Annotated in this window: 58 protein-coding genes and 2 tRNA genes (2 of these 60 only partly in view); 43 read left to right on the plus strand and 17 right to left on the minus strand. The window is 70.5% G+C overall.

What is annotated here, in order from left to right; translation table 11 throughout:
• Positions 1-773, minus strand: the 5' portion of a protein-coding gene (locus tag ACT01A_RS15615) for a sulfurtransferase (protein WP_445148012.1). The gene continues 49 nt to the left of window position 1, outside the view; the window shows 773 of its 822 coding nt (coding positions 1-773); its start codon is at positions 771-773; the stop codon falls past the left edge of the window.
• Here ACT01A_RS15615 and rsmG point away from each other — a divergent pair.
• The 7 genes from rsmG to ACT01A_RS15650 all read left to right on the plus strand — a co-directional run bounded on the left by rsmG (position 772) and on the right by ACT01A_RS15650 (position 7,672).
• On the plus strand, positions 772-1,581 hold the full coding sequence (gene rsmG / locus ACT01A_RS15620; protein WP_445148013.1) for a 16S rRNA (guanine(527)-N(7))-methyltransferase RsmG: 810 nt from the start codon (positions 772-774) through the stop codon (positions 1,579-1,581). The genes ACT01A_RS15615 and rsmG overlap by 2 nt on opposite strands.
• Before the next feature lie 67 nt (positions 1,582-1,648).
• Positions 1,649-2,407 (plus strand): ParA family protein, encoded by a 759-nt coding sequence (locus ACT01A_RS15625; protein WP_445148014.1) that lies wholly within the window; start codon positions 1,649-1,651, stop codon positions 2,405-2,407.
• Entirely contained in the window at positions 2,400-3,290 is an 891-nt protein-coding gene (locus ACT01A_RS15630) for a ParB/RepB/Spo0J family partition protein (protein WP_445148015.1), read from the plus strand. The genes ACT01A_RS15625 and ACT01A_RS15630 overlap by 8 nt, the downstream gene beginning before the upstream one ends.
• Before the next feature lie 75 nt (positions 3,291-3,365).
• Positions 3,366-3,439 (plus strand) — tRNA-Ile (locus ACT01A_RS15635).
• 95 nt (positions 3,440-3,534) lie between these two features.
• Positions 3,535-4,953: an ATP-binding protein gene (locus ACT01A_RS15640; protein WP_445148016.1), complete on the plus strand. Its 1,419-nt coding sequence runs from the start codon at positions 3,535-3,537 to the stop codon at positions 4,951-4,953.
• 318 nt (positions 4,954-5,271) lie between these two features.
• Positions 5,272-7,116, plus strand: coding sequence for a SpoIIE family protein phosphatase (locus ACT01A_RS15645; protein ID WP_445148017.1), 1,845 nt, complete (start codon positions 5,272-5,274; stop codon positions 7,114-7,116).
• 76 nt (positions 7,117-7,192) lie between these two features.
• Entirely contained in the window at positions 7,193-7,672 is a 480-nt protein-coding gene (locus tag ACT01A_RS15650) for a bifunctional nuclease family protein (RefSeq protein ID WP_445152836.1), read from the plus strand.
• On the opposite strand, the gene ACT01A_RS15655 is transcribed toward ACT01A_RS15650, so the two are convergent.
• Complete coding sequence (locus tag ACT01A_RS15655; protein ID WP_445148018.1) at positions 7,669-8,604, minus strand: D-alanine--D-alanine ligase family protein; 936 nt, start codon at positions 8,602-8,604, stop codon at positions 7,669-7,671. The genes ACT01A_RS15650 and ACT01A_RS15655 overlap by 4 nt on opposite strands.
• On the minus strand, positions 8,601-9,998 hold the full coding sequence (locus ACT01A_RS15660) for an aminotransferase-like domain-containing protein (RefSeq protein ID WP_445148019.1): 1,398 nt from the start codon (positions 9,996-9,998) through the stop codon (positions 8,601-8,603). The genes ACT01A_RS15655 and ACT01A_RS15660 overlap by 4 nt, the downstream gene beginning before the upstream one ends.
• A 68-nt stretch (positions 9,999-10,066) precedes the next feature.
• Between ACT01A_RS15660 and ACT01A_RS15665 the strand changes: the two genes are divergently transcribed.
• Genes ACT01A_RS15665 through ACT01A_RS15685 form a run of 5 tightly spaced genes read left to right on the plus strand, consistent with a single transcriptional unit; the run spans position 10,067 to position 15,498 of the window.
• Positions 10,067-10,654 (plus strand): DUF4126 family protein, encoded by a 588-nt coding sequence (locus ACT01A_RS15665; protein ID WP_445148020.1) that lies wholly within the window; start codon positions 10,067-10,069, stop codon positions 10,652-10,654.
• Positions 10,655-10,672: 18 nt separating this feature from the next.
• Positions 10,673-12,142 (plus strand): alkaline phosphatase family protein, encoded by a 1,470-nt coding sequence (locus tag ACT01A_RS15670; RefSeq protein WP_445148021.1) that lies wholly within the window; start codon positions 10,673-10,675, stop codon positions 12,140-12,142.
• A 37-nt stretch (positions 12,143-12,179) separates the two neighbouring features.
• Entirely contained in the window at positions 12,180-12,620 is a 441-nt protein-coding gene (locus ACT01A_RS15675) for a GtrA family protein (RefSeq protein ID WP_445148022.1), read from the plus strand.
• A complete protein-coding gene (locus ACT01A_RS15680; RefSeq protein ID WP_445148023.1) occupies positions 12,617-14,329 on the plus strand; it encodes a hypothetical protein in 1,713 nt (570 codons plus the stop codon). Before ACT01A_RS15675 ends, ACT01A_RS15680 begins: the two co-directional genes overlap by 4 nt.
• Before the next feature lie 32 nt (positions 14,330-14,361).
• Positions 14,362-15,498: a hypothetical protein gene (locus ACT01A_RS15685; RefSeq protein WP_445148024.1), complete on the plus strand. Its 1,137-nt coding sequence runs from the start codon at positions 14,362-14,364 to the stop codon at positions 15,496-15,498.
• Here the strand turns inward: ACT01A_RS15685 and ACT01A_RS15690 are convergent.
• Positions 15,404-16,222 (minus strand): TIGR00282 family metallophosphoesterase, encoded by an 819-nt coding sequence (locus ACT01A_RS15690; RefSeq protein WP_445148025.1) that lies wholly within the window; start codon positions 16,220-16,222, stop codon positions 15,404-15,406. The genes ACT01A_RS15685 and ACT01A_RS15690 overlap by 95 nt on opposite strands.
• A 26-nt stretch (positions 16,223-16,248) precedes the next feature.
• Between ACT01A_RS15690 and ACT01A_RS15695 the strand changes: the two genes are divergently transcribed.
• The 13 genes from ACT01A_RS15695 (at position 16,249) to ACT01A_RS15755 (ending at position 28,421) form a co-directional block, all read left to right on the plus strand.
• Positions 16,249-17,565 (plus strand): AI-2E family transporter, encoded by a 1,317-nt coding sequence (locus ACT01A_RS15695; protein WP_445148026.1) that lies wholly within the window; start codon positions 16,249-16,251, stop codon positions 17,563-17,565.
• Entirely contained in the window at positions 17,562-18,272 is a 711-nt protein-coding gene (locus tag ACT01A_RS15700) for an ABC transporter ATP-binding protein (protein WP_445148027.1), read from the plus strand. The genes ACT01A_RS15695 and ACT01A_RS15700 overlap by 4 nt, the downstream gene beginning before the upstream one ends.
• A 12-nt stretch (positions 18,273-18,284) precedes the next feature.
• A complete protein-coding gene (locus tag ACT01A_RS15705; RefSeq protein WP_445148028.1) occupies positions 18,285-19,640 on the plus strand; it encodes an ABC transporter permease in 1,356 nt (451 codons plus the stop codon).
• A gap of 187 nt (positions 19,641-19,827) precedes the next feature.
• Positions 19,828-20,412 carry a GNAT family N-acetyltransferase gene (locus tag ACT01A_RS15710; protein ID WP_445148029.1) on the plus strand — a complete coding sequence of 195 codons (585 nt, stop codon included), beginning with the start codon at positions 19,828-19,830 and terminating at the stop codon, positions 20,410-20,412.
• Positions 20,413-20,431: 19 nt separating this feature from the next.
• On the plus strand, positions 20,432-21,412 hold the full coding sequence (hemB, locus tag ACT01A_RS15715) for a porphobilinogen synthase (RefSeq protein WP_445148030.1): 981 nt from the start codon (positions 20,432-20,434) through the stop codon (positions 21,410-21,412).
• Positions 21,400-22,479, plus strand: coding sequence for a siroheme decarboxylase subunit alpha (ahbA, locus tag ACT01A_RS15720; RefSeq protein WP_445148031.1), 1,080 nt, complete (start codon positions 21,400-21,402; stop codon positions 22,477-22,479). Before hemB ends, ahbA begins: the two co-directional genes overlap by 13 nt.
• Positions 22,479-23,768, plus strand: a complete 1,290-nt coding sequence (gene hemL / locus ACT01A_RS15725; protein WP_445148032.1) for a glutamate-1-semialdehyde 2,1-aminomutase — start codon at positions 22,479-22,481, stop codon at positions 23,766-23,768. The genes ahbA and hemL overlap by 1 nt, the downstream gene beginning before the upstream one ends.
• A gap of 2 nt (positions 23,769-23,770) precedes the next feature.
• The gene (locus ACT01A_RS15730) at positions 23,771-24,307 is read left to right on the plus strand and encodes a hypothetical protein (protein ID WP_445148033.1); all 537 of its coding nucleotides are present in this window, start codon (positions 23,771-23,773) and stop codon (positions 24,305-24,307) included.
• Positions 24,308-24,418: 111 nt separating this feature from the next.
• Positions 24,419-25,105, plus strand: a complete 687-nt coding sequence (locus ACT01A_RS15735; RefSeq protein WP_445148034.1) for a QcrA and Rieske domain-containing protein — start codon at positions 24,419-24,421, stop codon at positions 25,103-25,105.
• 5 nt (positions 25,106-25,110) lie between these two features.
• Complete coding sequence (locus tag ACT01A_RS15740; protein ID WP_445148035.1) at positions 25,111-25,914, plus strand: cytochrome b; 804 nt, start codon at positions 25,111-25,113, stop codon at positions 25,912-25,914.
• Positions 25,911-26,663 carry a c-type cytochrome gene (locus tag ACT01A_RS15745; RefSeq protein ID WP_445148036.1) on the plus strand — a complete coding sequence of 251 codons (753 nt, stop codon included), beginning with the start codon at positions 25,911-25,913 and terminating at the stop codon, positions 26,661-26,663. Before ACT01A_RS15740 ends, ACT01A_RS15745 begins: the two co-directional genes overlap by 4 nt.
• Before the next feature lie 4 nt (positions 26,664-26,667).
• On the plus strand, positions 26,668-27,423 hold the full coding sequence (ubiE, locus tag ACT01A_RS15750) for a bifunctional demethylmenaquinone methyltransferase/2-methoxy-6-polyprenyl-1,4-benzoquinol methylase UbiE (RefSeq protein WP_445148037.1): 756 nt from the start codon (positions 26,668-26,670) through the stop codon (positions 27,421-27,423).
• A gap of 17 nt (positions 27,424-27,440) precedes the next feature.
• Positions 27,441-28,421, plus strand: coding sequence for a polyprenyl synthetase family protein (locus ACT01A_RS15755; protein WP_445148038.1), 981 nt, complete (start codon positions 27,441-27,443; stop codon positions 28,419-28,421).
• Positions 28,422-28,513: 92 nt separating this feature from the next.
• Here ACT01A_RS15755 and ACT01A_RS15760 read toward each other — a convergent pair whose 3' ends face one another.
• Positions 28,514-28,957, minus strand: a complete 444-nt coding sequence (locus ACT01A_RS15760; RefSeq protein WP_445148039.1) for a hypothetical protein — start codon at positions 28,955-28,957, stop codon at positions 28,514-28,516.
• A gap of 168 nt (positions 28,958-29,125) precedes the next feature.
• Here ACT01A_RS15760 and ACT01A_RS15765 point away from each other — a divergent pair, with 168 nt between their 5' ends.
• The 7 genes from ACT01A_RS15765 to ACT01A_RS15795 all read left to right on the plus strand — a co-directional run bounded on the left by ACT01A_RS15765 (position 29,126) and on the right by ACT01A_RS15795 (position 33,616).
• Complete coding sequence (locus ACT01A_RS15765) at positions 29,126-29,419, plus strand: Sec-independent protein translocase subunit TatA/TatB (protein ID WP_445148040.1); 294 nt, start codon at positions 29,126-29,128, stop codon at positions 29,417-29,419.
• Between the two features lie 3 nt (positions 29,420-29,422).
• On the plus strand, positions 29,423-30,565 hold the full coding sequence (tatC, locus tag ACT01A_RS15770; protein ID WP_445148041.1) for a twin-arginine translocase subunit TatC: 1,143 nt from the start codon (positions 29,423-29,425) through the stop codon (positions 30,563-30,565).
• Between the two features lie 4 nt (positions 30,566-30,569).
• A complete protein-coding gene (locus ACT01A_RS15775; RefSeq protein WP_445148042.1) occupies positions 30,570-31,271 on the plus strand; it encodes a hypothetical protein in 702 nt (233 codons plus the stop codon).
• A 54-nt stretch (positions 31,272-31,325) separates the two neighbouring features.
• Positions 31,326-31,398 (plus strand) — tRNA-Lys (locus ACT01A_RS15780).
• 259 nt (positions 31,399-31,657) lie between these two features.
• Complete coding sequence (locus ACT01A_RS15785; RefSeq protein ID WP_445148043.1) at positions 31,658-32,062, plus strand: hypothetical protein; 405 nt, start codon at positions 31,658-31,660, stop codon at positions 32,060-32,062.
• A gap of 143 nt (positions 32,063-32,205) precedes the next feature.
• A complete protein-coding gene (locus ACT01A_RS15790) occupies positions 32,206-32,619 on the plus strand; it encodes a hypothetical protein (protein WP_445148044.1) in 414 nt (137 codons plus the stop codon).
• 262 nt (positions 32,620-32,881) lie between these two features.
• Positions 32,882-33,616 carry a hypothetical protein gene (locus tag ACT01A_RS15795; RefSeq protein WP_445148045.1) on the plus strand — a complete coding sequence of 245 codons (735 nt, stop codon included), beginning with the start codon at positions 32,882-32,884 and terminating at the stop codon, positions 33,614-33,616.
• A 66-nt stretch (positions 33,617-33,682) separates the two neighbouring features.
• On the opposite strand, the gene ACT01A_RS15800 is transcribed toward ACT01A_RS15795, so the two are convergent.
• Positions 33,683-34,609 (minus strand): RNA polymerase subunit sigma-70, encoded by a 927-nt coding sequence (locus ACT01A_RS15800; protein WP_445148046.1) that lies wholly within the window; start codon positions 34,607-34,609, stop codon positions 33,683-33,685.
• Positions 34,610-34,679: 70 nt separating this feature from the next.
• Between ACT01A_RS15800 and ACT01A_RS15805 the strand changes: the two genes are divergently transcribed.
• Genes ACT01A_RS15805 through ACT01A_RS15820 form a run of 4 tightly spaced genes read left to right on the plus strand, consistent with a single transcriptional unit; the run spans position 34,680 to position 38,670 of the window.
• On the plus strand, positions 34,680-36,098 hold the full coding sequence (locus ACT01A_RS15805; RefSeq protein WP_445148047.1) for a DHA2 family efflux MFS transporter permease subunit: 1,419 nt from the start codon (positions 34,680-34,682) through the stop codon (positions 36,096-36,098).
• 34 nt (positions 36,099-36,132) lie between these two features.
• Entirely contained in the window at positions 36,133-37,353 is a 1,221-nt protein-coding gene (locus ACT01A_RS15810) for a hypothetical protein (protein ID WP_445148048.1), read from the plus strand.
• Positions 37,350-38,372 (plus strand): DUF2235 domain-containing protein, encoded by a 1,023-nt coding sequence (locus tag ACT01A_RS15815; protein ID WP_445148049.1) that lies wholly within the window; start codon positions 37,350-37,352, stop codon positions 38,370-38,372. The genes ACT01A_RS15810 and ACT01A_RS15815 overlap by 4 nt, the downstream gene beginning before the upstream one ends.
• Before the next feature lie 10 nt (positions 38,373-38,382).
• Positions 38,383-38,670: a YciI family protein gene (locus tag ACT01A_RS15820; protein ID WP_445148050.1), complete on the plus strand. Its 288-nt coding sequence runs from the start codon at positions 38,383-38,385 to the stop codon at positions 38,668-38,670.
• Here ACT01A_RS15820 and ACT01A_RS15825 read toward each other — a convergent pair.
• The 3 genes from ACT01A_RS15825 to ACT01A_RS15835 are packed head-to-tail and all read right to left on the minus strand — an operon-like array spanning position 38,607 to position 42,751.
• Positions 38,607-39,656, minus strand: coding sequence for an LLM class flavin-dependent oxidoreductase (locus ACT01A_RS15825; RefSeq protein ID WP_445148051.1), 1,050 nt, complete (start codon positions 39,654-39,656; stop codon positions 38,607-38,609). The two genes, ACT01A_RS15820 and ACT01A_RS15825, sit on opposite strands and share 64 nt — an antisense overlap.
• 20 nt (positions 39,657-39,676) lie before the next feature.
• Positions 39,677-39,853, minus strand: coding sequence for a hypothetical protein (locus tag ACT01A_RS15830; RefSeq protein ID WP_445148052.1), 177 nt, complete (start codon positions 39,851-39,853; stop codon positions 39,677-39,679).
• 24 nt (positions 39,854-39,877) lie between these two features.
• Positions 39,878-42,751, minus strand: coding sequence for a helix-turn-helix transcriptional regulator (locus tag ACT01A_RS15835; protein ID WP_445148053.1), 2,874 nt, complete (start codon positions 42,749-42,751; stop codon positions 39,878-39,880).
• A 160-nt stretch (positions 42,752-42,911) separates the two neighbouring features.
• On the opposite strand from ACT01A_RS15835, the gene ACT01A_RS15840 reads away from it, so the two are divergent.
• Genes ACT01A_RS15840 through wecB form a run of 6 tightly spaced genes read left to right on the plus strand, consistent with a single transcriptional unit; the run spans position 42,912 to position 48,510 of the window.
• A complete protein-coding gene (locus ACT01A_RS15840) occupies positions 42,912-43,388 on the plus strand; it encodes a hypothetical protein (protein ID WP_445148054.1) in 477 nt (158 codons plus the stop codon).
• Positions 43,381-44,625 (plus strand): DUF4344 domain-containing metallopeptidase, encoded by a 1,245-nt coding sequence (locus tag ACT01A_RS15845; RefSeq protein WP_445148055.1) that lies wholly within the window; start codon positions 43,381-43,383, stop codon positions 44,623-44,625. Before ACT01A_RS15840 ends, ACT01A_RS15845 begins: the two co-directional genes overlap by 8 nt.
• A 53-nt stretch (positions 44,626-44,678) precedes the next feature.
• The gene (locus ACT01A_RS15850) at positions 44,679-45,353 is read left to right on the plus strand and encodes a response regulator transcription factor (RefSeq protein WP_445152837.1); all 675 of its coding nucleotides are present in this window, start codon (positions 44,679-44,681) and stop codon (positions 45,351-45,353) included.
• Positions 45,350-46,621, plus strand: a complete 1,272-nt coding sequence (locus ACT01A_RS15855; RefSeq protein ID WP_445148056.1) for a sensor histidine kinase — start codon at positions 45,350-45,352, stop codon at positions 46,619-46,621. Before ACT01A_RS15850 ends, ACT01A_RS15855 begins: the two co-directional genes overlap by 4 nt.
• A 15-nt stretch (positions 46,622-46,636) precedes the next feature.
• On the plus strand, positions 46,637-47,434 hold the full coding sequence (locus tag ACT01A_RS15860) for an aminotransferase class IV (protein WP_445148057.1): 798 nt from the start codon (positions 46,637-46,639) through the stop codon (positions 47,432-47,434).
• Positions 47,431-48,510 carry a non-hydrolyzing UDP-N-acetylglucosamine 2-epimerase gene (gene wecB, locus ACT01A_RS15865; RefSeq protein WP_445148058.1) on the plus strand — a complete coding sequence of 360 codons (1,080 nt, stop codon included), beginning with the start codon at positions 47,431-47,433 and terminating at the stop codon, positions 48,508-48,510. Before ACT01A_RS15860 ends, wecB begins: the two co-directional genes overlap by 4 nt.
• Here wecB and ACT01A_RS15870 read toward each other — a convergent pair.
• The 7 genes from ACT01A_RS15870 to ACT01A_RS15900 form a co-directional block, all read right to left on the minus strand.
• Complete coding sequence (locus ACT01A_RS15870) at positions 48,507-49,802, minus strand: nucleotide sugar dehydrogenase (protein WP_445148059.1); 1,296 nt, start codon at positions 49,800-49,802, stop codon at positions 48,507-48,509. The genes wecB and ACT01A_RS15870 overlap by 4 nt on opposite strands.
• Before the next feature lie 3 nt (positions 49,803-49,805).
• On the minus strand, positions 49,806-50,819 hold the full coding sequence (locus ACT01A_RS15875; protein WP_445148060.1) for a Gfo/Idh/MocA family protein: 1,014 nt from the start codon (positions 50,817-50,819) through the stop codon (positions 49,806-49,808).
• A gap of 10 nt (positions 50,820-50,829) precedes the next feature.
• On the minus strand, positions 50,830-52,155 hold the full coding sequence (locus ACT01A_RS15880) for an adenylosuccinate synthase (RefSeq protein ID WP_445148061.1): 1,326 nt from the start codon (positions 52,153-52,155) through the stop codon (positions 50,830-50,832).
• A gap of 63 nt (positions 52,156-52,218) precedes the next feature.
• Positions 52,219-53,637 (minus strand): replicative DNA helicase, encoded by a 1,419-nt coding sequence (gene dnaB, locus ACT01A_RS15885; protein ID WP_445148062.1) that lies wholly within the window; start codon positions 53,635-53,637, stop codon positions 52,219-52,221.
• A 162-nt stretch (positions 53,638-53,799) separates the two neighbouring features.
• A complete protein-coding gene (gene rplI, locus ACT01A_RS15890; RefSeq protein ID WP_445148063.1) occupies positions 53,800-54,249 on the minus strand; it encodes a 50S ribosomal protein L9 in 450 nt (149 codons plus the stop codon).
• 4 nt (positions 54,250-54,253) lie between these two features.
• Positions 54,254-54,586 (minus strand): 30S ribosomal protein S18, encoded by a 333-nt coding sequence (rpsR, locus tag ACT01A_RS15895; protein WP_272475166.1) that lies wholly within the window; start codon positions 54,584-54,586, stop codon positions 54,254-54,256.
• Between the two features lie 165 nt (positions 54,587-54,751).
• Positions 54,752-55,528 (minus strand): pentapeptide repeat-containing protein, encoded by a 777-nt coding sequence (locus ACT01A_RS15900; protein ID WP_445148064.1) that lies wholly within the window; start codon positions 55,526-55,528, stop codon positions 54,752-54,754.
• 73 nt (positions 55,529-55,601) lie between these two features.
• Between ACT01A_RS15900 and ACT01A_RS15905 the strand changes: the two genes are divergently transcribed.
• Complete coding sequence (locus ACT01A_RS15905; RefSeq protein ID WP_445148065.1) at positions 55,602-56,234, plus strand: hypothetical protein; 633 nt, start codon at positions 55,602-55,604, stop codon at positions 56,232-56,234.
• Positions 56,235-56,321: 87 nt separating this feature from the next.
• On the opposite strand, the gene ACT01A_RS15910 is transcribed toward ACT01A_RS15905, so the two are convergent.
• Positions 56,322-56,794, minus strand: partial view of a single-stranded DNA-binding protein gene (locus ACT01A_RS15910; protein ID WP_445148066.1) — the 3' portion only. The gene runs 13 nt beyond the window's last position; 473 of the gene's 486 nt are visible here — the last part of the coding sequence; its start codon lies off the right edge, out of view; it ends in the stop codon at positions 56,322-56,324.

Genomic DNA, 56,794 nt, shown 5'->3' on the forward strand with positions numbered 1-56,794 from the left:
TGCGACCAAGAGCCCGGGTAGAGCCGGCCGGTGCCGAGGCCGGCATGCTCGATGACGAGCAGGTTGTGGCAGGCGGTCACGCCGGAGCCGCAGTAGGAGATGACGGGCGTGCTGCCGTCGATGCCCGCGTCGGAGAGGCGGGCGCGGAGGGTGTCGACCGGGAGAAGGCGGTCGTCGGACGCCAGATGCTCGCGGCAGGGGAGGGCATGGGCGCCAGGGATGTGGCCAGCGCGCGGGTCGACGTCGTCGGGTGCGCCGGCAAAGCGCTCGCGCTGGCGAGCGTCGATCACGAGATTTACCGTCGTCTCGGCGGCGTCGTCCGCTGAGGCAAGGCGATCAGCGGGCCACGGCGTGGCGGTGAAGGACGCTGGCGCGACCGGCTGCTCGTCGGTCTCCAGCGGGCCGTCCCATGCGCCGATGCCGCCGTTGAGCAGCGCTGCGTCTCGGCCGAGCGCCCGCAGCATCCACACCAGACGCGCTGCGATCACGCCGCCCGCGTCGTCGTAGGCCACGACCTGTGTGTCGTCGCCGATCCCGCAGGCGGACATGCCCTCGGCGAAGGTCTCGGGCGTCGGGAGCGGGTGCCGGCCATGCTTTGGCGTCCCGGGGGCGGCGAGCCAGCGTTCGAGGTCGACGTACACGGCGCCGGGGAGGTGACCGGCGTCGAAGGCGGCGCGCGCGGACCGCCCGTCGAGGTAGAAGCGAACGTCCGCGAGCACGACGTCATCGCGGTGGGCGGCCAGCCAGGCGGCGTCGACGATCGGCAGGAGCATGCGTCTCGGAGCGTTTCACATGAAACGCGGACCGGGTCTTGACGTGTTCCACGTGAAACGACCACTACATTGCAAGCCGAATATGAGCTTCGTCGACCTCCGACTCGAAGAGCTGGCCCAGCTCTACGCGCTGCCGCCGGAAGCGCCTGCCACGCTGCGGGCGTTGTTGGACCTCGTCCAGAGCGAGCCGACCTCGATCACCACCGTCCGCGACCCCGAGCGCGGCGTGGACCTTCACGTGGCGGATTCGCTCGCCGGCCTAGCCGTGCCGGCGGTGCGCGAGGCCCGAACCATCGCGGACCTCGGCAGCGGCGGAGGATTCCCCGGCCTCGTCCTCGCGGCTGTCCTTCCGCAGGCGCGCGTCACGCTCGTGGAGTCTGTGGGCAAGAAGTGCAAGTTCCTCCAGCGCGCCGCCGACGCGTTGGAGCTCCGCAACGTCGACGTCATCAACGCTCGCGCCGAGTCCTGGCACCGCGGTCTCGGGACCCAGGAGGTCGTTACGGCCCGCGCGCTCGCGCCGTTGAACGTCATCGTTGAGTACGCCGCGCCGCTCCTGGTCGACGGCGGGGCGTTCGTCGCGTGGAAGGGCCGCCGCGATCCGTCCGCCGAGGCTGATGGAGTAGCTGCCGCCGACATCGTCGGCCTGGAGCCCGCCGATTCGGAGCCGATTCCCGTGGAAACCTCCATCCATGGGGCCGACGCCCGTCACCTCTACGTCTACTTGAAGGTCAGAGAGACGCCTGAGGAATTCCCTCGCCGCGAGGGAATGGCCCGCAAACGGCCACTCCAGGCCTCGATCAGAGGCTGAGAGTTCGCATTCAGCGGCCGAAACCGGCCGCCGTCCGACCGCGCGCGCCGCTACCGTGACCCATCGAATGGGCACCGTGTACGCGATCGCGAACCAAAAGGGCGGGGTGGGCAAGACCACAACCGCGGTCAACGTCGCAGCGTGCATCGCCGAGGCGGGCTACGAGACGCTCCTGATCGACATCGACCCGCAGGCCAACGCCACGGTCGGGCTCGGGCTCCCGAAGGACGCGGTCCCGAACATCTACGACGTGCTCGCGGGCGACGCCACCGCCGACGCGGCGATCAAGCCCTCGTCGATCGAGCGCCTGCACGTGCTGCCGTCTTCGGCCGATCTCGCGGGCGCGAACGTCGAGCTGCCGCGCCAGGCCGGCTCCGAGCAGCGCCTACGCGAGGCGCTCGCGCCGGTTCGCGACCGCTACGCCTTCATCATCCTCGACTGCCCGCCGTCGCTGGGCCCGCTGACCGTCAACGCGCTGGTCGCTGCCGACCGCGTGATCGTGCCGGTCCAGACCGAGTACTTCGCGCTCGAAGGGCTGGCCGGCCTGCTCGACACGCTCGCGCTCATCCAGCGCGAGCTGAACCCGCGCCTGACGATCGCCGGGATGATCCTGACCATGCACGACGGCCGCACGCGCCTGGCCCGCGACGTCGAGCGCGAGGTCCGCGAGCACTTCCCCGAGCTCGTCTTCGACACGGTCATCCCGCGCAACGTGCGCATCGGCGAGGCACCTTCCTACGGTCGCCCGGTCATCCACCACGACCCGCACTGCGTCGGGGCGGACGCCTACTTCGAGCTGGCCAAGGAGGTCGCGGCCCGTGGCTGAGCGCGGCATGGGCCGGGGCCTCTCGGCGATCCTGTCGGTCTCCGCGCCGCCGGCCTCCGAGGGCGACGCCGCGACGGCGACCGAGCTGCGCGAGCTGCCGATCGACGTCGTCAAGGCCAACAAGGACCAGCCGCGTCGCGCGTTCGACCAGGCGGCGCTGCAGTCGCTGGCCGACTCGGTCTCCGAGCGCGGCGTCCTGCAGCCGGTCCTCGTGCGCCCGCGCGCGGGCGGGACCTATGAGATCGTCGCCGGCGAGCGCCGCTGGCGCGCGGCCAAGCTCGCCGGTCTGGAGACCGTGCCCGCGATCGTCCAGGACCGCGACGACGCCACCACGCTGGAGGTCGCGCTCGTCGAGAACATGGCGCGCGAGGACCTCAACCCGGTTGAGGAGGCCCGCGCGGTCGCCGGCCTGGTCGAGGAGCTGGGGCTCACGCGCGAGGAGGTCGGCAAGCGCGTTGGCCGCAGCCGCGTCGCGATCTCCAACCTGCTGCGGATCCTCGACCTGCCCGACGACGCGTTGGCGCTGCTCGAGGACGGCACGCTGACCGAGGGCCACGGCCGCGCGCTGCTGCTCGCCGAGGACCAGGCGGACCGCAAGCGCCTCGCGCGCGCCGCGGCCGACGGGGCCTGGTCGGTTCGCGTGACCGAGGAGCAGGCGCGCGCCGCCAACGCGCAAGCCGCCAACGGCGGCCCGAGCAGCGCCGCGAAGGCGATCCACCCCGACCAGGTCGCCGCCGCGTCGGAGATCGCCGACGCCCTCGGCGGCGCCCTCGGCACCGAGGTCAAGGTCAAGCCGCGCGGCACCGGCTACAAGGTCGAGCTCGCCGTCGAGTCCCTCGACGACGCCCTCGCGCTCGCCCAGCGAGTCCGCAACCGCCACTAGGCGCTGATCGCGCAGTTCCCGTGGTCGACTCCGCGACCAGCACCTGGCCCGCGCTACACTTCCCGCTCGCACTGCGGGCGATTAGCTCAGTCGGTTAGAGCGCTTCTCTGATAAGGAAGAGGTCCCAGGTTCGAATCCTGGATCGCCCATTCGCAAGGCCTCGGTTCTCCCGGGGCCTTCGTCGTTCTTGGAGCAGAGAGCCTGGAGCGCCGCCTCAACGTGCCGAGGCGGCAATACTTCGGGTGTGGTCACCAGGGCGGATCTAGAGGCGCTAGTCGCTGGCGGAGAGTCCGAGGTCCAAGAGTTCAAAGAGCGGACCAGTGGAGGTCTTCGCCGCGCCGGCGCTGAGACAGCTTGCGCGATGCTCAATGTGCGAGGCGGACGAGTCGTGTTTGGAGTGACTCCTGACGGCCAGATCGTTGGGCAGGAGGTGAGCGACAAGACCGTGGAGGATGTCGTCGCCGAACTGCGCCGCATCGAACCGCCGGCTTTCCCGAAGGTGGATCGCGTTCCGCTTGGAGAGGGCAAGGAGTGTGTTGTCGTCACGGTTGAGAAGGGCCAGCGGCGGCCGTACACATTCAAAGGCGACGCTTACCGGCGTATGGGCAATTCAACGGTGAGGCTCTCGCGCGCCGAGTACAACGGGATGTTGCTCGAGGCGTTGCATGGGACGCAACGATGGGAGAACGAGGTCGTCGACGGATGGGGCCTCGAGCAACTCGATCGATCTGAGATCACGCGCACGGTTGACGAGGCGATTCGACGTGGCCGTCTGTCGGACCCCGGCACGAGGGACTCCACAGAGCTGCTTCGCGGTCTCGGTCTGCTCACTGCCGATGGTCTCCTTAGAGCGGCGGTCGTGCTGTTTGGACGTGAGAACTTCCTACCCGCCGAGTTTCCGCAGTGTCGTCTTAGGCTGGCGCGCTTCAAGGGCATCGACAAAACCGAGTTCCTCGATAACCGGCAATACCACGGGCACGCCTTCGAGCTTCTAATCAGGGCAGATCAGTTCCTTCGGGATCACCTTCCGATTGCCGGGCGGGTTGTTACCGACGTCTTCGAGCGCACAGATGATCCGATTTATCCGCCTGCCGCACTTCGAGAGGCTCTCGCCAACGCGTTATGTCATCGCGACTATGCGGTAGGTGGCGGCTCGGTCGCGATTGCGATCTACGACGATCGTCTGGAGATCTCATCCTCAGGCGATCTGCATTTCGGTCTCACGATCGAAGATCTCTACGGCCCTCACGAGTCGCTCCCGTGGAATCCGCTAATCGCGTCGGTCTTCTTTCGCCGAGGGATCATCGAGTCATGGGGCCGGGGTACGTTGAAGATGGCTGAACTCTCCGAACGTGCTGGGTTGCCTCGACCAGACTTTGAGCAGACGGGCGGTGCTCTGTTGGTCCGATTCCGTCCGAGCCGCTATCTCCCACCGCAGCGCATCGGGCGGGACCTCACGGACCAACAGCGCGATCTTCTCGCCGTTTTGGCGGAGCACGGAAGCATTCCACTGGCGCGGATCTTGACCGCGATGAATGGAGCTGCCAGTCGACGCAGCGTTCAGTCGGATCTTCAGTTTCTGCGAAGTCTCGACCTGGTGACCGGAGAGGGCTGGGGGCGAGGAGCCCGATGGTTGCTGCATGACGATCCGCCCCGTAGCTAGCGGTCCCGCGGTCCTTTCATGTTCCATTCCGTTCCTTTCCCGCGCCAAAGATTCCTTTCCGTCCGGCGAGGTTGCTAGCGCCTCAAACACGAGCAAGATACGTACATACGTACGGATTGATGGGGTCAGAGACCGGTCGCGCGGCAGCGCACGGCGTTGAATAGACCGAGCTGCTTCTCCTGGGCATGTTCCTTTCTCGTTCCATTCTCATCGAACTCAGACGCGCCCCCAGCAGGAATCTTCGTGGCTGCTAGCTCACGCCGTAGTCGGACAGAAAGGTTGCCGACGGGCGCGCCGGCCCGGGTAGGCTGACGCGCCATGGAGGCCTCGCGGGCCACGGATGGTCGGCTGCACGCGCTCTTGCTCGGGCACCGCGAGCTGCTCGCGTTGGTCGCCGAGGGCGCGCCGTTGCGGGAGACGCTGGCGCGGCTGGTCATCCTGATCGAGGCGCAGTCGCAGCCGGGCGTGCGCGCGTCGGTGCTGCTCTTGGACGAAGACGGCGATCGGCTGCGGCACGGCGCGGCGCCGAACCTGCCCAAGGACTACAACGACGCGGTCGACGGGCTGTCGATCGGGCCGGTTGCCGGGTCCTGCGGGACGGCGGCCTATCGCCGAGAGCCGGTCGTGGCCTCCGATCTGGCCACCGATCCGCTGTGGGCCGACTACCAAGACCTCGCACGCGCGGCGGGTGCCGGCGCGTGCTGGTCGCATCCGATCGTCGGCGCCCGCGGGGCCCTGCTGGGCACCTTCGCCGTCTACCACCCGCAGCCCGCCGAACCGACCCCCGAGGACGAGGCGTTGTTGGACACCTTCCAGCAAGCCGCGGCGATGGCGATCGAGCGCGAGCGGGACCGCGTCGCCCTGCGCCGCGAAAGCCGCCGTGCCGATGCGCTCGAACGCGTTGGCAATGCCATTGCCTCGCGCCTGGACCTCAACGAGATCGTCCAGATCGCCACCGACGCCGCCACCGACCTCACCCACGCCAACTTCGGCGCCTTCTTCTACAACGTGATCGAGGCCGAGGGCGAGTCCTACATGTTGTACACGCTAGCGGGCGTTCCGCGTGAGGCCTTCGAGCGCTTCCCGATGCCGCGCAACACGGCGATCTTCGCGCCGACCTTCGAGGGCGTCGGCACCGTCCGCCTCCACGACGTCCTCGCCGACCCGCGCTACGGCCTCAGCGCGCCGTACCACGGCATGCCCGAGGGACATCTGCCGGTCCGCTCCTACCTCGCGGTGCCCGTCATCACCTCCGATGGCGACGTCGCCGGCGGCCTCTTCTTCGGCCACCGCGAGCCGGGCATGTTCGACGCCGAGGCCGAGGGCCTGGTCGAGGGCATCGCCGCCCAGGCCGCGGTCGCGATCGAGAACGCGCGCCTCTACGGCGCCGCCCAGCGCGACATCGCCGCTCGCGACCGCGCGCTCGCCGAACGGGACCGCGTCGCCCGCGTCCTACAGGAGTCGCTGCTGCCCAGCGCGCTGCCGCAGATCCCCGGCGTCGACCTCGGCGCCCGCTACCGCGCCTGCAGCGACGACATCGGCGGCGACTTCTACGACGTCTTCGCGCTCGCCGACGGGCGTTGGGGGATCGTCGTCGGCGACGTCTGCGGCAAGGGCGCCGAGGCCGCGGCGCTGACCGCGCTCGCGCGCCACACCGTCCGCACCGCCGCGATGCTCGACCCGCGGCCCGCCGAGGTGCTCCGCGTCCTCAACGAGGCGCTGCTGGAGCGCGATCCGTCGGGCACGCGCTTCTGCACCGCGGTGTTCGGAGTCCTGGAGACTGGGCCGGACGGCGCCCGGGCGACCCTTGCCGCCGCCGGCCACCCGCCGCCGCTCATCCGCACCGCCGACGGCGCCGTCCAGACGATCGACGCGCACGGGCCGCTGCTCGGCGTGCTCGCCGACGTGGCCTTCGCGGACGTCACCGTCGCGCTCGACGCCGGTGCCACGCTCGTCCTGCACACCGACGGGTTGACCGATGTCGGACACGCCAGCGAGGTCCTGAACGCCGATTGGGTCCGCGCCACGCTCGCCGCCCACGGCGACGCCAGCGCCGCGGAGACCGCCGATCGCCTGGCGGACGGGGCGGTCGCGCTACAGTCCTCGGCCGCCGGACGCGACGACATCGCCGTGCTGGCCATCGCAGTGGCAGAGGCCACCTGAGGGCACGCCCAGGAGGCGGCCAGACCCCGCCTATACTGGCCGGACACCACCGAGGAGCTCTTCTCTCGTGCAGGAAATGGTCATCTACGGCGTCTCGTTCGACATGGTCGGAAAGCAGCCGATCGTGCTGCTTAAGACCGTCGACTCCAACAAGTTCCTGCCCATCTGGATCGGGCATCCGGAGGCGGCGGCGATCCTGATGAAGCTGCAGGGCGCGACGACGCCCCGGCCGATGACGCACGACCTCCTCTGCGACATGCTCGGCGAGCTCGAGGTCAAGTGCACGCAGGTCGCGGTCACCGAGCTGCGCGACAACACGTTCTTCGCCGCGATCACGCTGAACGTCGCCGGCCGTGACGTCGAGATCGACTCGCGTCCGTCCGACGCGCTGGCGATCGCCGTCCGCTCCGGCGCGCCGATCTTCGCCGCCGAAGAGGTCATCGCGGAGTCGGCGATCGAGTTCGAGCACGAGGTCGAGGACACCGAAGAGGTCGTAGACCGCTTCAAGGAGTTCCTGGACCAGGTTTCCCCGGAAGACTTCGCCGGCGACAGCTAGGCGGCGGCGCGAGCCAGCGCGCGATCGAGCATTCGCCCGATCAGCGCGTCGAAGGCGATCCCGGCCGCGTCGGCGGCTTGGGGCAGCAGCGAGGTCCCGGTCAGGCCCGGGATGACGTTGACCTCCAACACGTGCAGGCCGCCGTCGGCGTCGAGCAGGATGTCGACGCGCGAGACGTCGCGGCAGCCGAGCAGCTCGTGCACCGCGACCGCTAGCTCCTGCGCCCGGGCAGTGATCTCCTCGGGCAGCTCGGCCGGGCAGACGAACGTGGTGCGCCCGATCTCGTAGCGCGCGTCGAAGTCGTAGGCGCCGCCCTCGGGCACCGCTTCGACGATCGGCAGGGCGACGCCGTCGAGCACCGACACCGCCAGGTCGCGGCCGGCGACGTGGCGCTCCAGCAGGACCTTGTTGGAGTACGACAGCGCCGCGACCAGCGCGCCCGGTACCTCGCCGGCGTCGCGCGCGATCCGCAGCCCAAGGGCGCTGCCCTGGTCGGCGGGCTTGACGACCATCGGGAACCCGATCCGCTGCGCGATCTCGCCCAGCGCCTCCGCGGCGCCGAGCTGCTTGAACGCGGTCTCGGTGAAGGCGACAAAGTCCGGCGTCGGCAGCCCCGCGTCGACCATGTGGTGCTTGGCCAGGACCTTGTCGGCGCAGCGGATGCAGGCGCTCACGCCCGAGCCCGTGTACGGCAGCCCGAGGATCTCCAGCAGCTCCTGGACCGTCCCGTCCTCGCCGTCGCGCCCGTGCAGCGCCAGGAAGACCGCGTCCGGCGCCAGGTCGCGCAGGCAGCGCACGAGGTCGTGGTCGACGTCGATGCCGATCGCCTCGTGGCCCAGGCGCTTCAGCGCGTCTTCGACGCGCGCGCCCGAGCGCAGCGAGACCTCGCGCTCCAGCGAGCGGCCGCCCTTCAAGACCGCGACGCGGCTCACCAGCGGCGGCCGGAGTCGGTCCGGCGCGGCTCGCCCGCCTGCTTGCGCGGCAGGTGCAGGACGTCGGCCAGCTCGGGATCCGGCTCGGCGGTCGCCTCGCGCTCGGGCGCCGCGGGCGCGGGCCGCGCGCCGGTCAGCGCGCCGAACAGCTCGAGCTGCTCGCTGATGACCTCGCCGATGCGCCGCACGCCCTCGCGGATGTCCGCGTCGCCGACGCCGGAGAAGTTCAACCGCATGGAGTTGCCGCCGCGGCCGTCCAAATACGCACCGCGCCCCGGCACGAACGCGACGTTGCGCTGCAACGCGCGGGCGAGCAAGTCGGTGGTGTCGATCTCCTGGGGCAGCGTCGCCCACACGAACAGGCCGCCCTCAGGCTGCGTCCACGTCGCCTCGGCCGGGAAGTGCTCGGCCAAAGCCCCCAACAACGTGTCGCGGCGCCCGCGGTACAGGCGCTTCAAGGACTCCAGGTAGGGCTCCCACTGCCCCTCGCGGAAGTACTGCGCCACGAAGTGCTGGGTCATGCTCGACGAGCAGAGGTCGGCGCCCTGCTTGCCGAGGTTCATCTTCGCCAGCACGGGCGCGGGCGCGACCGCCCAGCCCAGGCGCAGGCCCGCGCTCAAGATCTTGGAGAACGTCCCGAGGTAGATGATGAAGTCGCCGCCGCTGAGCTCCAGCAGCGTCGGCAGTGGCTCGCCCTCGTAGCGCAGCAACCCATAGGGGTTGTCTTCCAGGACCACCAGCTCGCGCTCGGCCGCGACCTCGACCAGGCGCTTGCGCCGCGGCAGCGACATCGTCACGCCGCCCGGGTTCTGGAAGTTCGGGATCGTGTAGATGAACTTGGGCCGGCGCCCTTCGCGCTCCAGGCGATCCAGCGTCTCTTCGAGCACGTCGATCGGCATGCCGTCGGCGTCCATCTCGATCTGCACGACGTCGGCCTGGAACGAGGCGAACGACGGGATCGCGCCCGGGTAGGTCGGCGCCTCGGCGACGATCACGTCGCCCGGGTCGATCAGCGTGCGGCAGACCAGGTCGATGACCTGCTGGCCGCCGGTGGTGACCAGGATGTCCTCCGGGTCGACCTCCGCGCCTTCGGCCGCCATCACGTGCTGGATCGCGTCCTTGACGATCGACAACCCTTCGGTCGGCCCGTACTGCAGCGCCGCAGCCGTTGACGTAGCGGCAACCTTGGCCATGATCGCGGCGAACGACTCGGCCGGGAACGTGGAGGTGTCGGGCAGGCCGCCCGCGAGCGAGATCACCTCAGGACGCTCGGTGATCGCCATCAGGTCACGCATCGCTGAGGACTTCATTCCGCGCGTGCGCGCGGCGAACAGGCCGGCGTACCGCTCCAGCTCGTGGGCGGCGGCGCGCTGCGGGCGACGGGAGCGGGGCATGCCGCCCTGTCCTTCGCCGTCGGGACCTCCGGACCTTCGGTCTGTCATGGTCCCGAGTCACGGTACCGATGAAGCTCGTCCTCGACATCCTCCAGGGCCTGGGCCTCGCGTCAGCGACGGGCCTGCGGCCGTTCCTCCCCGCCCTCCTGGCGGGCGCGCTCGCCTCCGGCGACGTCGGCCTCGACTTCGACGGGACGGCGTTCGCGTTCCTCGAGTCGCCGGTCTGGCTGCTGATCCTCGCCGTCGCGCTGGTCGCGACGGTCTTCATCCGCAAGCTGCTGGAGTCGCCCCCGGGCGAGGCCGCGCTGGCGGGCATCGGGATCGGCCTCGGCGCGCTGCTGTGCGCCGCCTCGATCGACGACCGCCACGACACGTGGTGGTACGGCCTGATCGTCGGCGCCGCCGCGGCGTTGCTGGCCTCGACCGTGTCGCGGAGCCTCTTCGCCCGCGTCCGCGCGCGCTTCACCGCCGCCGGGGACACCCAGGCCGCCGCCGCGTTGCCCTGGTACGGCGAGGCCGCCGGCCTGGTCGTCGCGGGTGCGAGCGTCCTGTTCCCGCCGCTGGCGATCGTCGCGGTCGGCTTCCTGATCGCGCTTCTGGTCACCGGCCGCCGCCGGACCGACCAGAAGTACGCGGGCCTGCGCATCCTGCGCTAGATGCGCTAGACCGGACCCATGCAGCGCCTCCTCCTCGCGGTCATCGACGGATGCAAGCCGTCCATGCTGGACCGCGCGATCGAGCGCGGCGAGGCGCCCGCGCTGAAGGCGATCCGCGAGCGCGGCACGCAGGTCTCCTCGCTCTGCGCCGCGTTCCCGTCGGTCACGCCCGTGTGCGCGACCTCGATCGCCACCGGCGTGCTCCAGGACCGCCACCGAATCGCGGCGATGAACTGGTGGAAGCGTGATGAGCGCCGCTACGTCGAGTACGGCTCGTCGTTCCGGGCGGCGCGCAAGCTCGGCATCGCCAAGCAGCTGACCGACACGGTGTACAACCTCAACGGCAGCCACCTGGCGGCCGACGTCCCGACGATCTACGAGTCGCTCGACGACGCCGGGATCCGCACCGCGGGCACGACCTACCTCGTCTACCGCGGTCGCCACGAACACCGCGTGTCGAAGGAGACCGCGCTCACGCGCCTCGCGGGTCAGCTCTTCCGCAAGCCGGTCATGGGCCCGCGCGAGCTGTTCTACGCCGACATCTTCGCCTCGCGGGAGACCGGCTGCCGCTCGCAGATGGGCCTGCCGGGGATCCGCGACCAGCACGCGGGCTGCGTCGGGTCGTGGCTGGCCGCGCGCGACCTGTACGACTTCCTGCTGCTGTCGCTGCCCGACAACGACACGCACTCCCACAAGAACGGTCCGCACGCGCAGCCGACGTCGATCGCCGCCGCCGACGCCCAGATCCTGCGCGTCGCCGAGGCCGCGGGCGGGCTCTCCACCTTCCTCGACACCCACGCCGTGATCGTCTGCGCCGACCACTCCCACGCCGCGGTCGAGCGCCGGATCGACCTGCGCGGCGCGTTCGCCGAGTGGGAGGTCGCCGGCCCGGGCGGCGCGAGCGTCGAGGACGCCGAGGTCGCGCTGTGCCCCAACCAGCGCGCGGCGATGGTGTACGGGTTGGTCGAGGAAGCGCGCGACGCCGTCGTCCCGCGGATCGTGACGACCGCGCGCGAGATCCCGGGTGTCGACGTGATCGCCTACCGCGACGGCGACACCGGCGTGATCGAGTCGCCCGCGCGCGGGACGCTGCGCTTCGCGCCGGCCGCCGCCGACGGAGCAGACGCGGTCCGCGACGCCCGCGGCAACACCTGGACCGTGACCGGCGAGCTCTCCGCGCTGAACGCCTCCACGTCGGGCGGCGTCTTCGCCTCGCCCGACTACCCCGACGCCCTGCGCCGCGTCTGGGCCGCGCTGACCTGCGCCACTTCCGGCGACGTCCTGCTCTCCGCCGCGCCCGGCTACGAGTTCCCCGACTGGGGCGGCGCCGACCACGTCGGCGGCGGCTCCCACGGCTCGCTGCACCACAGCGACTCACTCGGCGCGCTGGTCTTCTGTGGCCTGGATGCACCGGAGAACCGACCAGACGATGCCTGGTCGATCACGGATGTGGCGACCCTCGCCCGGACGCACTTCGGCCTCTCATAGCCCAACCGGCAGGGCGGGTGGGTAGCCTTGCCCGCCAGTGCCCGACGCCCTCGACAGGCTGCGCAACCGCGACCGCGTGCGCTCAGGCGTCCGCAAGGCCGACAACTGGTGGCAGTTAGCGCGCTTCACCGCGGTAGGCGCCAGCGGCTACATCGTCAACCTCGCGACGTTCGCCGCCTGCGTTCACTTGCTCGATCTCGACTTCCGGATCGCGGCCGTGATCGCCTTCCTGGTCGCGGTCAGCAACAACTTCTGGTGGAACCGCCACTGGACGTTTGAGGCCAAGTCCGGCCACGCCGGCCATCAGGCCGCGCGCTTCTTCGCGGTCAGCATCGCCGCGTTCCTGGTGAACTTCGCGGTCCTGGAGGTCCTGGTGACGGTCGCGGACTTCAAGGAGGTCGTCGCCCAGGCGATCGCCGTCGCCGCCGCGACGCCGTGCAACTTCATCGGGAACAAGCTCTGGACGTTCACGGAGTGACGCGCCGCCTCGTCCTGCTGCTCGCCGTGCTGGCGGGCGCGCTTGCGCTGCCCGGCGTGGCCGGCACCGCCTTCGCCCAGGACGACACCGCCGGCAGCAGCAGCGCGACAGCGGCGACGGACGGCCTGCTGCCGACCGCACCCGCGGACCCCAACGGCCTCACGCGCGTCCAGAACCTGACGGGCACCCCGCCCGGCCACCGCCTCGTCGGCCAGCAGGCGCTGCGGATCGCGGCGGCCTCGGGCAAGGTCAAGGAGGCGCTGGAGGACTACCCCAAGGCCAAGCCGGAGGTGTTCCTCAAGGGCCCCAACGACTGGCAGGTGAGCTGGTTCACGCCCGGCACCGGCGACGCCCGCAAGGAGGTCGCCCAGGTCAAGGTCAACGACCGGTCGGCGACGATCGTCGAGGCGTGGAACGGCCCGCAGGTCGCGTGGACGATGGCGCGCGGGTACCCGGGCGCGTTCGGCCGCAAGGTCAACTCGCCGTGGGTCTGGATTCCGCTGACGATCCTGTTCCTCGCGCCGTTCCTGCGCGGGCGCCCGCGCTGGCTGCACCTCGACCTCGTCGCGTTGGCGGCGTTCGGGATCTCGGTCGCGTTCTTCAACGACGCCAACCTCGACGCCTCGGTCCCGATCAGCGCGCTGCTGCTGCTCTACCTGCTGATCCGCATGCTCGCGCTCGGCTACCGACGCGTGCATCGGACGCCCGAGGTCGACGGCGCCGAGCCAACCCAGACGCTCGGCCTCTGGATCCCGCCGGTCTGGCTGGCGGTCGCGCTGGTCTTCCTGGTCGGCTTCCGGATCGGACTGAACCTCAACGCCTCCAACGTGATCGACGTCGGCTACTCGGGCGTGATCGGCGCCGACCACCTCGTCGACGGCACCAACATCTACGGGAACTTCCCCAAGGACGACGAGCACGGCGACACCTACGGCCCGGTTGCCTACGAGGCCTACGTGCCGTTCGAGCAGGCGCTGCCGTGGAGCGGTCGCTGGGACGACCTGCCCGCCGCGCACGGCGCCGCGATCGCCTTCGACCTGCTGACGCTGTTGTTCCTGTTCTTGGCCGGCCGCCGGATTCGCGGCCCGGGCCTGGGGATCGTGTTGGCCTACGCGTGGGCCGCGTGGCCGTTCAGCCTGTACGTGTTGAACTGCAACACCAACGACGGCCTGGTCGCCGCGCTGGCCGCCGCGACGCTCTACGTCGCCTCCCAGCCCGCCGCGCGCGGGATGGTGAGCGCGCTGGCGGGCCTGTCGAAGTTCGGTGCGCTCGGCCTCGCGCCGCTGCTCGCGACCCACGGCGCACCGCACGGCAAGCTCCTCAAGACCATCGTCTCGTTCACCGCCGCGTTCGCGCTGACCGCGCTGATCGTCTCGCTGCCGATCCTCCTGCGCGGCGAGTCGTTGTCCACCATCTATGACCGGACGATCGCCTTCCAGGCCGACCGCAACGCCCCGTTCTCGATCTGGGGCCTGCACGGCTGGACGGTCCCGGAGCACATGTGGCAGCTTGCGGCTGGCTTCTTCGCCGTCGTCGCCGCGTTCCTGCCACGGCGCCGCGACATCGTCGGCCTCGCGGCCGTCGCCGCCGCGGTCGTCATCGCCTTGCAGCTCGGCCTCAACTACTGGTTCTACCTCTACTTGGTGTGGTTCTTCCCGTTCCTAGCCGTCGCCATCTTCGCGCGCTACAGAGTCCCCGACCCGGCATAACGGTCAGCGCGCTGGCGCTGATCGTCGTGTGGGTGATCTCGACGACGGTCGGGCCGTTCAGCGACGCCTCGGTCGGCGACCTGTTCGTCTACTCCAACTACAAGGACCTGCTCGACGCCGGCCTGGTCCCCTACAAGAACTTCACGGTCGAGTACCCGCCCGGCGCGCTGGTGCCGATGTGGATTGCGGGCGGCGACGACACCAAGCTCGCGGTTCTGATGGTCCTCTGCGCGCTGGTCTGCCAGCGGGCGGCATGGGCGATGGGCGGCGCGCTGTCGGGCTGGCTGATGGTGTTGATCGCGCCGGTCGCGGGCGCGCTGGTGCGCACGCACTTCGACCTGCTGCCGACGGCGCTGGCGATGGCCGGCCTGGCGCTGGTCGCCACGCGCACGCCGCGCCGCGGCGGCCTGGAGCTGGCGTTCCTGCTCTTCGCGCTGGGGACGATGACCAAGCTGTGGCCCGCGGTGATCGCCGCGGTCGCGTGCGTCTGGCTGCACGGGCGCGGGGAGCGGCGGGCGGCCTATCGGTGCGGCGCGCTGTTCGCGATCCTGTGCCTCGGTATCGGCGCGCCGTTCGTCGCGGTCGGCGGGTTCCCGGACAAGATGATCCAGTTCCACCTGGACCGCCCGGTGCAGATCGAGTCGACCGCCGCGACCGTCCTGGAGATCGTCGGCGGCTCACAGGTCACGGGCGATCCGATCCGCCACGACCGCTTCAAGTCCAACGGCCTGGATGGCGGCGCGTCCGACGCGGTCGCGGCGCTGAGCACGCTCGCGCTGCTGGCGTCCGCGCTGGCGATCCTGTGGCTGGTCTGGCGCCGGCCGGGGCGCGACGCGCTCGTGTTCGCCGCGCTGGCGGTCACGCTCGCGTTCGTCTGCTTCAGCAAGGTGCTCTCGCCGCAGTACGTGGTGTGGTTCCTGCCGTTCGCCGCGGTCACCGCGGCCTATCCGGTCCGTGACGCCCGGATCGGCGCGGCGCTGGCCGCGGTCGCTTCGCTGGTCACCCAGCTGTGGTTCCCGGTGCGCTACTTCGACGTCGTCCACCAGCACGCGTGGGCGGTGGTGACCGTCGGCGTCAGGAACGTCCTGCTGCTTGCGGCGCTGGCCGCCACGGCGCGAGCACTTGCTCGATCGCCTCGGCGCGCCGCGGCGTCTCCGAGCACCGGATGACCACCGCGTTGATCCAGGGATCCTCGTCGGAGGTCTCGTAGCGCACGTTCATGTGCGTGCGCAGCGACTGGATCGACTGCTCCTTCTTGACGCCGAGCACCCCGCCGCGCGGGCCGGTCATGCCGACGTCGGTGATGTAGGCGGTCCCGCCGGGCAGGACGCGGGCGTCGGCGGTCGGGACGTGGGTGTGGGTGCCGACGACCGCGGTCACGCGACCGTCGAGGTGCCAGCCCATCGCGACCTTCTCGGAGGTCAGCTCGGCGTGCATGTCGACCAGGACGTGGTCGGCCTTGCCCTCCAGCTCGCGCAGCACGGACTCGACCTCCAGGAACGCGACGCGCCCCGCGCGCAGGTGCAGGTTGCCGCTCAGCGAGACCACCGCGAGCCGAACGCCGTCCTTCTCGACCACCGTCCAGCCGCGGCCGGGCTGCGTCGCCAGGTAGTTGGCGGGGCGCACGATCGGCTTGCCGGAGTCCAGGTACGGGATGATCTCCGCGCGCCGGTAGGTGTGGTTGCCGAGCGTGATCGCGTCGACGCCGCCGGCCAGCAGCTCATCGGCCAGCTTGGGCGTGATCCCCAGGCCGCCGGCGATGTTCTCGCCGTTGACGACCACGAACGTGGTCTCGAACTGCTCGCGCAGTTGCGGCAGCAGGCCGAGCAGCGTGCGCCGGCCGAGGCCGCCCACGATGTCTCCGGCAAACAGGATGGTGGGGGCGGCGGGCACGTCGCATACTCTGGCGGACGGAGGAGATGAGCGGCGAGCGATCCACAGAGGAGCAGGAGTGGGCGGGGCACGACCCGCTCGACGATGAGCCACCGCCGGAGGCCGGCGTCGACGGCTCGACGATCCCGAAGGTCGTCGTCCCGCGCTGGATCCAGCTCGTCGGCCTGCCGCTGCTGGTCGTCGCGCTCTACCTGATCGCCAAGACCGCCGGCGTCGTCCTGCTGGCGTTCACGGTTGCCGCGGTCGTCGCGCTGATCCTCAACCCGATGGTCTCGTTCCTCCAGCGCCGCCGCCTGCCGCGAGGGCTGGCGATCGTGATCGTCTACCTCGGCCTCATCGGCGTCCTGGGGTTCGTCGGCGTGCTCCTGGCCAACCCGGTCGCCGACCAGGCCCAGAAGTTCGGCAACGACGTCCCGTCGATCGTCGACGACGCCAACAACCGGCTCGCCGACCTCCAGGACTACTTCGATGACAAGGGCATCAACATCGAGGTCAAGCGCCAGGGCGAGACCGCGTTGCAGACGCTTCAGGAGAAGGTCGTCGGCGGCACGAGCGACGTGGTGGACTTCGGCGGACAGATCCTGAAGACCGCGGTCACCGCCGGGCTGGGTCTGCTGCTGGTGATCGTGTTGTCGGTGTACATGCTGATCTACGGAGAGCGGATCGGGGAGATCGTGCGCTCGGTGATGCCGCCAGGCGACGGCACGCCCGCCGACGACTTCCCGCTGCGGATCCAGCGGGCGGTGGCGGGCTACGTCCGCGGGCAGGTGTTCTTCAGCCTGGCGATGGGCACCGGCGCGGGGCTCGGGCTGTACGTCTTCGGCGCCACGGGCGTCTTCCCGGACGGCAAGACCTATGCCTTCGCGTTCGGCGCGTGGTTCGGCCTGATGGAGCTCGTGCCGTTCGTCGGACCGTTCCTGGGCGCGCTGCCCGCGCTGGTCGTCGCGCTGGTCCAGGATCCGCTGACCGCGGTCTGGCTCGGGATCTTCTTCACCGCGCTACAGCAGCTTGAAGGCCATGTGGTCGCCCCCTACATCTTCGGCCACACGCTGCGGATCAACCCCTTGTTGGTGATCTTCGCGCTGCTGCTGGGCGGTGAGGCCTACGGCTTCCTCGGAGCGCTGATCTCGCTGCCGATCGCGGCGATGCTGCGCGAGACCGTGGTCTACTTGCGCCGCCACCTGGTGCTGGAGCCCTGGGGGACGACGTCGGTCCTCGGCCTGGCCGGACCACCACCGGTGCGACATTGCCCGGAGTGCGGCAGCGCGGTCTCCCAAGGCGACACGTTCTGCCGATCCTGCGGCGCGCCGCAGGCGCGGACGGAAGTAGCCTCTCAGGGGTGATCGACGCGGAAGCGGCGCTCGAGGCGCGGGACGTGGTCCGGCGTTTCGGGGCGCGTGAGGCGCTGCGCGGGGTCTCGCTGTCGGTCGCGCCGGGCGAGACGCTCGCGATCATCGGCCCCAACGGCGCGGGCAAGACCACGCTGCTGTCGATCCTCGGGGGCGTGCTGGCGCCGACGAGCGGCACGGTCTCGCGCGACCTGCGTCAGGTCGGCTGGGTGCCGCAGCAGGCGGCGGTCTACGCCAAGCTCACGGTCGCCGAGAACCTCGCGCTGTTCGCGAAGCTGGAGGGCGTGGACGACCCGGCCGCGGTCGTCGACCGCATGCTCGACCAGACCGGGCTGCGCGACCGCGCCGACGACCAGCTCGGGACGCTGTCGGGCGGTAACCGCCAGCGCGTGAACATCGCGGTCGGCCTGCTCGGCGATCCGCCCGTGCTGCTGTTGGACGAGCCGTCCTCGTCGCTGGACCCGCGCCAGCGCGAGCGCCTGTGGTCGTTCGTGGCCGGGCTGGCGGCCGGCGGTACCGCGGTCGTGTTCACCACGCACAACGTCGCCGAGGCCGAGCGCTGCGCCGATCGCGTGCTCGTGCTGGCTGACGGCGAGCTGCTCTTCGAGGGCACGCCAGCCGCGCTGCACGAGGCGGTGGGCAGCGACGTGTACGACTTCGAGGCGGCGTTCGTGGCGTTCCTGCGGGAGCAGGGGCACTAGGCGATGCGCGGCGTGCGGTTCCTGCTGGCCAAGGATCTGCGGATCCTGCGGCGCTCACCGTTCTTGGTGGGGTTGTTGGTGATCTACCCGGTGGTGATCGCGATCCTCATCGGGCTGGCGCTCTCCAAGGGCCCCGACAAGCCGCGGGTGGCGATCCTCAACGAGCTGCCCCAGGAGTCCGGGCAGGTCGCGATCGCGGGGACGACCGTCGACCCCAACGACTACGCCGACGAGCTGTTCAAGGCGATCACGCCGGTGCTCGTCAAGACGCGCGCCGAGGCCGAGCAGAAGGTCCGCGACGGCGACGTGCTGGCGGCGATCGTCGTGCCCAAGGACCTCGTCGAGCGGCTGCGTGCGACGATCACGCTGAGCGGCAAGGGCCCCAAGCCGGCGGTCGAGGTGATGTACAACGCCGAGGACCCGGTCAAGCAGCAGTTCGTGGAGTCGACGATCGACGCGCGGGTCGGGGACCTCAACAAGGCGGTCGCGACGAAGCTGACGCAGATCGCCGCGGGCTACTTGGACATCTTGCTCAAGGGCGGGGACTTCAACATCCTCGGGTCGAAGTTCGAGGTATTGGGGTTGACCAAGTCCAAGGCCTTGATCGACTCGGTGCTGACGCGCACGCCGAACGGGTCGCCGGACCGTGAGGCGCTGTCGCGTGTGTCGCGGTTCGCGCAGCTGGCGATCGACAACCTCGACCTCTCCGACACCGTGTTGTCGTCCTTGGCCTCGCCTGTCCAGGTCAAGCAGAAGGTGATCTCCGGGCGCCGCACGCCCCTGGACGCCTACGCGGTGACGGTCGCGGTGACCATGTCGCTCATGTTGGTCTGCGTGCTGCTGGCGGCGGGGATGCTCGCGCTGGAGCGCGAGGAGCACGCGTTCGCGCGGCTGGTCCGCGGGCTCGTGTCCCGCACGGGGCTGATCGCGGAGAAGGTCGTGCTGGCGGGCGTCTGCGCGGCGGGCGTGACGCTGGTCATGGCCGTGGGCGTCTCGCTGTTCGTGACCCTGGAGTGGTCGCGTTTCCCGCTCTGGGTGCTCGCGCTGCTGGTCGGCGGCCTGGCGTTCGGCGCCCTCGGCGTGGCGATCGGGGCGCTGGCGCGCGAGGTTCGCGCGGCGTCGCTGCTGGCGATCCTGCTCGCGCTGCCGATCGCCTTCTTGGCGCTCGTCCCCTCGGGCGCGGTCGCCGACGGCCTCTACGACGCGATCCGCGCGGTCTCGGCGATCTTCCCGTTCAAGGCCTCGCTCGACGCGATCGACGCGGCGCTCAACGACGCGGGCGGCCTCGGCGGCGCGCTGGCGCACCTGGCGGCGCTGGTCGTCGGCTGGACGCTCGTCGCGCGCTTGGCGCTGCAACGATTCGCGTAGATGGTTGATGCGAGATTCGCGCGGTCGTGCTCGCACGCCATGCGGCGCTGAGCGTCACACGATTTCTTACCGATCCAACCAGGATCGACTGCGGAATCGCGCGACGCTCAGCATCCACATGACGCACGATCACAACCACGCGTTATCTCGCATCAACCATCTCGGCGCGACTGCTACGTTCGGCACCGTGCTCGGCCACGTCCCTCCGCGCATCCGCCTCGACGCCGAGCACACGGCCATCCGCCCGTTGGGCGTCGACGACGCGACCGAGTTCGCCGCCGCGGTCGTCGCCAACCGCGGGCATACGGCGCCGTGGGAGCCGATCCACGCCGAGGCGCACTACTCGCGCGCCGGGCAGCTCGAGACGCTGCGCCGCGACGTCGAGGCGTGGGAGCTGGGGACCGGGTACGCGTTCGCGGTCCTCGACCGCTCAGACGGCGACGCGATCGTCGGGCGGATGGCGCTCGGCAACGTCGTCCGCGGCGCGTGGCGCAACGCGACGCTCGGCTACTGGGTGGCGGCGTCCGTCGGCGGCAAGGGTCATGCGACGAGCGCGGCGCGGCTGATCTGCGAGTTCGCCTTCGACCACGCCGGCCTGCACCGCGTGCAGCCGGCGGTGATCCCGCGCAACGTCCGCTCGATCCGCGTGGTCGAGAAGTCGGGCTTCCGGCACGAGGGCCGGGCGCTCAAGTACCTCAACATCAACGGCGTCTGGGAAGACCACGACATCTTCGCCATGACGTTGGAGGACTGGGAGTCGCGACGCGTCTGAGGCTACGCTTGGTAGGGCAATGTCCGCTGCCTTCCCAGCCCTGCGCCTGCGCCGCCTGCGTCGCACCGGCGCGCTGCGCGACCTCGTGCGCGAGACCACGCTCGCGCCGTCGGACCTCATCCTGCCGCTCTTCGTGCAGGAGGGGCTGGAGGGCTCCTCGCCGATCGGCTCGATGCCCGGCGTCAGCCGGCACGGCATCGCCTCGGCGGTCGCGGAGGCCGGAAGCGCGTTCGCGCTGGGCGTCGCGGGCGTGATCCTGTTCGGCATCCCGGCCGAGAAGGACGCCGACGGCTCGGGCGCCTGGGACGACGACGGCGCGGTCCAGCTCGCCACGCGCGCGATCAAGGCCGCGCACCCCGACCTGGTCGTCCTCACCGACGTCTGCCTCTGCGAGTACACCGACCACGGGCACTGCGGGCGTCTGACCACCGACGGCACCGTCGACAACGACGCGTCGCTGGAGCTGCTCGCGCGCACCGCGGTCTCGCATGCGCGCGCGGGTGCCGATGCCGTGGCGCCGAGCGACATGATGGACGGGCGCGTCGGCGCGCTGCGCACCGCGCTGGACGCCGAGGGCTTCAGCGACACGCCGATCGTCGCCTACAGCGCCAAGTACGCCTCAGCCTTCTACGGGCCGTTCCGCGAGGCGGCCGGCTCGACGCCGAGCTTCGGCGATCGCAAGAGCTACCAAATGGATCCGGGCAACGCCGAGGAGGCGCTGCGCGAGGTCGCCCTCGACGTTGAAGAGGGCGCCGACATGGTCATGGTCAAGCCGGCCGTGCCCTACCTCGACGTGCTCTGGCGCGTCAAGGAGGCGACGCGCATGCCGGTCGCCGCGTACCACGTGGGCGGCGAGTACGTCATGCTCAAGGCGGCTGCGGCCACCGGTCATCTCGACGAGCGGACCGCCGTGCTCGAGACGCTCACGTCCATCCGCCGCGCTGGCGCGGACGTGATCATCACCTATTACGCGAAGGACGCCGCTCTGTGGCTTCAGTGACCCCCAAGATCCGCTCGCGCAAGGACGGCGCTGCCGTCCCGCTCGACGCGTTCGACAAGCAGCTGCTCAACCAGATGCAGGGCTCGTTCCCGATCGTGCCGCGGCCATACGCCGAGGTCGCGACCGCGCTGGGCGTCGAGGAGGCGGTCGTCCTCAAGCGCGTGGCCGAGTTGGTCCAGCAGCGGATCATCCGCCAGGTCACGCCGATCTTCGACACGCGCGCGTTCGGCTACGAGTCGATGCTCGTCGCGGCCAAGGTCGACCCCGAGCACCCGTGGCGCCCGGCCAAGATCATCAACGCGCACCCGGGCGTGTCGCACAACTACCTGCGCAACCACGAGTTCAACATGTGGTTCACGGTCGCCACCGAGCCGGACTCGCCGCTCGGGCTGGAGGGCACGCTGGAGGTCCTGGCGCGCGAGACCGGCGCCGAGTCGGTGCGCCAGCTCCCGACGCTCAAGCTGTTCAAGATCCGGATGGACCTCGACATGGCCGGCGACACCGCCGCGCTGGCGAAGTCCGCCGAGGCCGTCGCGCCGGCCGAGACCGAGCGCCAGCCCTACGACGATCTCGACCGCGCGGTCGTGCGCGCCACGCAGGGCGACCTGCCGATCGTCTCCGAGCCCTACGCCGACGCCGCACGCGAGGTGGGGATCTCGGTCGACGCGCTGGTCGAGCACCTCAACGGGATGGTCGAGCGCCGGCTGCTGCGCCGCGTCGCCGCGATCCTGTTCCACCGCCGCGCCGGCTTCTCGGCCAACGGCATGGGCGTCTGGCGCGTTCCCGAGGAGCGCGTCTTCGAGGCCGGCGCGCAGATGGCCGCCTTCCGCGGGATCTCGCACTGCTACGAGCGCCCGACCTACGCGGACTGGCCCTACCAGCTCTTCACGATGGCCCACGGGCGCTCCAAGGAGGAGTGCGACGCGATCCTCGACGCGGTCGAGACCGAGGTCGGCTGCATCCAGCAGCGCGCGACGCTCTACTCCTCGACGGAGTTCAAGAAGGTCCGGCTCCTGTACTTCACCGACGACTTCAAGAACTGGGAACGGGAGCACGCGGGCGTCTGATGTCCGTCTCGATCACCGACACGAAGTCGTCGGAGCTGTACGCACGCGCGCTCCAGCGCCTGCCCGGCGGGGTCAACTCGCCGGTGCGCGCGATGCGGTCGATCGGCCGCGATCCGATCTTCATCGACCGCGCTGACGGTGCCGAGATCGTCGACGTCGACGGCAACCGCTACGTCGACTACGTCTGCTCGTGGGGCCCGCTGATCCACGGCCACGCGCACCCGGAGATCATCGAGGCGGTCGTCACCGCCGCCCATCGCGGCACGACGTTCGGCGCGCCCACCGTGGGCGAGGTCGAGATCGCCGAGGAGATCGCGCGGCGGATGCCGTCGGTCGAGATGGTGCGGATGACCTCGTCGGGCACCGAGGCGTCGATGAGCGCGATCCGCCTGGCGCGCGCCGCGACGGGCCGCACCAAGCTGCTGAAGTTCGCGGGCGCCTACCACGGCCACGTCGACGGCCTGTTGGCCGAGGCCGGCAGCGGCCTGGCGACCGCGGGGATCCCGGCGTCGCCCGGCGTGCCGGAGTCCGCGACCCACGAGACCGTGATCGTCCCGTGGAACGACGGCGAGGCGATCGCGCGGGCGTTCGCCGAGCACGAGTTCGCCGCGGTCATCGCCGAGCCCTATCCAGCCAACATGGGGCTCGTGCTCCCGGTCGAGGGCCTGCTGGAGCTGCTGCGCAACAAGGCTGATGAGAACGGCGCGCTGCTGATCTTCGACGAGGTCATCACCGGCTTTCGCGTCTCGGCGGGCGGCGCGCAGGAGCGTGAAGGCGTCACGCCCGACCTGACCGTGATGGGCAAGGTCGTCGGCGGCGGGCTGCCGGCCGCGGCCTACGGCGGGCGCCGCGTGCTGATGGAGCGCATCGCGCCGGCCGGCGACGTCTACCAGGCGGGCACGCTGAGCGGCAACCCGCTGGCGGTCGCCGCGGGCCTGACGACGCTGAAGCTGCTCGACGATCCGGCCTACCTGCGCCTCGGTGCGACGACCGAGACCCTCGCCGCCGGGCTGCGCGACGCCGCGGCCGCCGCGGGCGTCCCGGTCTCGGTCAACTCGGTCCCGGGCCTGCTGACCGTCTTCTTCTCCGAGGTCACGCCGCGCGACTACGCGACCGCGCAGGCCTGCGACCACGAGGCCTATGCCGCCTGGTGCCGCGCGCTGCTGGCCCGAGGCGTCTACCCGCCGGCGTCGCAGTACGAGGCCTGGTTCCCGTCGCTGGCGCACACCTCCGAGCACCTGGACCGGACGCTCGACGCGGCGGCGGCGGCGTTCACCGAGGTCGGCTGAGCGTGGCTGCGCCCACTCTGGAGCGCCTCGCTGCGTTGGTCCGCGAGGATGGCGGCCTGCTGGCGGAGGCCCTCTACGAGACCCCGCGCGGCGAGACACCCCATGGCGACGCGGTCGCCTCCGGCCCGCGTGCCGCCGGCCACCCCGCCGACCTCCCGCTCGTCATCGAGGCCGTCCGCGAGGGCTACCTCCTGCACTACGGCACGCCGCGCCTGATGTCGCGCGCCGACGACGACCTCGCGCTGCTCGCGGGCGACCGCCTCTACGCGCTCGGCCTGGAGCGCCTCGCGGCGGCCGGCGACCTCGTCGCGGTGACCGCGCTGTCGGACCTGATCGCGCTCTCGGCGCAGGCCCAGTCGCAGGATGACGCGACCCTCGCCGACGCCGTTTGGGCGGCAGGTTGCGCCGAGGTCGGCTGGGGTCCGAGCGAAGACCTCGACGCCGCCAAAAAGCTTGCGGTTACAGGCGAAAGTGGCGCCGCGGAGCGCCTCGGAGCAGCCGCGCGCCACGTCGCCGGAGACCTGGCGCCCGCCCGCTGAGCTGACAGCGCCTTCAGGGGGGACCGCCCCTACGATGTGCGAGCGATAGATTTCCGGGCCCGGATGCCGTCCAAGAGGATCGCGCGTCCCCCGGACAGGACCAAGACCACCGTGCCCAAGAAGCAAGCCAAAAGCAAGTACACCGCCGACCGCGGAATCCCCGGAGCGTTCGAAGGCGAGACCGTCACCCGTCGCCGCTTCATGGTCGGCACGGCTCACGCGACCGGCGCCATCGCCACCTCGGCGATCCTGCTGCCCTCGCTGGGCTTCGCCCTCGGTCCGCTCTTCGAGGAGCACGAGCAGCGCTGGCAGGCCGTCGGCAAGCCCGAGGAGTTCCCGGACGACACCTACGTGCCGAAGGTCATCACGATCGTTGACGGCATCGGCCAGGCCGGCAAGACCACGGTCTACGTCCGCCGCCGCAACGCGGAGCTCGACACCGACAAGCTCCCCAAGGGCTTTGAGAGCGAGCAGTTCGTGGCGATCTCCACGCGCTGCATGCACCTCGGCTGCCCGGTCCGCTACACGCCGGCCGCGCAGCGCTTCATCTGCCCGTGCCACGGCGGGGTCTACGACTTCCAGGGCAAGGTGGACGGCGGTCCGCCGGTCCGCCCGCTCGACCGCTTCTACAACCGCGTTCGCAACGGCCAGGTCGAGATCGGTCCGCGCTTCTCGGTCAACCGTGAGCTCGATCGCTTCTCGCCGCGTAACCCGGGCGAGCCGCTCGACGGCATCGGCGGGATCCTGTACCCGTCGCGCCCGACGGCCCGCAAGCTCGACTCGCTCCCGCAGGACTAGGACTCATGCCGAAGCTCAAGCTCCCCGTCCCCCCGCTCCCGCCGTCGCTGCGCCCCGCGCCGCCGAAGCCCGGCGCGCCCAAGCAGGGCCCGCTGGACAAGGCCGCCGAGGCCGGCATCTACACGGTCGACTGGATCGACGAGCGCACCTCGCTCTCCGGCGGCCTGCGCTGGATGATGTTCCGCAAGGTGCCCAAGGGCACCAACTGGTTCTACACCCTGGGCTCGGCGACGATGTTCGCCTTCCTGTCGCAGGCGATCACCGGCGTCTTCTTGGCGATGTACTACCGCCCCGACGCCGCGGGCGGAGCGTACGAGTCGGTCCGCCACATCAACGACGACGTCTTCCTCGGCGAGTTCGTGCACGGCATGCACAAGTGGGGCTCGTCGGTGATGGTCATCCTGATCTTCCTGCACATGGCCAGGACGTTCTTCTTCGGCGCCTACAAGTACCCGCGCGAGCTGAACTGGGTCATCGGCGTGGCGCTGCTGATCCTCACGTTCGTCATGTCGCTCACCGGCTACCTGCTGCCGTTCGACCAGCGGTCGTACTGGGCGACGATCGTGGCCAACAACATCACCGCGTCCGGCCCGCTCGTCGGTCCGTACCTCGGTGACTTCCTCAACGGCGGATCCGAGTTCAACGCGACGACGCTGTCGCGCTTCTACGCGATCCACATGATGTTGGTGCCGGGGATCATCGGCGCCCTGATCGGTGCCCACCTCTACCTGGTCGCGCGCCTCGGCACGACGGCGCCACCGTGGCAGAAGGTCAAGGTTCCCGACGAGCTCACGGAGGAGAAGGCGTGAACCGGCGCGAGAAGGAGGAGTACCTCCGCGAGTACTCGATCCTCAAGGCCCAGGGGAAGCCGTTCTTCCCCTACGCGGTCGCCAAGGACGGCGCCATGGCGTGCATCGTCCTGTTGGTCATCATCCTCATGTCGATCGTCCTCGGTGCCGAGCTCGGCCCCAAGGCCGACCCGACGACGACGACCTACACGCCGCGCCCGGAGTGGTACTTCTTCTTCCTCTTCGAGCTGCTGCGCGTCATCAAGCCGCCGGAGTTCGTCGCCCTGGCGACGATCGGCATCCCGACGGTCTGCATGATCCTGCTGTTCCTGCTGCCGTTCTACGACCGCAGCCCGGAGCGCCGTCCTGAGCGCCGCCCGGTCGCGACGTTGACGGCGATCCTGATCATCGGCGCGATGGGCTACCTCACCTACGAGGGTGCCGCGACGGGTGCGCCGACAGAGATCGACATGGCGACGCCGGCGGCCGTGAAGTCCGAGGGCGCCGCGGCGATCAAGGAATACGAGCAAGGACGGCAGGTCGCCGCGCAGTCCGGCTGTCTGGCGTGCCACAAGATCGGCGAGAACGGCAACGGCGGGCCAGGTCCGAACCTGACCGACATCGCCGACCGGCTCCCGGCTGACGGCATCCAGCGCACGCTGATCAACCCGACGGCGCCGATGCCGTCGTTCAAGACGCTGCAGGAGAACGAGCCCGAGAAGTTCAAGGCGCTCGTGTCCTTCCTGGGCCGTCTGAAGTCCGAGGACTAGGCCGTTGTCCACCGGCGGCCAGACCGCCGATCGGGGAACGCTGCCCGAGCCGGAGGTCCGCGCGATGTTCGATCGCATCGCGCGGGTCTACGACTTGCTGAACTCGGTCATGACGGCCGGGCTGCATCACCAGTGGCGCCGGCGCGCGGCGGATCTCGCCAACGTCGGCGCGGGTGACCGCGTCCTGGACGTCGCGACCGGCACGGGCGACCTGGCGATCGAGCTCGCCGGCCGCGTGGCTCCTGGCGGCGAGGTCATCGGCTCAGACTTCTCCGAGGAGATGCTCGCCTTGGCGCGCCGCAAGGCGTCCGGGCTGCGCTTCGAGTGGGGCAACGCGCTCGAGCTGCCTTACGAGGACGGCGAGTTCGCCGCGTCCACGGTGGGCTTCGGCGCGCGCAACTTCTCCGACCTGGACCGCGGCATCGCCGAGATGGCGCGCGTGGTCAAGCCGGGCGGGCGCGTCGTGATCCTGGAGATCACCACGCCGCAGAAGCCGCCGCTGTCGACGTTCTTCCGGCTCTGGTTCGATCGCGTCGTGCCGCTGATCGGCAAGGTCGCCGGCGACTCGCAGGCCTACGACTACCTGCCCAACAGCGTCAAGCGCTTCCCGGAGCCGCCCGGCCTGGCCGCGTCGATGGCGCGCGCGGGGCTCGAGGACATCCGCTGGATCCTCACCGCGGGCGGGATCATCGCGCTGCACGTCGGCACCAAGCCGGCGGGGCCGATCGTCACGTCGAGCAACGGCTCGCGGCCGCACTGAGGCGCCGGCCTTCGCTCGTGAGCGACGCCGGTCCGGTCACCCAGATCGTCCACGCGGGCGGCGCGCATGTCCTGCCGCTGCTCGGCCGCGTCGAGACGCTCCTGCGCGAGGTCGCCGCGGGGCACGGCGCGGTCCTGGCCGAGCACGCGGGCTCGACGATCGCCGCGGGCGGCAAGCGCCTGCGCCCGCTGCTGGTGATCCTCGCCGCGGGCGGCGATCCCGAGGGCGACGCGGACGGCCTGGTGCGCGCGGCGACCGCGGTCGAGCTCGTCCACTCCGCCACGCTGGTCCACGACGACGTCCTCGATCTCGCGCCGCTGCGCCGCGGCGTCCCCACGGTCTTCGCGACCGCCGGCCGCGCCGCCGCGACCCAGACCGGCGACCTGCTGTTCTCTCGCGCCTTCGCGCTGCTGGCGCAGAACGGCTCGCCCGAGCAGGTGCGCGCGCTGAGCGACGCGGGCAGCGCCCTGGCGCGCGGCGAGCTGCTCCAGCGCGCCGACGCGTGGGACGCGACGATCCCGCTGGAGCGCTATCTCGCGCGCTGCGAGCTGAAGACCGCGCGGCTGTTCGAGGCGTGCTGCATCCTCGGCGCGCTGGAAGGCGGCACGGTCGACGCCGACGCGCTGCAGGAGTTCGGCCGCCGCATCGGCCTGGCGTTCCAGATCCTCGACGACGTGCTCGACGTCGCCGGGCCGCCGGAGAAGACCGGCAAGCACCGCGGGACCGACCTGCTCGACGGCACCGTCACGCTGCCGTTCATCCTCGCGCGCGAGCGTGATCCCGAGCTGGGCGCGATCGACCCGCGCGCGATCAACACGCCGGCCGGCGCTGAGGCGATCTGCGACCGGATCGCGGCCACGGGCGCGCTGGACGCGGCGCGCGCGATCGCGCTGGAGCACGTCGCGGCCGCTAAGGCCGTCATCCCGGACGCGCTGGCCGAGCGGGAGCGCGCGGCGCTCGTGCTCGTGGCCGACGGCGTCGTCGCGCGGTACTCCTAGCGACGACGCTCGCGCCTTAAAGACAACGGGCCGGCTTGTCCAGCCGGCCCGTCGTATGAATCGCGCGGTGGGGGCGCGACGGCTGGAGAGCCCTAAAAGTCCTCGGGGACGATGTGATCCTCGAGCAGCGCAGTCGTGAACCGCTCGATCTCGTCCTCCATGTTGGCGTGCGCCAGGCGCTTGAGGTCGCGCACGAGCGCCTCGGTGCCGCGGTCGAGCTCCTCGTCGAAGCGCTCGACGAGGTCCTGCTCGAAGATGCCGGTGCCGGCCCACTCGCAGTTGGGGCAGCGCAGCGTGACCTCCCAATGGGTCGCGCCGGCTTCCTCCCACTCGGTCGGGTAGACCAGGTTGGAGTCACAGCCGCCGCAGATGTGCAGGTCGGCGGCGGTCTCGTCGTGCGTCGTCGCCGGGGCGGCGGGCGCGATGGACATGGTGGCGTCGGCGACCGGGGCATCCTCGAAGTAGACGACCTCGATGGTCTTGCCCGAGGGGAGGACGACGCGGCGGACGTAGTGGCGGGGGTCGTGGAGGCTCATCGTGGCTCGTGAAGAGGGGTGGCGCTGACAGTCCGGTGATCGGTCACCGCAGGTCCTGGCTTGAACCTCTGATCGTCCATTCGTCCGCACGCGGATAGTCGCGGAAGATGAACCGATTCGAGGGCTGTCGCGTTACCCTCTCAGGACCACCCCACGGAGGCTCATCCAATGCCTATTGGCATTCCTGAACTGCTCATCATCCTCGTCATCCTGCTGGTCATCTTCGGGCCCAAGCGCCTGCCCCAGCTGGGTCGTCAGCTGGGCGGTGGAATGCGGGAGTTCAAGGACTCCGTGACCGGCAAGAGCGACGACGAGGACGAGGCCGAGACCACCGCCACCCCGGTCGCCGCCGCGCCCGAGCTGACCCGCGCGCAGCAGGCCGACGTGCTCGACCCGACGCCCGACGCAACGCGCACGCCGGTGGGTGAGCGGGACGAGTCCGCCACGCGCCCGGGCGGGTAGTCCTTGCCCGCGATCCGGCCCGTCGGGCACGAGGATCGGCTCAGCCTCATCGAGCATCTCGATGAGCTGCGCACCCGGATCATCGTCTCGCTGATCGCCTTCGTCGTCGCGTTCAGCTTCTGTTACTGGCAGAACGACTGGATCCTCGACGCCATCAACAAGCCGCTGGACCACGCGCATCGCGTGGACTGCAGCGGCGGCAATAAGGCCGACGACGCGCTGGAGCGCTCCGGCTGCTTCGACAAAGCCGTCGGCGCGTACCTGAAGACGTCGATCCCGTCGCTGGCCGCCTCGGCCCGGACGCTCGACCAGTTCGCACGCGACGACTCGCTGACGGCCGCGGCCCGCGCTCAGGCGGCGGCGACCGCCAAGGCCGTGCGCGCGCAGGCCGTCGCGGCAACGAACGCCGCCAAGCTGACGCCGAAGGGCACGAGCGGCCGCCAGCCGGTGACGCTCGGCGTGACCGAGCCGTTCCTGACGACGATCACGGTCAGCGCCTACGCGGCGCTGCTCTTGGCGTTGCCGTTCCTGCTCTGGCAGGCGTACGCCTTCGTCCTGCCCGCGTTCTCGCCCGCCGAGAAACGCACCGCGCTGCCGATGATGTGCCTCGTGCCGGTGCTGTTCATCGCCGGCGTGCTCTTCGGCTACTTCCTGGCGTTACCGCGTGCCGTCGACTTCCTTCAGAACTACAACGACGGCGCCTTCGACATCCTCGTCCAAGCGAAGGACTACTACCGCTTCAGCACGCTGCTGCTGGCGGCGATGGGCGTCCTGTTCCAGATCCCGGTCGGGGTGCTGGCGATCGTGCGGCTGCGGATCCTTACCGTCAAGCAGCTGCGCGCCTCGCGCGGCTACGCGCTGATCCTGTTCGCGGTCGTGGCGGCGGTCGTGACGCCGACGCCGGACCCGTTCACGATGCTGATCGCGATGGCGCCGCTGGTCGTCCTATACGAGATCTCGCTGCTGCTCGGGCGCCTCTTCGAGCCCGACGAAGGGCCGCGCTTCGGCTTCCTGGACTTCGGGGATGACGACGATGACGAGGACGACGACGACGATCTGGACGACGACGACGGGCCCGACACCGATGACGGGGCGGCAGACCGCCCCCGTGGTGAGGTTGCGCACGTCCCGAACGATCTAGACTGACCGCATGCTGTTCGACCTCCGCGGCCGCGGTCGCCGTCGCTTCGTCCAGGCCATCTACCTCAGCCTCGCCATCCTCATGGGTGGTGGCCTGGTGCTGTTCGGCGTCGGCGGCGCCACGAGCGGTGGTTTGTTGGATGCGTTCAAGAACGACTCCGGCGGCCAGAGCGTCTCGGACACGTTCAAGAAGCGCATCTCCGACGCGGAGAACGGCGTCAAGGTGCGGCCGGCCGACCCGAAGGCCTGGGCCGAGCTCACGCGCGTGCGCTTCCAGCAGGCCTCCAGCGGCGACGGCTTCGACCAGGTCAACGGCGTCTTCACGGACAAGGGCAAGGAAAGCCTGCAGGCCGCCGACCAGGCCTGGGCGAAGTACCAGACGCTGACCGAGAAGCCCGACGACACGATCGCATCGCTGATGGTCCAGGCCTACTCGCAGTACGGGCTCAACGAGCCCGACAAGGCCGTCAGTGCCATGGAGGTCATCGTCGACTCCCGCACGCCAACGGGCCCCCTCTACGCCCAGCTCGCCACCTACGCCTACCAGGCCGGCCAGACCCGCAAGGCCGAGCTCGCGTCCAAGAAGGCCGTCCAACTCACGCCCAAGGACGACCGCGAGCAGATCAAGGCCCAGCTCGACGCCGCCCGCCAGGCCGCGGCCGCCCAGGTCTCCTCCGCCACGCCGGGCTCCACCTCCACGCCCTCCTCGTAGAGGAGTTCACGAGCAGGCCAGCGGGGCGTTGCCCTCGCTATCCTGTCTCGCCCTGCCCCTATAGCTCAACTGGCAGAGCAGCGGACTCTTAATCCGAAGGTTCTAGGTTCGATTCCTAGTGGGGGCACTGCTCCGAAAGCCCGGTCTTTGACCGGGCTTTCTTCGTTCTGGGGGGCGACGCGCGTTCGTCCGGGGATCCGGCGCCGAGGCCAACGTCACGTTGACGTGGAATATCCCCGTCAACGTAACCATCTGCGTGACGGATCTGCGGAGACACGCTGCCGTCAGCAGCCCGCGCTAGCATCAATCGCCGAAGCAACCCAATTAACAAAGCGCCCCCGCGCCGCGCCAACGGCCGGGGGCATGGCCCAAGGAGCTACAACTCCATGAGCACCCAGCAGCCTAATAGCGCCTGCCTGGTTTCCGTCGACCCGTCCACGGCCGACATCCTCCGCCGCCAGACCCTCATCATCCTGGAGGCCAACCACTACTACTTCGAGGAGATCCTCGAATTCGGCCCCGAGGCCCAACACGCCCTCTCGGTCATCTACCGCGACGCCTTCGCCGTCCTGGACGCCATCGGCTGGCGCCGGGGGAAAGAACCGGCGTGCACGGTCGACGTCCCTTTCACCGCTGGCTTCGCCGAGCAGCTGCGCCAGCGTCGCTACGACCTCGGTCACACCAACATCGATCGCGTGGCGCAAGAGACCTGGGATCGCGACCTAGTCGACCGCGACCGCGAAGCCGCGATCACGCTAGAGCAGCTGCTCGCGAGGGTCCAGGTGACGTGAGGGACCAGGAGACGAGGGCCCGCGATCCGGACAGCTTTCGAGAGAGCTGCGTCATCACAGAGGCGCAGGGCGCGCGCGTCAGCCTGGTCGAACGTCGTTCCTAGCCTTGGCGACGATCGATCGGAAGGTTAGATTGCCGCGTCGTGTCTACACCCGTTCCGCATCCCTCACTGAAGACCACCGGTCTGAAAGTCGCAGTCGCGCTCTTGGCCGCCGCTGTCCTCGGTCTTGTCGCAGCGCTGGTCCTGGTCGCGAGCGCAGCTTCCTCGGACCGCGACGATCAAGCGGGGCGCATTGACACGCAGCAGAAACAACTGGTCGCGCTGCAGCAGCAAGTCCAGACGGTCGAGCAGGCGGTAAGCGCACCCCAGGGCGACGTTACCTCGAAGCTATCGAAGCTCCAACGGCGGATCAAAAGCATCGAAGACTGCCTGCCCGAGCTTCAGACGGAGGTCAACAGCCTCACGATCGACCGCGAGTCGCTGCTGATCTCGCCATCGAACCAGATCAGTCGTGTGTGCTCGAACACGTTGTACGGCAGCCTGTCAGGTGAGTAGCTTGATGCGAACAAGTCCATCATCATGTGTCCTGCTCCTTACGGCACTTGCTGGTGCCGTCTCTGCGTGTGGTCGTGACGCTGGCTCGTCCTCACTGACGACAGCGAACCCAAGTCTGGGCCTCGGTTCGCCGGCAGCCGAATTCGGCAGACAGCCCCGCACCCCCCAACTCAGAGTGGCCCACCGCTGCCTTCAGCGCCGCGCCGCAGTCGCCGGGAAGGAGGCCGACGCCCGGACGTCCGACGTTGCCCGTGGGAGCGCCTTGCGAGCGCAGGCCAGCCGAGCGGTCCTTGACTATGGAGACGAGCAGGCTCGCACCAAGCTCATTGCGGCGGCCCGTGTCGCGCCGTCGAGCGGGGCAACGGTTGAGACACTGTGTGACGACCTCGGCGAGGCGTTCGCGGCCGCTGCCCGTCCCCCAGCAGTCGACATCTCGGTCGTCGGCGCGGAGAGCGACCTATCTCTGGGCGACTTCGCCGCGTTCAAGTCGGGCTCAAAGAGCCGCACGGCGGAGATCGAAGTTGCATTTAGGGGCGATGCTCCGAGCCCGCAGGTTCGGGTACAGGAGCGCATCGGTCCGAAGCATTACAAGAACGTCGGGGACACCGCTAAGACCTCCGATGACGCTGTCACGGTCCGCGTTGCTCTCTCTGGCGAAGCTCCGACCTTCCGCGTTCTCGTTAGCGCGCGCCCAGGCGGTCCTGAGGCTCGCCAGGACATCACGATCGAGCGTCCCACCGGGGCGCAAAATGCATCGGGCGGGACGGTTCCAGCACCGCCGCCGACCCGTCGCCAGAAGATTGTGCGACTGCTCGAGCAGAAGCAGGCTGTGGGCATCGGTCGCCAGCAGCTACGTGCCGCCCTCGGCCGGCCCGATCAGACGCAGGATGTCGGTGACACCTTGTACTGGTACTACGACACATCGGCCAACTCGTACCAGGTGGTCATAGTGAGTGGCAAAGTCGAGGCTGTGAACAGGTACGGCAAACCGAAGTGAACGGACGAGCGTCGAGGCTGGGCGAGTGTGCTCCAACGGCCGGCCTCACCCGGGTCTTTCGTGTTCTCAGACCGCGAAATCGGCCAGCCGAGGCTCCGCATAAGCGCGAATGATCGCGATCGATTGGCGGTCGTTGGCGACCTCAAGAACGAGCAGGCGATGAGGCATCCCGTCCGGCTCGAAGAGCAGCAGTGCCGGGCGTCCGTTCGCGGCGCCCGGGCGGGCGCGTAGCCGGCCCGCCCCGCCACAGCCCGAGGCGAAGAAGGCGCCGATGGCTGCGGCGCCGGTGATCGACGGGCGTGGGGGCATGGAGAGCACTGCGTCGTCGCGCAGCAGGGCGACGAGGGTGATGATGTCGTGGCGCTCCCATGCGTCGACGTACTGCGCCAGCAGCGCGCGATCGGCGTCACGGTGGACGGTCCGGGCGGAGGCGGCGGGCACGGCGGTGTCGATCGTCGCGCGGGCGCGTTGGAGGGCGCCGTTGACGGCGGGGACGCTCGTCTCGAGCAGATCAGCGACCTCCGGACCGCTCCACCCCAACACGTCCCGCAGGATCAGGACCGCTCGCTGGCGACCGGGCAGGCGTTGGATCGCGGTCAGCAGCGCGAGCTCCAGGCCCTCCCGCAGCGCGTAGCGCGCCTCCGGGTCTGCGATGGGCGCGGCAGCGCCGGCGCCCGCACCCGCCACAAGCGCGTCCGGGTACGGCCCAACGACCGGCTCCGCCCGCCGCGGCCGCCGCGCGATCTCGTCCAGGCACGCGTTCGTCGCGATTCGATACAGCCAGGTGCTCACCGCCGCCCGTCCCTCAAACCCGCCGAACGACCGCCACGCGCGCAACAGCGTCTCCTGCACGAGGTCCTCGGCGTCGTGGCGCGATCCGAGCATCCGGTAGCAGTGGATCTCCAGCACCCGCCGGTAGGGCTCGACCAAGGCCTGGAACTCGCGCTCGCTCGTCTCGCTCCGCTCGGTCGTCTCGCTCGTCACCGCGCTCATGCCCGTTTGGACGATGGCCGCGCGCTGAACTCATCGGTCGATTCGCGACGCCGCGTTCGTCCAACCTCGCATGACCACCGATCCCCGCACCCGCCGCTGGGTGCTCATCCTCGCTTCCGTCGCGTCGTTCATGGTCGCGCTCGACACGCTCGTCGTCTCCACCGCGCTCACGACCATCCGCCAGGACCTCGGCGCCTCGATCGCCGAGCTGGAGTGGACGGTCAACGCCTACAACCTGACCTTCGCCGTCCTCCTCCTGCCCGCCGCGGCGCTCGGTGACCGCTACGGACGGCGCGGGGTCTTCGCGACAGGGCTCATGCTGTTCTCCCTGGCCTCGGCCGCCTGCGCGATCGCCCCCGACGCGGCGACGCTGATCGTCGCCCGCGCCCTCCAGGGCGCCGGCGCCGCCGCGGTGATGCCGCTCGGGCTGACGCTCGTGGGCGAGGCCTTCCCGCCCGAGCGCCGCGGTGCCGCGATGGGCATCCTCCAAGGCCTGACCGGACTCTCCGTCGCGTCCGGGCCGGTCATCGGCGGCGCGGTGGCGCAGGGCATCGACTGGCCGTGGATCTTCTGGATCAACGTCCCGATCGGCCTGCTCGCCATGCCGTTCGTCCTCACCAAGATCCCAGAGAGCCGCGGGCCCGCGCACCGGATTGACGGCCGCGGCGTCGCGCTGATCACGTTCGGCGCGTTCGGCGTGGTCTGGGGGCTCGTGCGCGGCAACGCGGCCGGCTGGGGCAGCGCGGAGGTCGTCCTCGCGATCGCGGCGGGCGCCGGGCTCGTCGCCGCCTTCGTCGCCTGGCAGCGCCGTGCGCCCGCGCCGCTCTTGCCCCCGCGCCTCTTCGCCCAGCCGGCCTTCGCCGCGGCCAACGGCGCGAGCTTCCTGCTCGTCGCGAGCCTGTTCTCGGCCGTCTTCTTCCTCGCGCAGTACCTCCAGACCGGTCTCGGCCACGACGCGCTCGGCGCGGGCCTGCGCCTGCTGCCATGGACCGCGACCTTGTTCTTCGTCGCGCCGATCGCCGGCAAGCTGGTCGACCGCCACGGCGAGCGCCCGTTCCTCGTGGCCGGACTCGGGCTGCAGGCGCTGGGCCTCGGGTGGATCGCGCTGACCGCGGCGACCGACGCCGACTACCGCGCCACGATCCCCGCGTTGATGGTCGCCGGGTGCGGCGTCTCGATGGCCTTCCCCGCCGCGCAGAACGCGGTGATCGGCGCGGTCGCGCCGGACGACGTCGGCAAGGCCGCCGGCGCCTACAGCATGCTGCGCGAGCTGGGCGGCGTCTTCGGGATCGCCATCGCGGTCGCGATCTTCGCGGGCGCGGGCGGGTACGCGAGCGCCGTCACGTTCGTCGACGGTTTCGGCCCGGCACTCGGCGCGTCCGCGGGGCTCTCCGGGCTTGGCGCCGTGCTCGCGCTCGGCGTCCCGTCCCGCGCGCGAACCGCAGCGCGACCGGTGAGCCTCGCCGCCGAGGTCCCGCTGGCCGACTAGCGCTCAGTGGCGTGAAGTGGCAGGCTGCCGCGTCATGCCCGGGGACGACGAGGCGCTGCTAAAGAGGTTCCGGCCGCAGTTGATGTACGACTCGCTGGAGGCGTACTTCGCTGACCATCCGGCGCAGATGGTCGTCAATCCTGGGAACGAGCTACGCCGGGCGGATGGATCAGTGCTGGCGCGCGTCGTTGACGGGACGCTCACGCTCGCGGCGCTCGGCCCGGCCGGGGCCAAGGACGATGTCCTGGCGGTCAAGGGCAAGGACTACGCCGAGCAGTACAAGCGTCTACGCCTCGACCACCCGGACCTCAAGAACGTCATGGTCGCGCGGGCTCGGCGCGACCGGCACGGGTGGCTGTGGCTCCAGTACTGGCTCTGGTACTTCTACAACGACTACAGGCTGACCGCGAACATCGGACTGCACGAGGGCGATTGGGAGATGGTGCAGCTCCGGCTCGGTGAGGATGACGTCCCGGACTACGCCGTCTACGCGCAGCACGCGCGGGCCCAGCGGCGGCCGTGGAACGAGGTCGAGAAGGACGCCGGACGCCCCGATGCGGCGATGGTGTACGTCGCGCGCGGGTCGCATGCGTCGTACTTCGAGGATGGCATCCACCCGACCGAGGTCTGGGCGGACGTGTGCGACGGAGGCCGGAGGGCGCCGGAGCCGCAGCTGGTGATCCTTCCGTCCGACGACGCGCCGAAGGACTGGTCGGGGTGGCCAGGCCGGTGGGGTGATACGAAGGCGACGTTCCCCGGAGGGTCGGGAAGCCCGGACGGGCCGTGTCGCAAGAAGCAGTGGAAGGACCCGGCACGTCTCTCGGAGAAGGCCTATGAGGAGCGGACGGGAAAGGGCGCGCTGCTGGGCGCGCTGTTCGACGTCGGGCGCCGAGACGGGAAGCTCCTCATCTCCTACAACCTGGTCCGGCCAGGCGCCAAGGCGGTCGCGATCGCGGTTAACGTGAACTCATCAGACGAGCCGGGCGTGCCGCCGAGGACGGCGTCCTTCGAGGTCACGGCGAACCGGGCGACCGTCGTCGCGCCTGTCGAGGTCCACCCGCAGCGCACCTACGACGTCCGGCTCTCGATGGAGATCAAGCAGCGTGACGGGACGGTCCTTCCGTCGATCGTCGTGCAGCGCATCCTCGACCCAGGCGATCATGCACCCGAGCGGAAGATCACCACGGCGCTGGGCACGCTGCTCGTCCCCGTCGGCGAGTGGGTCAAGCGGCTCTTCCGGAAGCGCCGCTCGTGAAGCGCATCGCGATCTTCTGCGATGGGACGTGGAACCGGCCGGATCAGGTTCATGGTGGTGTTGCGTGCCCGACGAACGTGGTGAAGCTGCACCGAGGGGTGGCGGAGCTGGGTGCCGATGGTGTCGAGCAGCTCGCGTTCTATGAGCAGGGAGTTGGGACGGGGCGGTGGGACCGGCTCCGTGGCGGGATGTTCGGCGTTGGGTTGTCGGCGAACGTCAAGCGGTGCCATGCGTTCTTGACCGACCACTACAACATCGGCGATGAGCTGTACCTCTTCGGGTTCTCGCGGGGTGCGTTCACGGCGCGGTCGTTGGCCGGGTTGATCGGCAATAGCGGGATCGTCCGGCCGGAGCATCGGGGACGGCTCGACGAGGCCTATGAGATCTATCGCGATCGCAGCGATCCGAAGCGCAAGCCGTCGGGTGAGATGGCGCAGGCGTTCCGTGCCGCGTACTGCTTCACGGACGTCACGCCGATTCGCCTCATCGGGGTCTGGGACACGGTCGGGTCGCTTGGGATTCCCTTGAAGGTCGCGGCGCTGACCAAGCGCTGGTCGTTCCACGACGTTCGGCTGGGGATGCACGTCGCGACTGCGTGCCACGCGCTGGCGATCGATGAGCGCCGGGGGCCGTTTCTCCCGACGCTGTGGGAGAAGCAGGACGGAGCGCCGAAGGAGCAGGAGCTCCTACAAGCGTGGTTTGCGGGCGTGCACTCGGATGTCGGCGGCGGGTATCCCGACCATGCGCTGGGCGACCTCCCGCTGCAGTGGATGGCGCGGCGGGCGCGGGAGGCCGGCTTGGATGTGGAGGATGGTGCGAAGCCGGATGCGCTCGCGGCTCAGCACGAGTCCTACAAGTCGTTCTATCGGTTGACCAAGCCACAGGAGCGGACGCTCGTCGGCACCGCCGGCGGCCAGGCCGCAGAGGGAGCGTGGCGTCGCATGCAGGAGCTGCCCGGATACCACCCGCAGAACTTCCGTGCCTTCCTCGCGACGAACCCGGATCACGCCGACGTCTAGGATCGACGCCGTGTTCATCCTCGAGTTGTCCTACATCGCGCCGCTGGACGAGGTAGACCGCGTCCGCGACGAGCACATGAGCTGGGTCGCCGAGCAGTACGCGGCGGGGCGGTTTCACGCGTCCGGGGCGAAGGTCCCGCGGACCGGTGGGGTGATCCTCGCGAAGGCGATGCCGCGGGATGAGCTAGACGACATCATCGCCTCGGACCCCTTCACCCGCGCGGGCGTCGCGGCTTACGACGTGACCGAGTTCGCGGCGACGACGGTCGCCGAGGGGCTCGAAGCGTTGCGGGACTGAAGGCCCCAGACGTCGGCCAGGACCTCGTAGGACCGCACCCGCGCATCGAAGTCGTAGGCGTCGCTGGCGACGATGACCTCGTCGGCGCCCACGCGCTCGACCAAGGACGACAACTTCTCCGCGACGGTCGACGGGCCGCCGACGACGGCGAGCTCCATCTGGGACGTGATCGCGTTGCGCTCGCCGTCGCTCATCCAGAAGTCGTCCATCGAGTCGAGCGGCGGCAGCGTGCCCTTCGGCGCACCGCGCGTGAGCCAGGCGAACTTCTGGAGCGTGGAGGTGAAGAGGCGCGAGGCCTCCTCGTCGGTGTCGGCCGCCAGGAGCGACACGCCCATCATGAAGTGAGGTCGGTCCAACGTCTCGGACGGCGTGAAGAGCGCGCGGTAACGCTCCGCGGCCTGGTCGAGGAACTTCGGCGCGAAGTGCGACGCAAACGCGAACGGCAGCCCCAACCGCGCCGCCAGCTCGGCGCCGTACAACGACGAGCCGAGGATCCAGACGGGCACGTTCGAGCCAGCTCCCGGAACGGCGCGGACGCGCTGGCCCGGCACCGCCTCGGCGAGGAACGACCGCAGCTCCTCCACCTCCGCGTCGAACTGCACGCCCCCGTTCGGGTTCCGGCGCAGCGCCCAGCCGGTCACGTGGTCGGTCCCCGGCGCGCGGCCCAACCCGAGGTCGATCCGCCCCGGGTACAACGCCTCCAGCGTCCCGAACTGCTCGGCGATCACCAGCGGCGCGTGATTCGGCAGCATGATCCCGCCGCTCCCGACCCGGATCGACGACGTCGCGCCAGCGATCGCCCCGATCAGCACCGACGTCGCCGCCGACGCCACGCCCGGGATGTTGTGGTGCTCGGCCACCCAGATGCGCGAGTAGCCCAGCTCCTCCACGCGCGGTGCGAGCTCAAGCGACAGGCGCAGTGCCTCGGCCGGCGAGGAGCCCTCGCGGATGGGCGCGAGGTCGAGGACGGAGAGCGGGACGTTCATCCCTCCGCATTGTACGACGGTTATCGAACCTCGTCGCCCGAACCCTCTCCACGGAGTGTCCGCTCGATCTCCGTCGCCAGCCCCAGCCAGCCCTCGAACGCCCGCGCCGCGCCGCCCTCAGCGCGCAGCTCGCCGCGGATCGGGTCAGCCTCGGGGTCGACGTCGAGCCTCAGCTCCACGCGGTGGTCTTCCGCCATATCGACCACCCTGCCCAACAGATGTCAGGCGCGCATGAGGGACGATCCCTCATCTTCGAACCCAAAGCTCAAGGCATCCCCGAGCTGCCCCCGCGAGTTGATCCCCAGCTTGATGTACACGCGCCCCAGGTGGTTCTCCACCGTCTTGGCCGTCACGAACAGCGCCTGGGCGATCTGCGCGTTGGTCTGCCCATCGGCCGCCATCAGCGCCACGCGCCGCTCGCTGGCCGTCAGCGAGTCGGCCCCGCTGAACTGCAGATGCCGCGGCCGCGCCCCGGCGACCTCCAACTCCGAGTTCGCCCGTTCAGCCAACACCGTCGCGCCGCACGCCCGCGCCAGCTCCACCACAACGGCCAGCCGCGCGCACGCATCCGAACGCCGCCCCGCGCGCCGCAGCGCCATCCCCAGCTCCAACCCGGCCCGTGCCAGCTGCAGCCGGCACGGTGAGTCCTCCAACAACTCCACCGCGGACTCCAGCAGCGCGATCCCGTCGCCTTCGCCCCGCGCCACGACCCCCGCGGCCTGCCCCGCCAGCGCGCAGCCCAACGAGGCGTTCGTCCCCCAGCGTCGTGCGACGGCCTCTTGCGAATCGAGCAACACACGCGCCTCGTCCGACGCGCCCATCCTCAACAGCACCCGCGCCGCCGGCACCCGCCAGTCGACCGACCCGTTCTCCACGCCCGTGTACGCCTCGCGGCGCCCGAACTCGCGCAGATCCTCCAAAGCCTCCGCCTCGCGACCCTGCGCGATCCGCAACAACCCCCGCGCGTAGAACCCGATGTTCATCTGCGCCAACGGCGGCAGCCACTCCCCGACCAGCCCTTCGTCCAACGCCACCGAAGCCTCCTCCAACTCACCACGCTCGATCAGCGCCAGCGCCAAATACGCCAACGACGCCGGCCGCAGGAACAGCGGCGCCTCGGCCAGGTCGATCCCCGTGCGCGCGTGCGCCTCGCTCTCGCGCAGGTCGCCCGCGCGGTAGGCCGTCATCGACGCCAGCACGCAGCAGGCCTGGAACCCGAAGGCGCTGCCGCGCTCGCGCGCCTGCGCCAAGCCGGCCGCGCACCAGCGCCGCGCCTCGTCGAGCTCGTCGCTGCCCAACAACACCCAGATCGCCTGCAGGAAGGCAATCGTGTCGGTCCCCGACTCGGCCAACAGCCGGCCCTCGGCCAGCGCCGCGCGCGCAACGGCCGCGGTCTCCGCCGCCGTCCCGTCCAGCCACGCCAGGACCGCGAAGTTCGCCAGCAGCAGCGGCTCGCCGCCGGGGTCGGTGCCCATCTGGTCGCGCAGCGCCAGCAGCCGCGTCCGCGCCTCCGGCATCAGGTCGAAGTTCAACAGCCCGACCGATCCGAACTCCGCCTCCAGCCGCACCGTGCCCTCCGGTCCCAACACGGCCGGCGACTGCAAGGCCTCCAACAACGTCGCCAGCGCCCGGACCGCGTCGCCAGTCGAGAAGATCGCCCGCGCCATCGTGATCGTCGCCGACACCCGCACCGCCGGGTCGTCGGTGAGCTCCGCGGCCTCGCGCATGTGCTCGATCACCGCCGCCGGATCGCCCGCGGCCATCCACTCCGCCTCGCCCAGCTCGGCCAACAACGCGGCCCTCACGCCTGGGCCGACCTCCTCGCGCAACGCGCGCTCCAGGTGCCGCGCCGCCACCTCGGGCGCACCGCGATCCGTCGCGGCGCTCGCCGCCCGGCGCAGCACGTCGACCACCCACGCGTCGCCGACCGGCCCGACCGCCGACAGGTGCGCTGCGACTTGGTCGGGCCCCGCGCCGCGCTCGTGCAGGACCATCGCCGCGCGCAGGTGCATCGCGGTCCGCTGGCCGGCACCGAGATCGGCTGAGACCGCCTCGAGGATCACGGGGTGGATGAAGCGCAGCGGCAGCTCGGCGGCCAGCACGCCGGCCGTGCTCAGCGCGTCGGCTAGCGCGTGCGCGTCGTCCTCTGAGACCTGCGCCAGCGCGGCCGCGTCGCGCAGCTCCACGCTGTCACCGAGGATCGCCACCGCGCGCGCGAAGTCCGCCGCGCCCGGCGGCAGCCGCGCCATCCGCAGGAACACCGCGCGCGAGACGGACTGCGGACCCAGCCGTCGCACGCGCAGTGCGCCGTCGTCGTCGGTCGGCACCGCGTCGGCGACCAGCGCGCTGAGCAACTCATGCAACAAGAACGGGTTGCCGCCGCTGGAGGCGTGGCAGGCCTGCGCGAAAGCGTCGCTGCACGGCGGCCCGACGCGCGCCCGCACGATCCGGGTCGTCCCGTCCTCCGACAGCACGCCGAGCGCCAGGACTTCGGTCGCCACGGCCGCCAGCTCGTCGAGGATCGCCGCGGTCGTGCCGCCCACGCGCGGCCGCGTCGCGCAGACGATCAGCACCGGCAGCCCCGCCAGGCGGTTGGCCAGGTAGGTCAGGAAGCGCAAGGACGCGGCGTCGGCCCAGTGGGCGTCGTCGACGGCCAGCATCAGCGGGCCCTCCTCGGCGAGGTTGGCCGCCAGCCAATAGAGGCTGTGCATCGCGGCGAAGTCGCTGTCGCCCGGCGTCGCGTGCCGGTCGCCGGGACCGTCGGAGAGCGTCGCGAAGCCGTGCGCGGCCGGTCCGGCCAGCAGCCGCGCGCGCGTCTCGTCGTCGGCGCCGTGCAGCGTGCGCTCGAACAGCTGGCGCACGACGCCGAGCGTGAAGTCGCGCTCCAGCTCGCGGCTGCGCGCCGACACCACGGTCATCCCGGCCTCCGCCGCATGCGCGACGCCCGCCCCGAGCAGCCCGGTCTTCCCGATCCCGGGCGGGCCCTCGACCACGATCAGGGACCCCTCGCCGGCCTTCGCGGACTCGACGGCTTCCACGAGCCGCGCGCGGTGCGCATCGCGCTCGACCAGGAGCGCGTCGTCGGCGGTGCCCATGGCTGCGAAGCATGCCTGAGAAACCCCCAGATTCCTACGTACCGGAAGTTGAGGGACCACCCCTCATGCGGTCTTGGCGCCCTAACGCCAGATTTCCGGTCCACAGAGCAAGCAGCACCCCTCCCCGAAGAACCAACCTCACAAGGAGCAGGTCCAGATCATGAAGTGGCGTAGCGCGGCAGCAGGGCTGACGATCGCGGCGATGAGCATCGGCGTGACGGCGTGCGGGTCGGACTCCGACTCGGCCTCCTCGTCCTCCTCCGACACGCTCTCAAAGAGCGCGTTGGTGACCAAGATGGACGCGATCTGCACGAAGGCCCAGACCGACGCCAAGGCGATCGAGGCGCCGACCGACTACCAGGACCCGACGGTGGCCGCGGCCTACTTCGACCAGGTCGCCCCGATCACCGACACCGAGACCAAGGCGCTGGCGGCGTTGAAGCCGGCCGACGAGGTCAAGGACGACTACGCGGCGTTCACGCAGGCCCAGACGGAGGCCAACGACCTCCTGCAGATGATCATGAAGAAGGCCGACAGCAAGGACGCCACCGGCCTCGACGACCTCAAGAAGGTCGAGCCGGCCGCCAACAAGGTCTCCGCCGCGGCCAAGAAGCTCGGGTCCAAGACCTGTGGCTAGCCGCGCGCTGGCGGCGATCGCGCTGGTGTGCGCGGTCGCCGCCGGGGCCGCCGGCTGCGGGGGCTCCTCCAGCGACGGCAAGGACAAGGAGGCCGACGTCGCGGCCGCCTTCAAGCAGGGCTACAGCGCTCAGCGCGCCCCGCTCAACAAGGTCTCCGACCAGATCGGCGAGACGCTCACCAGCGCCGACGGCAAGTCCGACACCCAGGTCGAGAGCGAGCTGCGCGCCGTCCAGGGCAGCTACCACGCGCAGCTGGCCAAGCTCGGCAGGCTCATCCCGCCGGACACGCTGAAGGCCGACTTCGCCAAGGTCACAACCGCCGCGGGTGTGCTCGATGCCGACCTCGTGGCGATCACCAAGGCAGCCGCCGCTCACGACGCGGCCGGTGCGCAGGCCGCGACCGAGCAGCTCGTCAGCCACGCGCCGGCGCTGAAGGCCGCGTCGGCGACGCTGGGCAGGAAGCTCGGGTTGAAGCCGAGCGCGGACGCGGACGCCACGACGACCACCGCGTCGGACGGTGGCGACGAGGCCGGCGGCAAGATCCACGTGGTCTACGACCCGCCGTCGGACGCCGACGCCAAGAGCGCCAAGGAGATCCTCCAGCTCGGCGGCACCGACGGCATCGCCGAGGGCCTCTCGCACTCCTTCGTCCTGCCCCAGGACATGGGCATCCACGTCGTCGACGGCTTCGTGGGCCCCAACTACGACCCGCAGACCAAGACCATCACCTTGTCCTACGGCTTCGTCAACTACGTCGCCGAGCAGCTCACGCGCAGCTTCCCCGGGTTGAAGAAGGACCAGAACGAGCTCGGCCGCGAGTGGGCCGCCGTCGACGGCTTCGTGCTCCTGCACGAGTTCGGCCACGCGCTGATCGACCTCTACGGCCTGCCCGTGCTGGGCAAGGAGGAGGACGCGGCGGACTCCGTGGCGACCGTCTTCCTGACGCGGACCGTCAAGAACGGCGCCGAGTACGCGTTCGACGCGGCGCGCTTCTTCAACGCGATGTCGGCCCGCCAGCGCAAGCTCGCGCCGTCGGCCTACTGGGACGAGCACTCGCTCGACAAGCAGCGTGCCTACGCGATCGTCTGCTGGATCGCCGGTTCCTCCGACGAGGACATGGCGACGGTCCGCGAGCTGGGGATCCTCGACGACGCGCGCCTGCAGCGCTGCCCGAGCGAGTACCAGCAGAAGGTCCGCTCCTGGGACGCCCTGCTCAAGCCGCACGTGAGGGGCTGACGCTTCTTCGGTTTCTCAGAGACTTCCCAGCTAGCCTCGGCACCCTCGTGTCCATGCGTGTGCTCGTGGTCGACGATGAACTCGCGGTGCGGACCTCTCTGCACCGCGCGCTGAACCTCGAGCGCTACGAGGTGGACCTCGCGCAGGACGGCCGCGAAGCGCTCGAACGCGTCGCGCAGGCGCGGTACGACGCGATCGTCCTCGACGTCTCGATGCCGCAGCTCGACGGGCTCGAAGCGTGCAGAAGGCTCCGCTCCGCCGGCGATCGCACGCCGGTCCTGATGCTCACCGCGCGCGACTCGGTGGACGACCGCGTCGCCGGCCTCGACGCCGGCGCCGACGACTACCTCGTCAAGCCGTTCGCGCTCCGCGAGCTCCAGGCACGGCTGCGCGCATTGCTCCGTCGCGTCGACGGCCCCTCCGACGAGCTCCGCTTTGGCGACCTGCGCCTGGAGCCCGCCACCCGCGACGTCTGGCGCGGCGAGCGGCGCCTGGAGCTGTCGCGCACCGAGTACGCGTTGCTGGAGCTCTTCCTCCGCCACCCGCGCCAGGTGCTCGAGCGCAGCGTCGTCTTCGAGCAGGTCTGGGGCTATGACTTCGGCGCGACCTCCAACGTCCTCGGCGTCTACATGGGGTACTTGCGTCGCAAGACCGAGGCCGGTGGCGAGCCGCGCCTCCTGCACACCGTGCGCGGTGTCGGCTACATCCTGCGCGAGGAACCCACGTGAGCCTGCGCCGGCGCGTGACGCTCATGTCCGCGCTGGTGGTCGGTGCGACGCTCGTGCTCGCGTCCGGCGTCTGCTACTTCGTCATGCGCGGCGAGCTGCGCGGGCAGATCGACGACTCGCTGCGCGAGCAGGCCGTCCAGGTCGCCCGCGCGCCGCGCTTCGATCCCGCCAACGGCGACCTGCGCCGCCTCCCGCAGCCCCAGCGTCGCACCGGCGCGTCGCAGGCCTACTTCCAGTTCGTCACGCCGGCCGGCACGAACCCACGGCCGCCCGGATCCAACGAGCCGTCGCTGCCGATCACCGCCGAGACCAAGGCCATTGCCAAGCGCGAGAGCGGCCGCGCCTGGACCGACACGACCGCCGACGGCGTCCACGTCCGGATGCTCACCGTCGGCCTGCCCGCCCGCGGCGCCCTACAGCTCGCGCGCAGCCTCAGCTCCGTCGACCGCGCGCTCTCGCGGCTGAAGATCGTGCTCGCGTTCCTGACGATCTTCGGCACCGGCTTCGCCGCGCTGCTCGCACGGATCTTCTCCCGCCCGGTCGCCGCGCCGACCGAGCAGGAGCTCGCCGACTCCCAGGGCGCGCTAGCCGACTCGCTTGCCGCCCAGCGCCAACTGGTCGCCGACGCCTCGCACGAGCTGCGCACGCCGGTGACCTCGCTGCGCACCAACGCCGAGATGCTCCGCGACGCCTCGCACGTCCCCGACGAGGAGCGCCGCCTGATCGCCGGCGAGGTCGTCGAGCAGGCCGAGGAGCTGACCGACCTAATCGGCGACCTCATCGACCTCGCCCGCGGCAACGTCCCAGACCCGAACGTGGAGGACGTGCGCCTCGACGCGCTGGCCTACGAGTCGGTCCAGCGCGCGCGCCGCCACGCGCCGCAGCTCGACTTCCGCCTCGACGCCGAGCCGGCCGTGGTTGAGGGCTCGCCGGAGCGCCTCGCGCGCGCGATCAACAACCTGCTCGACAACGCTGCCAAGCACTCGCCGGCCGGCGCCGTGGTCGAGGTCGGCCTGCGCGACGGCGTCCTGACCGTCCGCGACCACGGCCCCGGGATCGACCCTGAGGACCTCCCGCACGTCTTCGACCGCTTCCACCGCGGCGCCAACTCGCGCGGGCGCCCGGGCTCCGGCCTGGGCCTGGCGATCGTCAAGCAGGTGGCCGAGGCGCACGGCGGCACGATCACGCTGGACCGCGCGCCCGACGGCCCGGGCACGGTCGCTCGCTTGGCCCTTCCGGCCGTGCCGGTCGAGGCGCTGACCACGTAACTAACATCAGGGCTCATGGCCCTCTCCGCGCTCGCCGTCCTGGACGGCACGGTCCTGCCCGCCGACGAGGCCACCATCAACGTCACCGACCTCGGGTTGCTGCGGGGCGACGGGGTCTTCGAGGTCGTCAAGGTCTACGACGGCCGCCCGTTCGCGCTGGACGACCACCTGCGCCGGATGGCGAACTCCGCGCACAACCTGCGCCTGGAGATCGACCTGAGCGCCGTGCGCGCCGACGTCGACGCGCTGCTGGCCGAGGCCGGGCCGGTCAACGGCGCGATCCGCTTCCTGGTCTCGCGCGACGGTCGGCGCATCGGGCTGGTCGAGGCGGTGCCGGAGATCGCGCCGTCTGTCGCGCTCGCGCGCGTGGAGTACGTGCCGCCGCGAATCCTCGACGGCGTCAAGTCCTTGTCCTACGCGGGCAACATGCTCGCGCAGCGGATCGCCAAGGAGAAGGGGTTCGACGAGGCCCTGCTCGTGACCCCGCACGGCCGCGTGCTGGAGGCGCCGACCTCCTCGTTCTTCGCGTCCTTCGACGGCGAGACGCTCGTCACGCCGCCGCTGAGCGACCGCGTGCTGGACTCGATCACGCGCCGCCGCTTGTTGTCGCTCTTGCCGCACGCGCGCGAGGAGGTCATCACCTATGACTCGCTCGGGCGGGTGCGTGAGGCGTTCCTGGCCTCGACGACGCGCGAGGTCCAAGCGGTCTCGCGCGTGGACGACACGACCTTCCCCGACACGCCCGGCGCTCTCACGCGCGCCGCCGTCGACGTCTTCGCCGCGCACGTGCGCGAGGAGATCGCGCCCGCGTGAAGATCGTCACGGTCATCGGCAACCGCCCGCAGTTCGTCAAGGCGGCCGCGGTCTCGAGGCTGCTGCGCGAGCGCCACGACGAGGTGCTCGTTCACACCGGCCAGCACCACGATGACGAACTGAGCGCGATCTTCTTCGAGGAGCTGGCGATCCCGCGCCCGGCGCGTCAGCTGCACATCGCGGGCGGGACGAACACCGAGCAGACCGCGCGCATGCTCGCCGAGTTGGGGCCGTTGCTGGACGAGGAGGCGCCGGACGTCGTGCTCGTCTACGGCGACACCAACTCGACGCTGGCCGGCGGGCTGGCGGCGGCGCAGCGCAACGTCCCGGTCGTGCACGTCGAGGCGGGGATGCGGTCGTTTGACCGGACGATGCCCGAGGAGCTCAACCGCGTCCTGACCGACCACCTGAGCGAGTTGTTGTTGGTGCCGAGCGCGACCGCCGAGGCGAACCTCGCGCGCGAGTCGGTCGCCGGGCGCGTGGCGAACGTCGGCGATGTGATGGTGGATGTGTCGATGATGTTCCAGCCGCGGGCTCGGGCCGACCTGAAGCCGTTGCGCGAGGCGGGCGTGGAGCCGGGCGAGTACATCCTGTGCACGTCACACCGCGCGGGCAACGTCGACGTGCCGGAGCGCCTGCGGCGGTTGGTCGACCTGTTGTTGGCCTTGGACGAGCCCGTCGTGCTCCCGCTGCACCCGCGCACCGGCGCGCGCCTGGACGCCGCCGGCTGGCTCGACGAGCTGGCCGCCGCGCCGCACGTCCGCCTGACGCCGCCGCTCGGGTACATGGCCTTCACCTCGCTGCTGACCAACGCGCGGCGGATGCTGACCGACTCCGGCGGCGTGCAGAAGGAGGCCTACTTCGCCTCCGTCCCGTGCGTGACGCTGCGCGACACGACCGAGTGGGTCGAGACGGTCGACGTGGGCTGGAACGTCCTCGTCGACCTCGACGCCGACCGCGCGCTACAAGAGCTCCGCCGCGAGCCGCCCACCGCGCACCCCGAGCTCTACGGGGACGGCCGCGCGGGCGAACGGGTAGTGGCGGCGATCGACGCGCTCGCGCCGGTCGCGGCCTAGCTGCGCGGCGCGATCTCCGCGCCCGGGTCCGGCGTGCCGCCGTCCGGGCGCCCGATGCGCCGCACCGGCACGCCCGGGAAGCGCGCCGCGTCGAGCACGCCGCGCCCGTCGACCACCACGCGCACGCCCGGCAGCTCCGCGGCGCTGAGCGACTCATAGGCATGGTGATCGGCCTGGACGACCGCGGCGTCGACGGGCTCGCCGCTCGTCCACGGCTTGAAGCCGAGCCCGCGCAGCTCGTCGTCGGAGAACATCGGATCGTGGGCGACCACGTCCGCGGCGCGGCCCACCAGCGTGTCGCGCAGCGCGAAGGCCCCGCTGAACGCCGTCTCCTTCACGCCGCCGCGATACGCGACACCGAGGATCAGCACGCGCTTGCCCGCCACGTCGCCGAGCAGGTCGGCCGCGTAGGACGGCATCCGCTCGTTGATCTCACGCGCGGCCAGCGGTAGGCGCGCATCGGCGTCGCCGGCGAGCAGGAAGCGCGGGTAGACCGGGATGCAGTGGCCGCCGACCGCGATCCCGGGCCGGTGGACGTGCGAGTAGGGCTGGGAGTTGGCCGCGTCGATCACGTTGAGGACGTCGATCCCCAGCTCGTCGCTGTAGCGCGCCAGCTCGTTGGCAAAGGCGATGTTGATGTCGCGGTAGGTCGTCTCGGCGAGCTTGCTCAGCTCCGCGGCCTCCGCAGAACCCAGCCCCCGCACCTCGGCATTCAGGAACGAGGCGTACAACTCGATCCCGCGCGCCTCGCCCGCCGCCGTGAGCCCGCCGACCAACTTGGGGTAGTTGTCCAGGTCGGCGATCGCGCGCCCACTGAAGATCCGCTCCGGGGAGAAGACCAAGTGGAAGTCCTCGCCCTCGCGCAGCCCGGACGCCGCCTCCAACGCGGGCTTCACTCGCGAGCGCGTCGTGCCCACGGGCACCGTGGTCTCGATCGACACCGTGGTGCCGGGCTTCAACCCCCGCCCGATGTCGGCGACGACCGCGTCGAGGATCTTCCAATCCGGGCGCGCGCTCGCGTCGACCACCAGCGGCGGCACCGCCACGACGAGGTCCGGCCCTTCCGCGACGGCCGCCGCGGTGTCGGCCACCGCGCGCAGCCGCCCGTCGGCGACCGTCTCGGCCAGCGCCTCCGGCAGCCCGGCCTCGTTGGGGAACGGCGCCTGGCCGTTGTTCACCGTCTCGATCACGCGCGGGTCGACGTCGGCGCCGACCACCTCGTGCCCGGCCAGCGCGATCCGCGCGGCCAGCGGCAGCCCGACCTTCCCAAGCGCGACAACAACGGCACGCATCGACTACAACGCCACCGTCTCGCCGGACCGGGCGCTCTCCAACACGGCCTCGGCGACCGTCACCGTCTCCAGCCCCTCTTCGAGCGAGACGACCGTCGCGTCCTCGTCGCCGCCGATCAGCGCGCAGAAGGCCTCCAACTCGACCGCCAGCGGCTCGCGGCGCTCCAGCGCGTAGCGCGTCATGTCGCCCTCGGCGACGCCGCGCCGCGCCGCCGCGTCCGGCCACCCAGCGGTCGGGACGTGGGCGTTGGCGTAGAAGTACAGGTCGGCGCTGAGCGTGTCGGCGACGAGCATGCCGCCCTCGCCGAGCACGCGCGTGCGGCGTACCTTGGTCGGTGTCAGCCAGTCGACCATCGAGTTGAACGCGCGGCCGTTGTCCAGCCGTCCGGTGACCAGGACCAAGTCCTCGTGGTCGCGCCCCATGCGGTGCTGGGTCTGCGCCGCTACTCGCTCGATCGGCGCGTCGCCGAGCCAGCGCACGAGGTCGAGGTCGTGCGTGGCCAGGTCCTTGACCACGCCGACGTCCTTCACGCGATCCGGGAACGGCCCGACGCGCTCGGTGCCCACCATGTAGACCTCGCCGATCTGGCCGGCCTGCACGCGCTCGCGCAGCGCGAGCAGCGCCGGGTTGCAGCGCTCGACGTGGCCGACCGCGCCGCGCACGCCCGCCGCGCGTACCGCGTCGATGATCGCGCGCGCCTCCTCGACGGTCGCGGCCAGCGGCTTCTCGATCAGCACGTGCACGCCGGCCTGCGCCAGCGTCTGCGCCACCGCGACGTGCTCCTCGGTGGGCACGGCGATGACGGCGAAGTCGGGAGCGCCGCCCGCTCCGCTCAGAAGCGCGTCCACCGAGTCGTACAACAACGCGCCGTCCCGCACCGCGCCGAAGCGGTCGCCGCCGGGATCGACGGCGCCCGCGAAGCGCATCGCCGCGTTGGACTGCAGGATGCGCGCGTGGTGGCGCCCCATCATCCCCAGGCCGATGACGGCGCCGCGCGGGGGCTCGAGGCGTCCCACGGAGGGAAGGCTACGCGGTGGCGCGGATCGCGTCGGAGGCGAGGGCCGAGTCCTTGGCGCCCTCGGTCCAGATGATCTGCTCGCGGCCCGGGCCGACGCCGACCAGCACGACCGGCACGCCGACGGCCTCCTCCAGGAACGCCAGGTAGGACTTGGCGTTGGCCGGGAGGTCCTCGTAGGAGCGGATGTCGGAGATGTCCTCGGTCCAGCCGGGCAGCTCGGTGTAGACGCCCTCGGCGTGGTGCAGCACCGACTGGTGGTACGGGAACACGTCGGTGATGAAGTCCTCGTCCTTGGTCCCGCGGTACTGCGTGCAGACCTTGAGCGTCTCGAAGCCCGACAGCACGTCCAGCTTGGTGACGGCCAGCGCGCTGAGCGAGTTCAGGCGCGCGGCGTAACGCAGCGCGACGACGTCGAGCCAGCCGGTGCGGCGGGCGCGGCCGGTCGTCGTGCCGAACTCGCCGCCCTTCTGGCGGATCTCCTCGCCGAGGTCGTCGTGCAGCTCGGACGGGAACGGACCGGCGCCGACGCGCGTGGCGTAGGCCTTGGTCACGCCCCACACCTCGGCGATGTCGCGCGGGCCGACGCCGGAGCCCGTCGTCGCGGCGCCCGCGACCGGGTTGGACGACGTCACGAACGGATAGGTGCCGTGGTCGATGTCCAGCAGCGCGCCCTGGGCGCCCTCAAAGAGGATGTGCTTGTCCTCGTCCAGCGCGCGCCACGCCAGCGCGGACGTGTCGGCGATGTGCTGCTCGAGGCGGTGGCCGTAGGTGAGGTACTCCTCGGTCATCGTCTGCAGGTCGATCTCGCGGCTGAAGGGGCGCAGCTGCTGGCGCTTGGGCTCCAGCGCGGCGGCGATCTTCTTCTTCAGGATCCGCTCGTCGAGCATGTCCTGGACGCGGATGCCCAGGCGCGCGGCCTTGTCGGCGTAGGCGGGGCCGATGCCGCGCTTGGTCGTGCCGATCAGGTTCTTGCCGAGCTTCTGCTCGCCCTCCATGTCCAGCAGGAGGTGGTAGGGCATGATCAGGTGCGCGTTGGCGCTGAGCTTCAGGCCGCTGACGTCGACGCCGCGGGCACGCAGGTCGTCGATCTCGGTCGTCAGGACCGCCGGGTCCACGACCACGCCGTTGCCGATCACGCAGGTCCGGCCCGGGTACAGGATGCCGCTCGGGATGAGGTGGAACTTCCACGTCTCACCCGCGTGGATGATCGTGTGGCCCGCGTTGTTGCCGCCCTGGAAGCGGACAACTACGTCTGCGTGCTCGGCAAGGAGGTCGATGACCTTGCCCTTGCCTTCATCGCCCCACTGGGCGCCGACGATCACGGTTCCTGGCATTTCTTTTGAAATTGTAGGGAACTCGGGGCCGCCGACCGGGCTCGCGGCCCGGAAATGGCCTGACTAGGCGGCGCGCTGGAGGCCCAGGAAGCGCGGGTACTCGCCCTGGAAGGTCAGCGGCACGTCGCCGAGGCCGCCGTTGCGGTGCTTGGCGACGATCAGGTCGGCCTCGCCCGGGCGGTCGGTGTTCTCGTTGTAGTACTCGTCGCGGTAGATGAACATGACGAGGTCGGCGTCCTGCTCGATCTGGCCGGACTCACGCAGGTCGGAGAGCATCGGGCGCTTGTCGGTGCGCGACTCGACGCCACGGGAGAGCTGCGACAGCGCGATGACCGGGACTTCCAGCTCGCGCGCGAGGATCTTCAGTCCTCGGGAGATCTCACCGATCGCCTGCACGCGGTTGTCGGTGCGCGCGTCGGTGCGCAGCAGCTGGAGGTAGTCGACGATGATCATGCCCAGGCCGCCGTACTCGGCCATCGTCTGCTGGTGCAGGCGGCGGGCCTTGGCGCGGACCTCGAGGATCCCGATGTCCGAGGAGTCGTCGACGTAGAGCGGGGACTTGTCGTAGCGGGCCGCGGTCTCCAGGACGCGCTTCCACTTGCGCTCGTCCTTCAGGCGGCCCTTGCGCAGGTCGTCGCCCTTGATCGACGCCTGCGAGGCGATGAAGCGCTGGGCGAGCTCGGACTCGCTCATCTCCAGCGAGAACAGCGCGACGGGCCGCGGGCGGTCGGGATGCAGCGCGACGTTCTCGGCGATGTTCGTGACGAAGGCCGACTTGCCCATCGACGGGCGCGCGGCGATGATGATCATGTTGCCGGGCTGGAAGCCGCCGGTCATCTCGTCGAGCTCGGTGAAGCCCGACGGCGTGCCGGTCATCGTCTGGCCCTCGGTCGAGAGCATGTGCCAGCGGTCGAGCTCCTCGTGCAGGACCTCGCCGACCTTGCGGAAGTCCTTCTGGCGGTCGTCGCGGCCGACCTCGAGCATCGCCTTCTCGGCCTGCTCGACCGCGTCACGCGGCGACAGCTCGTGGTTGTGGACCGTCGACTGGATCTCGTAGGTCGCGTTGAGCAGCTTGCGCAACAGCGACATCTCGCGGACGATCTGGCCATAGCGGCGCAGGTTGCCGACCGCCGGCACCGCGGCCGTCAGCCCGTCGATCTCCGCGGGTCCACCCGCCTGCTCCAGCGCGCCACGCGCCCGCAGGTGCTCGGTGACCGTGACGACGTCGATCGGCTCGCTCTCCTCGTACAGGGCGAGCATCGACGCGTAGATGACCTGGTGGCGCTCCCGGTAGAAGTCCTCCGGCTTCAGGCCCTCCTCGATGACGTACGCGTAGTGGACCTTGTCCGACAGCAGCACGGCGCCGAGCACCGACTGCTCGGCCTCGGTCGAGTGCGGCGGGGCGAGCGCCGCCTGGCCCATGGAGGAACCGGACCCACCCGCCCCCTCGGCCTCGGAGTAGTCATAGTCGTACGTCGTCACAGTGAGCAGACGACCGTAGCGCGCCCCCAGGCGGCAAGCACGCGAAGTTGCCGCTCTGCGCGCGCTATTTCGTAACGGTCGCGCGGGCGGTGCCGCCGCTTAACGCGCGACGGCGCCCCGGAGGGCGCCGTCGCGGCGAAGCGGTATGCGAGCAGCGGCCGGTTAGGCCTCCGACACCATGACCTTGACCGAGGCGGTGACGCCCTCGGCGATCTCCAGCTCGACCTGGTAGGTGCCGACGTTCTTGATCGGCTCGTCGAGCTTGATCTTGCGACGGTCGACCTCGATGCCGCGGGCCTCCTTGATGGCCTCGGCGATGTCCTGGTTGGTGACCGAGCCGAACAGGCGGCCGTCCTCGCCGGCCTGCTGGGCGATCGTCAGGACCGTCTTGTTCAGCTGCTCCGCCTGCTCCTGGGCCTGGGCGATGCGCGTCGCCGTGGCCTTGTTGTAGGCGTCCTGGTTGCGCTCGGCCTCGCGGAGGAGGCCCTTGCTGGCCGGGGCGGCGAGCTTGCGCGGGATCAGGAAGTTGCGGAGGTAGCCCTTGGAGACGTCAACGACGGCACCGCGGGAGCCGACGCCATCGACGTCCTTGAGCAGGATGGCCTCAGGCATGGCGCTAGTCCCGGTCCCGATCGCGGTCACGGCCGCGGCGGCCGCCGACGGACTCGGACGCGGGCTCGGCGGCGTACGGCAGCAGGGCCAGCTCGCGGGCGCGCTTGACGGCGGTCGCGATCTGGTTCTGGTGACGACGGCAGGCGCCCGTGATGCGGCGCGAGCGGATCTTGCCGCGCTCGGAGACGAAACGGCGCAGGCCCGTGACGTCCTTGTAGTCGACGAGCTCGATCTTGTCCTTGCAGTACGGGCAGGGCTTGCGACGCCCGCTGCCCGGGCCGCCCTTCTTGTCCCGGCGGCGAGCCGGCTTCGTCGCGCTCTTGCGCTGCTTGGCCACGGTGTTCCTTCTGCTTGGGTGTTGCGAATGAAGTCTTGACGTGCGAACGCGCGCCTAGCTGGACGCGCGAACGGACAGTGTGACACGTGCGCCGCCGGGGCGGCGCGTGGCACCTACCGGACGGTCCGGATGGACCGAGCCGGTGCGGCGACTCAGGGTAGCGGCTTACGCGTCCTCTTCAGGATCCCGCGCCACGGCGATGCCCAGCGCCGCGGCGAACGCCTCGGCCTGGTCGACGACGTCGGGCCACGGCATCGCGGCGCCGCGCAGGTCCTGCAGCGACCGCACGCTTTCCAGCCGGCAGCCTTCGAGCAGGACGCGCTGATGCCGCGACCGATCGAGCGTCGCCCGGCTCAGATCACAGGACTCGAACCGCACGTCGCGCAGCTGCGCACCCTCCAGGGAGATCTCGCGCAGCTCGCATTTCGTGAACCGCACGCGATCCAGTCGCGCTTCGGCCAGCACCGCGAAGTCCAGCCGGCACCCGACGAACACGACGTCCTTGATCGTCGTCTCGATCAGCTGCGCGCCGGTGAGCCGGCAGTCGGTGAACACCACCCGGTCGATGTGCCCCTTGGTGAGATCGAGGTTCGCGAGGTCCGCGCCGACCAGTTCGGCGTCGTGAAGGTGGAGGTCGTGCAACTTCGCGCCGGCCAGCGAGCCCCGGACACGCGTCTCCTCGATCGTGACGCCGCGTGCCACCACGCCCGGCGCGAGCGCGCCGGTCAGCTCGACACCCTCGATCCGGGCCTCGTCCTCCATCGCCAGCCGCATCAGATCCTCCCCACGGAGGTCCTCCACGCCACGCGGGCCCACCGGCTCCCTCGGGCTGGGGTCGTCGAACTCACGTCTGGCCATCGGCTCCATCCTCGCACGCGGCTCGATCAGGAATTCGCGTCGTCGCGTCGAACTCCGCTGACCGATGAGCGAGTCAGACACCATGCCTGTCCCACCTTCTCCTCACGTCGCGGGCTCGTGGGTGACGCTCCCGCCAGCTGAGCGCGTTGCGCGGCGTGTGTTGCTTGGACTGCTCATCACCTACCTAACGGGCCTAGTGGCATGTGGTCTTGCCCTGCTCCATCAGGTGTGGGCCGGGCCGAAGGCTGTCCATATCGCGGTCGATGTGGGTGTCCTCGCTGTTGTCGCAGTGGGTTACGCAGTTCACGAAAACCCCGCCCGGGAAGGGTCGTTTACGCGTCAGGCTCTTGAGGATCCGCTACTCGCGCATACCGGCGCCGTACTCGTGGCATTTGCCGCCGTGCCATGGATCGGCGCAGTGGGGTTGATGGGCGCTGATCTGGCATTGCGCTCAGCCTTCTACGAGCAGATCGTGCAGGTCATCCCAGTTCTGCTGCTGGCCGTCATCCTCGAGCGTCAATTCTTCGACGTGCGCTCGCAGGCTGCTCCACGGAATCAGCGTGCGGACCGGTTCATCCTACGAGCGGGATTCTTCGTCCTCGTCGTAGGCCCAGCGGTCGCTGAACTGTTTGGGCTCGCCGCAATCGCTACGAGCACGGGATGGATCGAGGCCATGTCCACATTGTTGGCAGGCATGACGATCCCGGCGCTTCTTACTCTGATCCTCACCCCGCCTCTCGCTGCTCTTTATGCGTTGGACGTGCCTAACTCGGGTGAGCCGGCCGCTTAAAGCGGAGAGCCCCCGGTGCCGTGGGGGCGCCGGGGGCTCGGAGATCCTGCGGAAGCTGCGGGGAGCGGGCCCGCGTGCAGGAACTTTCTAGAACGGGATGTCGTCGTCGGCCGGCGTGGAGACCGGCGTCGAGACGGGCTGGGGCGTCGCGGCCGGCGGGCCGAAGTCCGAGGTGTTGGTCGGCACGTCGGCGCGGGGCGTGAAGCCGCCGCCACCGCCGGCGTTGTCGTCACGGCCGCCGAGGAACTGGACCGTGTCGGCGACGATCTCGACCTTGGAGCGGTTCTTGCCGGTGTCCTTGTCCTGCCACTCCGACCACTCCAGGCGGCCGTCGATGGCGACCGGGCGTCCCTTGGAGAGGTAGCGCGCGGCGTTCTCGCCCTGAGCGCCCCAGACCGTGACGTCGAAGTAGTTGGGCTTGTCCTCCCACTCGTTCGTCGCGTTGTTCTTGCGGCGCGTGTTGACGGCGACGCGCAGCTTGCAGACGGACGTGCCGCTCGGCAGGGAGCGCAGCTCGGGATCGAAGGTGAGGTTGCCGGTCAGGATGACCCGGTTGATGT

It is taken from the genome of Baekduia sp. Peel2402 (assembly GCF_052567285.1).

Coding starts and splice junctions, on each gene's coding strand:
- rsmG (WP_445148013.1), top strand. CDS start 772: ATGCGTCTCGGAGCGTTTCACATGAAACGCGGACCGGGTCTTGACGTG.
- ACT01A_RS15625 (WP_445148014.1), top strand. CDS start 1,649: ATGGGCACCGTGTACGCGATCGCGAACCAAAAGGGCGGGGTGGGCAAG.
- ACT01A_RS15645 (WP_445148017.1), top strand. CDS start 5,272: ATGGAGGCCTCGCGGGCCACGGATGGTCGGCTGCACGCGCTCTTGCTC.
- ACT01A_RS15650 (WP_445152836.1), top strand. CDS start 7,193: ATGGTCATCTACGGCGTCTCGTTCGACATGGTCGGAAAGCAGCCGATC.
- ACT01A_RS15660 (WP_445148019.1), bottom strand. CDS start 9,998: ATGCCCCGCTCCCGTCGCCCGCAGCGCGCCGCCGCCCACGAGCTGGAG.
- ACT01A_RS15665 (WP_445148020.1), top strand. CDS start 10,067: ATGAAGCTCGTCCTCGACATCCTCCAGGGCCTGGGCCTCGCGTCAGCG.
- ACT01A_RS15670 (WP_445148021.1), top strand. CDS start 10,673: ATGCAGCGCCTCCTCCTCGCGGTCATCGACGGATGCAAGCCGTCCATG.
- ACT01A_RS15695 (WP_445148026.1), top strand. CDS start 16,249: ATGAGCGGCGAGCGATCCACAGAGGAGCAGGAGTGGGCGGGGCACGAC.
- hemB (WP_445148030.1), top strand. CDS start 20,432: ATGTCCGCTGCCTTCCCAGCCCTGCGCCTGCGCCGCCTGCGTCGCACC.
- hemL (WP_445148032.1), top strand. CDS start 22,479: ATGTCCGTCTCGATCACCGACACGAAGTCGTCGGAGCTGTACGCACGC.
- ACT01A_RS15740 (WP_445148035.1), top strand. CDS start 25,111: ATGCCGAAGCTCAAGCTCCCCGTCCCCCCGCTCCCGCCGTCGCTGCGC.
- ACT01A_RS15760 (WP_445148039.1), bottom strand. CDS start 28,957: ATGAGCCTCCACGACCCCCGCCACTACGTCCGCCGCGTCGTCCTCCCC.
- ACT01A_RS15765 (WP_445148040.1), top strand. CDS start 29,126: ATGCCTATTGGCATTCCTGAACTGCTCATCATCCTCGTCATCCTGCTG.
- ACT01A_RS15775 (WP_445148042.1), top strand. CDS start 30,570: ATGCTGTTCGACCTCCGCGGCCGCGGTCGCCGTCGCTTCGTCCAGGCC.
- ACT01A_RS15785 (WP_445148043.1), top strand. CDS start 31,658: ATGAGCACCCAGCAGCCTAATAGCGCCTGCCTGGTTTCCGTCGACCCG.
- ACT01A_RS15800 (WP_445148046.1), bottom strand. CDS start 34,609: ATGAGCGCGGTGACGAGCGAGACGACCGAGCGGAGCGAGACGAGCGAG.
- ACT01A_RS15805 (WP_445148047.1), top strand. CDS start 34,680: ATGACCACCGATCCCCGCACCCGCCGCTGGGTGCTCATCCTCGCTTCC.
- ACT01A_RS15810 (WP_445148048.1), top strand. CDS start 36,133: ATGCCCGGGGACGACGAGGCGCTGCTAAAGAGGTTCCGGCCGCAGTTG.
- ACT01A_RS15825 (WP_445148051.1), bottom strand. CDS start 39,656: ATGAACGTCCCGCTCTCCGTCCTCGACCTCGCGCCCATCCGCGAGGGC.
- ACT01A_RS15830 (WP_445148052.1), bottom strand. CDS start 39,853: ATGGCGGAAGACCACCGCGTGGAGCTGAGGCTCGACGTCGACCCCGAG.
- ACT01A_RS15835 (WP_445148053.1), bottom strand. CDS start 42,751: ATGGGCACCGCCGACGACGCGCTCCTGGTCGAGCGCGATGCGCACCGC.
- ACT01A_RS15840 (WP_445148054.1), top strand. CDS start 42,912: ATGAAGTGGCGTAGCGCGGCAGCAGGGCTGACGATCGCGGCGATGAGC.
- ACT01A_RS15850 (WP_445152837.1), top strand. CDS start 44,679: ATGCGTGTGCTCGTGGTCGACGATGAACTCGCGGTGCGGACCTCTCTG.
- ACT01A_RS15860 (WP_445148057.1), top strand. CDS start 46,637: ATGGCCCTCTCCGCGCTCGCCGTCCTGGACGGCACGGTCCTGCCCGCC.
- ACT01A_RS15870 (WP_445148059.1), bottom strand. CDS start 49,802: ATGCGTGCCGTTGTTGTCGCGCTTGGGAAGGTCGGGCTGCCGCTGGCC.
- ACT01A_RS15880 (WP_445148061.1), bottom strand. CDS start 52,155: ATGCCAGGAACCGTGATCGTCGGCGCCCAGTGGGGCGATGAAGGCAAG.
- rplI (WP_445148063.1), bottom strand. CDS start 54,249: ATGCCTGAGGCCATCCTGCTCAAGGACGTCGATGGCGTCGGCTCCCGC.
- ACT01A_RS15900 (WP_445148064.1), bottom strand. CDS start 55,528: ATGGTGTCTGACTCGCTCATCGGTCAGCGGAGTTCGACGCGACGACGC.